This window comes from Burkholderia sp. Bp8998 (assembly GCF_003854235.1).
Classification (GTDB): Bacteria; Pseudomonadota; Gammaproteobacteria; order Burkholderiales; family Burkholderiaceae; genus Burkholderia.
In genome coordinates this window covers 1-57671 of sequence record NZ_QTQF01000034.1, presented here as the reverse complement: position 1 = coordinate 57671, position 57671 = coordinate 1, and the positions used below count along the sequence as shown (strand labels likewise).

Genomic DNA, 57671 nt, shown 5'->3' with positions numbered 1-57671 from the left:
CCGCCCGCCTCCGCGACGACCGACGCATTGGCCGCGAGCGCGCTCGCCTGACGCGCGTTCTCGGCGTTCTGCCGCACGGTCGACGTGAGTTCCTCCATGCTGGCCGCGGTGCGCTCGAGCGCGACGGCCTGCTGCTCGGTGCGCCGCGACAGGTCGAGGTTGCCGGTCGAGATCTCGCCGGACGCGGCCGCGATCGCCTCGGCGCTGACGGCGATCTCGCCGACGGTCGCCGCGAGCCCGGTCTGCATGTCGGACAGCGCACGCACCATGCTGTCGCGGTCGTGCCGGCCGAGCGGAATCGGCCGCGTCAGGTCGCCCCGCGCGATGTCGGCGGCGATCGCCTTCGCGTCCGCGGGCTCGCCGCCGAGCTGCGACGCGAGGCGGCGCACGACCCGTTCGGCGATCGCGATCGCCAGCACGATCAGCGCGACCGTCATCGCCGCGATCATCGCGAACGACGACGAGAAGATCGTTGCGGACGCATCGAGCGTCGCCTTCGACTTCGCGCCGCGCGTCTTCACGAGCATCGCGACGAGCTTCTCGAGCTTGCCGGTCTCGACCAGCAGCGACACGTCCTGCGTGCCGACCTGCCAGTTCATCTGCGACAGGTCGAGCGGCTGCGCCTGCACGAGCGCGACGAAATCGCGCAGATGGCCGCTCCACGTGCCGACCGCCATCGAGAACGCGCGCAGTCGCGCGGAATCGTCCGCATCGGCCGGATCCGCGTAACGCTGCAGCGTCGCGAGTGCCTGGCCGATCGACGCGAGCCCCGCGCCGACCTCGGCGCCCAGGTCGTCGCGCTCCTTCGCGGTGGTCGCGGTCAGCAGCATCTTCTGCGCGCGGCTCGCGCGCAGCACCTCGGCGCGCACTTCCTCCGCTGCGCGGCTCGCGACGTGCCCCTGCTCGTAGACCGACGCGATCGATGCGTTCAACCGGCTGATCTGCCACAGCGAGAACACGCCGATCGCGAGCGTGCCGGCCAGCAGGATCGCGAACGCGGCGCGCAACGTCGCCTTCACGGTCCATGGCCGGCGTTCGCGCCGAGCGGCGCGCGGACGTCGCGCGGCCGGCTTGGCGGCTGCGCCGGTTGCGGTAGTGCCCGCACCCGCCTGCGGATGCAATGATGCTGCTTTCATCGATATATCCCCGTATTGATCACGCCGCCGGAAAGGTCGGTTCCGGCGGTCCCCGCGATGGCTGCCCAAGCCGCGCGTCGTGCGTCCGTCCGGCTCGTGGCCGGTGCCGGGCGCGGCGCGCCTTTGTTGTCGTTGCGTCGTTCTACGGCCGCCATCGGCCTTCCTTGAGTCCGGACAAACACCGATCCGGCCTCACGCGGCCCCGTCGACGGGCGGACGCGCCGCAGCGTTATACCCGGCCAAAAAAGGCGGCGATGGCTGAATCGTCACATCATTGTCCGAATCGCGACAAAACTTGGCCTGACATTCTCGATACGCCACATTACACTTCTTTGACGCAACAACGATTCGAACGCGCCGATCCCCCTCAGAGCGCGTCCCGCCACCTCAACTCGCTCAGCTCGCATGGAAACCAGCCTCGATACGGGCGCCGGCACCACCGCCGTCGCCGCCAAGCCGTCTGCTCCACTCGCCCCGCGCACCGTCTACCCGGTGCTCGGCGCGATCAGCTTCTCGCACATGCTCAACGACATGATCCAGTCGTTGATCCTCGCGATCTATCCGATGCTCAAGAGCCAGTTCGCGCTGTCGTTCGCGCAGATCGGCCTGATCACGCTGACCTACCAGATCACCGCGTCGCTGCTGCAGCCGCTCGTCGGCCTCTATACGGACAAGCGGCCGAAGCCGTATTCGCTGCCGGTCGGGATGGGCTTCACGCTCGCGGGGCTGCTCCTGATGTCGGCCGCGCAGAATTTCCCGACGCTGCTGGCGGCCGCGGCGCTGGTCGGCTGCGGCTCGTCGGTGTTCCATCCGGAATCGTCGCGCGTCGCGCGGATGGCGTCGGGCGGCCAGCACGGGCTCGCGCAGTCGCTGTTCCAGGTCGGCGGCAACGCCGGTTCGGCACTCGGGCCGCTGCTCGCCGCACTGGTGATCATCCCGCACGGCCAGCACAGCATCGCGTGGTTCTCGGCGGCCGCGCTCGTCGCGATGGTCGTGCTCACGCAGATCGGCCACTGGTACAAGAAGCATCCGTCGATGAAGAAGAAGGCGGCGTCGGCCGGCCATCCGACGCTGTCGCAGGGTCGCGTGCTCGCCGCCATCGGCGTGCTGGTGCTGCTGGTGTTCTCGAAGTACTTCTACCTCGCGAGCATCAACAGTTATTTCACGTTCTACCTGATCGACAAGTTCCACCTGTCGGTGCAGGCCGCGCAGATCCACCTGTTCGTGTTCCTCGCGGCGGTCGCGGCCGGCACGCTGATCGGCGGGCCGGTCGGCGACCGGATCGGCCGCAAGTACGTGATCTGGGTGTCGATCCTCGGCGTCGCGCCGTTCACGCTGCTGCTGCCGTACGCGAACCTGTTCTGGACGAGCGTGCTGAGCGTGATCATCGGCGTCGTGCTGGCGTCGGCGTTCGCCGCGATCCTCGTCTACGCGACGGAACTGATGCCCGGCAAGGTGGGGATGGTCGCGGGCCTGTTCTTCGGTTTCGCGTTCGGCCTCGGCGGCGTGGGCGCCGCCGTGCTCGGCCAGCTCGCGGACGCGACGAGCATCACGTTCGTCTACAAGGTGTGCGCGTTCCTGCCGCTGATCGGCGTGCTGACGGTGTTCCTGCCGAACCTCGAAAGCAGCCGGCGCAAGAAGGCGTGACGAGACGGCCGCGGCATGCGTGCCGCGGCCGGCCGAACGGTTTGAAGATAAGGTACGACGGCGGCTTCAGGCCGCCGTCGTCGCATGCAGCGTCAGGAAACGCTTGAGGATGCCGGACGAATAGCTGCTCGCGATCGCCGACAGGAAGTGCGAGAACGACTGCGTCGCGTGATCGTCGGCCGTATCGGAGATCGTGCGCACGATGGCGAACGGCACGTCGTGTTCGGCGCACACCTGCGCGATCGCCGCACCTTCCATCTCGACCGCGAGCGCGTCCGGCAGCGCGTCGCGCAGCGCGACGACTTCCCGCTCGCTCGACACGAAGCGGTCGCCGCTGATGATCAGGCCGCCGTGCAGCGTCGCACCCGCCAGCCCGAAACGCGCGGCGAACTGCGCGCCCTCCTCTGCGACGAACAGCGTGCACGCGGCCTTCAGGCGGCCCGTCAGTTCCGCGTCGGTCGCGAACCGCGTGATGCCGAGCAGCGGCACCTCGTAGCGCGGAAACAGCGGCGACGCATCGAGATCGTGCTGCAGCAGCGTATCGGCGACGATGACGTCGCCAACGCGCACCGTGCGCGACACGCCGCCGGCGACACCGGTGAACACGATGCCGCAGACGCCGAACACATGGATCAGCGCGCTGACCGTCGCGGCGGCGGCGACCTTGCCGACCCGCGCGAGCGTGACGACACAAGCCGCGCCGTGCACGGTGCCGACGTGGTAATCGCGACGGCCGAGCGTGACCGTCTTCATCGCGCCCTCGGCGCGCATCGCGGCGATCAGGTCGCCGAGTTCCTCGGGCAGCGCGGCCAGAATGCCGAGCGGGCGCGTCGAAACCGTTTCAGCCATGTCGATGCCCATCATTCCACCGCCTGCAGTTTCGCGACAGCCAGCGCGAGCCACTTCTCGCCGTGCCGCTTGAACTTCACCTGCGCCTTCGCATCGGCGCCGTTGCCTTCGAGCGCGGTGACCGTGCCCTCGCCGAACTTGGTATGGAAGACCTGCTGGCCGACGCGGAAGCCGGTGTCGGCCGCGCGCTGCTTGTTCGCGAACGCCGGCAGCGGCGCGGTGACCGCCGCGTCGACGACCTGCTCGCGACTGCCGCCGCCCGGCCGCGCGAACCAGTCGCGCCCCCAGCCGGCGTTGTCCGAGCGGCCGCCCCAGCGCGAGCCCGCCTCGACCTTCGGCGTGAGCCACTTCAGCACGTGCTCCGGCAATTCGTCGAAGAAGCGCGAGCGCACGTTGTAGCGCGTCTGGCCGTGCAGCATCCGGCTCTGCGCGAACGACAGGTAGAGCCGCTCCTTCGCGCGCGTGATCGCGACGTACATCAGCCGGCGCTCTTCCTCGAGGCCGTCCGATTCGAGCACGCTGTTCTCGTGCGGGAACAGTCCTTCCTCGAGGCCGGTGATGAACACGGCCGAGAATTCGAGGCCCTTCGCCGCGTGCACCGTCATCAGCTGCACGGCGTCCTGGCCAGCCTGCGCCTGGTTGTCGCCCGCTTCCAGCGACGCGTGCGACAGGAAGCCCGCGAGCGGCGTCATCGTGTCGGGGTTCTGCGCGGGATCGTCGAGCGGCGCCGGATCGAGCACGTCGACCGTCGGATCGCCCGCGTCCACGCCGAGTTCCGGTGCGGCGATCGCGCCCGCGCGCAGCGGAATCGAGCGAGCCGGCGCGTCGAGCCCGTAGCCTTCCTCGCTGACGAACGCGGTGGCCGCGTTCACGAGTTCCTGCAAGTTCTCGAGGCGGTCCTGGCCTTCGCGCTCGCCCTGGTAGAAATCGGCGAGGCCGCTCGCGCGCACGACATACTCGACCGTCTCCGGCAGGCTCATCTGCTGCGTCTCGGCGCGCATCTTCGCGATCAGCGTCGCGAACGCGCCGAGGCTCGTGCCGGCCTTGCCGGTCACGTACGGGATCGCGGCGGCCATCGAGCAGTCGTACAGGCGCGCGGCGTCCGCGAGCTGCTCGATCGAGCGCGCGCCGATCCCGCGGGTGGGGAAGTTCACGACGCGCACGAACGCGGTGTCGTCGTTCGGGTTGTCGATCAGGCGCAGGTACGCGAGCGCATGCTTCACTTCCTGGCGCTCGAAGAAGCGCAGGCCGCCGTACACGCGATACGGGATGCCCGACGTCATCAGCGTGTGCTCGATCGCGCGCGACTGCGCGTTGCTGCGATACAGGACCGCGACCTCGCTGCGCGACATCCCGGTGTTGATCAGCGAGCGGATCTCCTCGACGATCCAGCCGGCTTCCTGCGCATCGGTGCTCGCCTCGTACACGCGCACGGGCTCGCCGTGGCCGGCGTCGGTGCGCAGGTTCTTGCCGAGGCGGTGCGCGTTGTTCGAGATCAGCTGGTTCGCCGCGTCGAGGATGTTGCCGTGCGACCGGTAGTTCTGCTCGAGCTTGATCAGGTTGCGCACGCGGAATTCGTCTTCGAAGTCGCGCATGTTGCCGACGTTCGCGCCGCGGAACGCATAGATCGACTGATCGTCGTCGCCGACCGCGAAGATCGCGTTCTGGCCGCCCGCGAGCATCTTGAGCCACGCGTACTGCAGCTTGTTGGTGTCCTGGAACTCGTCGACGAGGATGTGCCTGAAGCGCGCCTGGTAGTGCGCGCGCAGCGGCGCGTTGTACGCGAGCAGCTCGTAGCAGCGCAGCAGCAGCTCGGGGAAGTCGACGACGCCCTCGCGCTGGCACTGCTGGTCGTACGCCTGGTACAGCTCGACGAACTTGCGGTTGAAGTTGTCGGACGCGTCGACCTTGTCGGGACGCAGCCCCTGCTCCTTCGCGTTGTTGATGAAGTACTGGACGTTCTTCGGCGGGTATTTCTCGTCGTCGACGTTCGCCGCCTTCATCAGCCGCTTGATCGCCGACAGCTGGTCGGCCGTGTCGAGGATCTGGAAGGTTTGCGGCAGGCCGGCGTCGCGCCAGTGCGCGCGCAGCATCCGGTTGCACAGGCCGTGGAACGTGCCGATCCACATCCCGCGCGTGTCGATCGGCATCATCGCCGACAGCCGCGCCATCATCTCGCGCGCGGCCTTGTTCGTGAAGGTCACGGCGAGCACGGTGGGCGGCGACGCGTAGCCCTGCTGGATCAGCCACGCGATGCGCGTGATCAGCACGCGGGTCTTGCCGCTGCCCGCCCCCGCGAGGATCAGCGCCGGTTCGTTCGGCAACGTGACGGCGGCGTATTGTTCAGGGTTCAGATTGGCGAGCAGATCGGGCATGGAGCGGCAGCGGACGTGCGAGAAAAATGCGGACCCGCCATTATAAGTCGGCCGCGCGATGCCGTTTCCGATCCGTTCGGCCACATGCCGCCGCCGCGTCGCGCGCGCCTCCCGACGTGCCCGCGCGGGCACGGCGATGGCTGGTCGATGTGCATCCATTTATAATTGTCAGATTCGGCATCCAATTCACGCATTTTTCGGCAGATTTCCAACCATGAGCGACAGCACGCTTGCGAAGAGTTTCGAGCCCCACACCATCGAGTCCCAATGGGGGCCGGAGTGGGAAAAACGCGGCTATGCCGCCCCGGCATTCGACCCGTCGCGTCCCGATTTCGCGATCCAGCTGCCGCCGCCGAACGTCACCGGCACGCTGCACATGGGCCACGCGTTCAACCAGACGATCATGGACGGCCTCGCCCGCTACCACCGGATGCTCGGCGAGAACACGCTGTGGGTGCCGGGCACCGACCACGCGGGGATCGCGACCCAGATCGTCGTCGAGCGCCAGCTCGATGCGCAGGGCGTGTCGCGCCATGACCTCGGCCGCGAGAAGTTCGTCGAGCGCGTGTGGGAGTGGAAGCAGCAGTCCGGTTCGACGATCACGGGCCAGGTGCGCCGTCTCGGCGCGTCGACCGACTGGTCGCGCGAATATTTCACGATGGACGACAAGATGTCGGCCGCCGTGCGCGACGTGTTCGTCACGCTCTACGAGCAGGGCCTGATCTACCGCGGCAAGCGTCTCGTCAACTGGGATCCGGTGCTGCTCACCGCGGTGTCGGATCTCGAGGTCGCGAGCGAAGAGGAAAACGGCCATCTGTGGCACATCCGCTACCCGCTCGTCGACGGTTCGGGCTCGCTGACCGTCGCGACGACGCGCCCCGAGACGATGCTCGGCGACGTCGCGCTGATGGTCCATCCGGAAGACGAGCGCTACGCGCACCTGATCGGCAAGCGCGTCACGCTGCCGCTGACGGGCCGCGAGATCCCGGTGATCGCCGACGACTACGTCGACCGCGAGTTCGGCACGGGTGTCGTGAAGGTCACGCCCGCGCACGACTTCAACGACTATCAGGTCGGCCTGCGCCACAACCTCGCGCCGATCGAGATCCTGACGCTCGACGCGAAGATCAACGACAACGGCCCCGAACAGTATCGCGGCCTCGACCGCTTCGACGCGCGCAAGGCGATCGTCGCCGACCTCGATGCGGAAGGCTTCCTCGACTCCGTGAAGCCGCACAAGCTGATGGTGCCGCGCGGCGACCGCACGGGCGTCGTGATCGAGCCGATGCTGACCGACCAGTGGTTCGTCGCGATGACGAAGCCGGCGCCGGAACGCACGTTCAACCCGGGCAAGTCGATCACCGAAACGTCGCTCGACGTCGTGCGCAACGGCCAGATCAAGTTCGTGCCGGAAAACTGGACGACCACCTACTACCAGTGGCTCGAGAACATCCAGGACTGGTGCATCTCGCGCCAGCTGTGGTGGGGCCACCAGATTCCCGCATGGTACGGCGAGAACGGCGAGGTGTTCGTCGCGCGCAACGAGGAAGAGGCGCGCGCGCAGGCCGCCGCGAAGGGCTACGCCGGCGCGCTGAAGCGCGACGAGGACGTGCTCGACACGTGGTTCTCGTCGGCGCTCGTGCCGTTCTCGTCGCTCGGCTGGCCGAACGAAACGCCTGAGCTGCAGCACTTCCTGCCGTCGTCGGTGCTCGTCACCGGCTTCGACATCATCTTCTTCTGGGTCGCCCGGATGGTGATGATGACGACGCACTTCACCGGCAAGGTGCCGTTCCACACCGTCTACGTGCACGGCCTCGTGCGCGACGCGGAAGGCCAGAAGATGTCGAAGAGCAAGGGCAACACGCTCGACCCGATCGACATCGTCGACGGCATCGACCTCGAAACGCTGGTCGCGAAGCGCACGACGGGCCTGATGAATCCGAAGCAGGCAGCGACGATCGAGAAGAAGACGCGCAAGGAATTCCCGGACGGCATCGCCGCGTTCGGCACCGACGCGCTGCGCTTCACGATGGCGTCGATGGCGACGCTCGGCCGCAACGTGAACTTCGACCTCGCGCGCTGCGAAGGCTATCGCAACTTCTGCAACAAGCTGTGGAACGCGACGCGCTTCGTGCTGATGAACTGCGAAGGCCACGACTGCGGCGCCGACAAGCCGGAAGTGTGCGGCGCGGGCGACTGCGGCCCCGGCGGCTACCTCGACTTCTCGGCGGCCGACCGCTGGATCGTGTCGCTCCTGCAGCGCACCGAGGCCGACATCGCGAAGGGCTTCGCCGACTACCGCTTCGACAACATCGCGACGAGCATCTACAAGTTCGTGTGGGACGAGTATTGCGACTGGTACCTCGAACTCGCGAAGGTGCAGATCCAGAACGGCACGCCGGAACAGCAGCGCGCGACGCGACGCACGCTGCTGCGCGTGCTGGAGACGGTGCTGCGCCTCGCGCACCCGGTCATCCCGTTCATCACCGAAGCGCTCTGGCAGAAGGTCGCGCCGCTCGCGGGCCGTTATCCGCACGGCAAGGCCGAAGGCGTTGCGTCGCTGATGACGCAGGCGTATCCGGTCGCGAACCTGCAGAAGATCGACGAGGCGTCTGAGCAATGGGCGGCCGACCTGAAGGCGATCGTCGACGCGTGCCGCAACCTGCGCGGCGAGATGAACCTGTCGCCGGCGACCAAGGTGCCGCTGCTCGCGGCCGGCGATGCCGAGCGCCTGCGCTCGTTCGCACCGTACGTCCAGGCTCTCGCCCGCCTGTCGGAAGTGCAGATCCTGGCCGATGAAGCGACGCTCGACAAGGAAGCGCACGGCGCGCCGATCGCGATCGTGGGCCCGAACAAGCTGGTGCTGAAGGTGGAGATCGACGTCGCGGCCGAACGCGAGCGCCTGTCGAAGGAAATCGCGCGCCTGACGGGCGAGATCGCGAAGTGCAATGCGAAGCTCGGCAACGAGGCGTTCGTCGCGAAAGCGCCGCCGGCCGTGGTCGAACAGGAGCAGAAGCGCGTCGCCGAATTCCAGAGCACGCTGGAAAAGCTGCGCGCTCAGCTCGATCGGTTGCCTGCGTAACAAACGGTAAGGTCGTTTGCGTTCACTATAATCGGAACGTGAACATAGACTGTCTGACAAGACGATTACAGGAATAAAGGTTCGATCATGTTGAAAGTCACCAAGGCGGTATTCCCCGTCGCCGGTCTCGGCACGCGGTTCCTCCCGGCAACGAAGGCGAGCCCGAAGGAAATGCTGCCCGTCGTCGACAAGCCGCTGATCCAGTACGCCGTCGAGGAAGCGATCGCCGCGGGCATCACCGAGATGATCTTCGTGACCGGGCGCAGCAAGCGCGCGATCGAGGATCACTTCGACAAGTCGTACGAGGTCGAGGCCGAACTCGAGGCACGCGGCAAGGAGAAGCTGCTCGAGCTCGTGCGCAGCATCAAGCCGAGCCATGTCGACTGCTTCTACGTGCGCCAGCCGGAAGCGCTCGGCCTCGGCCATGCGGTGCTGTGCGCGGAGAAGCTCGTCGCCGACAACCCGTTCGCGGTGATCCTCGCCGACGACCTGCTCGACGGCAACCCGCCCGTGATGAAGCAGATGGTCGACGTGTTCGACCACTATCACAGCTCGGTGATCGGCGTGGAAGAGATCCCGCCGTCGGAGACGAAGTCGTACGGCATCGTCGACGGCAAGGAATGGGAAGAATCGATCGTCAAGATGTCGGCGATCGTCGAGAAGCCGGCGCCGGAAGTCGCGCCGTCGAACCTCGGCGTGGTCGGCCGCTACATCCTGAAGCCGCGGATCTTCGAACACCTGCGCGCGCTGAAGCCGGGCGCGGGCGGCGAGCTGCAGCTCACCGACGCGATCCAGGCGCTGCTCGCCGACGAACAGGTGCTGGCCTACAAGTACCAGGGCACGCGCTACGACTGCGGCAGCAAGCTCGGCTACCTGAAGGCGACGGTCGAGTTCGCGCTGCGCCACCCGGAAGTCGGCACCGAGTTCGACGCGTACCTGCGCACGCGCGGCAACGGGCAACCGGCCGCCTGAACGCGGCACGGGCCGGCCGCGCCGCCTCGGCGGGCCCGCCCTCACCTCACGGCCGCCGCGTCAGCGCGTGGCGGCCGGCTTCACCGAGACGACGCCCGGCATTGCGCCCGCGTCGTCTTTTTTCGTCGTGACGAACCAGCCGTCGCCCTGCTCGAACGGCAGCTTCGCGAGCGCGCTCTTCACGAGCGTCGGCGCGGCCTGCCGCGAGCCCGCATCGCGATCGCGCAGCGACGCCGACACGCGATAGACGTCGGCGCCCGACTTCGCATCGACGAAACGCAGCGTCAGCACGTGGCGGTACACCTTGCCCGCGAACGGCAGCGCGAACGGTGCCGGTCCGTCGACTGTCACGCACGCGCTGCTTGCCGTGCCGCACTGGTCGGCCGTCGTCGCGACCGACGCCGGCTGCGTCGCATACGCGATCGACAGCCGGTAGTCCGCGGTGTTGCCGGACTGCGCGTCGAAGCCGCGGTGCGCGAGCTCGTCGCGCACGAGCGTCTCGATCTGCCGGTATTCGGCATCGTCGGCCTGAGCGGCCGTGCGAACGAAATCGTAGCCGTGCGCACCGGATGCGAACACATTCGGCTGCCCGAGCGCGCTCACGCCGGTCGTGACGCCGGCGCAACCCGTCAACAGCGACACCGCCAGCGCGGTCGCTGCCCATTCCTTTCCCATGACTTCCCCCAAATGCCTGCCGTCGTGCCCGGCCCTGTCAGGCGGACGGCTCGTCGATCGCGGGCAGCGACACCGTCACCGCGGTGCCGACACCCACTTCGCTGTCGACCGTCACGCTGCCGCCGTGGCGCGTGACGACCGTCTTCACGAATGCCATGCCGAGCCCGGAGCCCGAGATTTCGGGCCGCTCGCCGGCATGGAACCGCTTGAAACGCTCGAACAGATGCCGCTGATCTTCCGGCGCGATGCCGTACCCCTGATCGCGAATCGTACAGAACATCCGCCTCGATGCGTGCTCGACCGTCAGCGTACACGCGATCACCGTTTCGGACGGACTGTATTTGACCGCGTTGTTCAGCAGGTTGACGAACGCGCGCGTGATCAGCGAGCGGTCGGCGCGCGTCCAGCACATGTCGGTGCCGACGTCGGTCTCGATCCGGATGCGCTTCGCCTGCGCCTGCGGCCACACTTCGTCACTCGCGTCGATCAGCACGTCGACCAGGCTCGTCGGTTCGAGCTGGTACGTCTGCGACTCCGCGCGCGCCAGCTGCACGAACTCGTCGGCGAGCGACAGCGCACGGTGCGCATAGCGCTCGATCCGCGCGAGAAGCCCACGCATCGCGTCGGTTTCGACGCGATCGCGCTCGATCTCGACGAGCGCGAGGATCGACGATTGCGGCGAACGCATGTCGTGCGACAGCAGGTGCAGCGCCTCCTCGCGCTGCCGCTCGGCCGCGTGCAGCTCGGTCACATCGACAAGGCCGGCGATCCAGCCCGTCACGCGGCCCTGCGCGTTCGTACACGGGGCGTAGCGTAACAGATGGTCGAGCCCGTCGCGATCGCGCACCTCGATGCCGCGCGCCATCGCGTCCTGCTCGGCCCCGTGCGTCGGGTCGAGTGCGGCCGGCCAGTGTTCGCGGATCGTGACGTCGTGTTCGGCGTTGCCGTCGACGGTCTTCATGAAGGTCAGCTCGCCGAGCGCGGCGCGCAGCGACCGCCCTTCCGGCAGCGGCAACGCGAGCCGCGACCCGTAGCGCTTCGCCGCATGGTTCGCGATCAGCACGGTTCCGGCCAGGTCGGTGACGAAGATCGGCTCCGGCATGCTGTCGAGGCTGTCCCACACGAAGCGCTTCATGTCCTGCACCCGCTGCGCGGCCTGCGCCATCAGCGCCATCTGACGTTCGAGCACATCGCCGCCGACGCTGCGCGTGCGCGGCGCCTCGGGCAGCAGGTGCGGCTCGTCGGCCAGCCGCTGCAGCTCGCGGCGCAGGTATGACATCGTCATTTCCAGGCGCCGCCAGTTCCAGATCGGGTACACGGCGACCAGCCCGAAGATCGCCGGCGCGGGCGACAGCCACACGCGCGCCTCGAACAGCAGCAGCAGGCTCGCGACGGCGGCCAGCGCGGCCAGGCTCAGCGTCAGCAGCAGTGCGCGCCACGGCGACAGCATCAGGAAACCGCCCAGCAGCACGGCGAGCGGCAGCAGCGAGGCGGCGAAGAGCCCGGCGCGCGACGCGGGGAGGATCGCGCTGCCGGTCGTCAGCATGTCGAGCACGTTCGCATGGATGTACACGCCGGCGAGCGGGCCGAACTCGCCCGACACCGGCGTCGCGAAGCGGTCGTAGAGGCCCGACGCCGTCACGCCGACAACGACGATCTTGCCGCGCAGCGCATCGGGTTTCACGCGGCCTTCGAGCACGTCGTTGAACGACAGTGTCGGATACGCGGGCGTGTTGCGGCTGAACGGGATCAGGTAGCGGCCCTCGCCGGTCGCGTCGCGCGACAGGTCGTGTGCATTCGCGCCGGGCGCACCGCCGACCGGATGCAGCCGTCCGGCCTCGATCGCGCGATAGACGGGCACCATCAACTGCGGCCAGCGCACGCGTCCGTCGCTTTCGAACAGCGCGACGCTGCGCACGATGCCGTCGGGATCGACCTCGAGATTGATGTGGCCGAGCCCCATCGTGCGCGCCGACAGCTCGGCCACCGGCGGATCGACGGTGCGCGTGCCGTCCGCCTGCTCGGGGCTCAGCAGGACGGGCAGGAAGGTCGGTACACGCGCCATCGCGTCCGCGAACGCGCGGTCCTCCGGCGACTGCTCGGTAAACAGCACGTCGTAGACGACCGCGGCCGGCTGCGCACGCGCCAGCGTGTCGAGCAGCCGTGCGTGCACGCTGCGCGGCCACGGCCAGCGGCCGAGTGCGGATACGCTCTGGTTGTCGATGTCGACGACGACGACGTCGGGCGACAGCGGCAGGCTGCGCAGCATCAGCAGCCGGTCGTAGATCAGCCCGTCGACGCTCGACGACATCCGGCCGAGCGCGCACGCGAGAATCACCGCGATGCCGAGGCAGCCGATCGCGATCCACTCGATCAGGAAACGGCGGCCGAGGCGCCGCCGCGGGGAAACGGAGTCGGTTTTCATGCGCCGCGGGTCAGCGCGACAACGTGAACGCGCCGACCGGACTCGTCTTCTGATAGAACTTGCCGCCCTCGAACTCCTCGACCGTCACCGCCCAGTAGTAGTCGCCGGGCGGCAGGTGGGCGACCGTGATCCGGTGCGCCTGCAGGCCCATCTGGTCGACGACCGGCGCGCTCAGGTCCTTCGAGCGCGACAGCACGAACCGATAGTGCGCATCCTTGGCCGCGCCGTTCGGCGACCAGCGGAACTCATAGCCGTTCGGGCCGGGCGACGCGCTCGCATCGAGCCCCATCAGGCGCCGCTCGAACGCGTAAGTGTGCGGCATGCCTTCGAGGCCGTTGTCGTCGATCGCGGCAATCCGGACGAAGTACGTGCCGTTCGGCACCTCGCGGAACACCGCACGCGACGAGACCGTGCGCGTTTCGCTGAACAGCTCGAGCATGCCCGCGTCGCGCGCGAGTTGCAGGTGATAGGCGTGCGCACGCTCGAGCGGCGCGATGTCGAACGTGAGGTCGGGTTCGTCCTGCACCTTGTCGGGATGCGTGAGCGCGGGCGCCGGCAGCAGCTGCACGGGTGCGCCGACCGCGCCGGACGACGTCGAGACGCTACCGAAGTTCGCATGCACGAGCGTCGGGTCGGCCGGCTGCTGCTTGCCCGCGACGCCGACGGTGCCGTCGAGCACCTCGACGCGCGTCGCGGCGTTGCCGGCGGCGTCGTAGTTCACGCGGAACCGCGTACCGCGCACGCCGGCCACGACCGACGGCGAGCGGATCTGGAAGCGGTCGTCGCGCTTCTTCAGATGGGTGACCTCGCTGTCGACCGAGCCGCGCGTGAGTTCGAACTCGCGATCGAGCGTGCCGGTCAGCACGGTGCGGCGCAAGGTCTTCAGGTCGAGCTGGCTGTCGGGCGGCAGGCTCATGTGCGTGCCGTCGGCCAGTTCGAGCGTCAGGAAGCCGTTCGCGCCCGTGCGCACACGGTCGCCCTCGGTGAGCGTCGCATCGTTCGCGAGCGGCGCGTATGCGTCGCCGGACGCGCGCTCGGCCGTGCCCTGCACCGCGACGACGCGCGCGGTCAGCTTTTCCTTGCGCAGCCGCGCGACCGGCAGCTTCAGCGCGATGCCGGGCTGCAGGCGCTTCGGCGCGGGCACGCCGTTGATCTGCTGCAGCAGTTGCCAGTCGTCCGGGCCCTGCAGGTAGCGCGCCGCGACGTCGTACAGCGTGTCGCCGGCATGCGTGCGATAGACGACCGTCTTGCCCACGGCAGCGGGCGGCTGCGCGACGGCCTGCTGCGCCGCGAACGCAAACGCGACCGCGCATGCCGCGTGCAGTACCGCCGTACGCAAGCTCGCCGTGCGCTGCGTGATTCGCTGACTCACTCCGGTTCTCCCAGGCCGACCCGCTCGAGCCGGTAGCCGTAGCCGTAGATCGGCGCGAGGCGATAGCCGTTCTCCGGCCGCAGGCCGAGCTTCGTGCGCAGCATCGAGATGTGCGTGTCCATCGTGCGCGACGGAATGTCGGTCGCCTGCTTCCACACCAGATCGAGAATGTGCGCGCGCGACAGCGGCCGGTCGAGGTGCTGGAACAGCAGCAGCGCGAGCTCGAATTCCTTCTGCGTGAGGCTCACGGCCTTGTCGCCGACATAGGCCTGCTTCAGGTTCACGTCGAAGCGGAACTGGTCGAACTCGCGAACGGTTGCCTCCGCGTTGACCGGATACGCGCGGCGCAGCAGCGAGCCGATGCGCGCGCGCAGGATCGGGCCCGACACGGGCTTGACCACATAATCGTCGGCGCCGGCGTTGAGGATCTGCGTGATCCCTGCCTCGTCGTCGCGGCTCGTCATGAAGATGATCGGCAGGCTGTGCTCGGTCTGGTTCGCACGCACCCACTTGAGCACTTCCTCGCCGGACATGTCGGGCACGTTCCAGTCGAGCACGAGCAGATCGAACGTCTCGCGCTGCAGACGTTTCTTCAGGGCCTTGCCTTCCTTGAACGCATAGCACGTGTGGCCGGCGGCCGTCAGCGTTTGACTGACGAAATCCGTCTGGGCCGGATCGTCATCCAGTACAGCAATTCTCATAGCACCCCGCAAATCGAAATCGATTCGTCCAGTTCAGCTCCCCGCGCTCACCCCGCCGCGCGGCACGCGCGCAGCTTCCGACACCGGCCGGCGAGCCGTCGTTTGCCGAGCGCGCAACCTGCGCGACACGGCACCCCGGCAAATATCTCAAAAACGGGGCACGGACGAACCGGCGATTTCATCATAGTAGTATGAAATTCGCCAAGAAATTGCGCGGACTACGGTCCTTTATTCGAATAATCCTTCCCTTCGCGCGACCGAGGGCTGCTCCGGCAGCCCCAGCACGGGCTGCCCAAGCATCCGCTCCAGCTGGCCGCGCACGCGCTCCCACGCCGGCGCCGCATAGTCGGGCTGGCTCGTCGCCCACGCTTGCGCGAGATCGAACACGCGCTCGATCGTCGCACCACAATACGTGAGGCCCGCGTCGTCGTCCCGCGCGGCGCCGCGCAGCCGTTCGTCGAGCGATTCGGCCAGCCACGGCATCTCGGCCGCCGCCGAATCGGCATACGCCTCCAGGGCGGCACGCGCATGGCGATCCTGTTGCGGGTCGAGCTCGATCCGGCTCAACCCCTCCGCGCGCGCGGGCGCGATGCATTCCGCTGCGGACGGACTTCGAATGGTCCCTGGTCTGAAGGACATGTCCTCTCCCCGTTTGTACAACGGTAGCGTCAGGCATGGCCCCCGTGCCCGCCTCGTATGACGTACCGTGGCCGGTGCATCCATCCGAGGCGGACGACCGGCCGGGTCAGTATACGCAGCCGGCCACGCGACGAGGTTTAAGAATTGTCAGAGGGGTCAGAGGCGCAGCCGGGCCCACAACGGGCGGCGTGCGTGCGGTGCCGCAAGAGACGCGTGATGCGGCCGTCAGCGGCGGCGCATCAGGAACACGAACGTCTTGTCCTGGGTCGTCACTTCGACGATCTCGTTGCCCGTCTGCTTCGCGAACGCGGCGAAATCGCGTTGCGAGCCCGGATCGGTCGCGAGCACCTTGAGGATCTGCCCGCTCTCCATATCGGCGAGCGCTTTCTTGGCGCGCAGGATCGGCAACGGGCAATTGAGCCCGCGCGCGTCCACTTCCTTGTGAATCTGCATCGGCTGTCGACCTTCGTATGACGCGCCACACGGGCGCGGGAGAAGCGGCGATTTTACCGCAGCGCGGCCACCCCTGCCCGCGCGGCCGGGGCCCGGCCGGGCAACGCGGCGCGCCCGCGCGCGTTCCACCAAGCGCCCGTCAGGGGCACATCAGGTGCCCGAGAAACCGCCCGCGAGCCGCTCGCGCAGGTGCCGCACGAGCGCGCGCACCGCGCTCGGCACGACCGGGCTGTACGGACGGATCGCGAAGATGTGATCGCCGAACGCGCCCGACGGCCGCCAGCCGTCGAGCAGCGCGACCAGCCGGCCGGCGTCGAGATCGCGCTGCGCGCTGAAATCCGGCAGCAGCGCGATGCCGAGCCCGCCGAGCGCGGCCTCGCGCATCGCCTCGCTGTTGTTCGCCGCGAAGCTGCCGCGCACCGGCACGCTCACGCGCTCGCGCCGCCGGCCGTGCGGCTCGAAGCTCCATGCGGCCGGCTCGTTGTCGCGCAGGTAGCACAGGCAGCTGTGCTCGACGAGCTCGCTCGGGTGCCGCGGCGCGCCGCGCGCGTCGAGGTAGTCGCGGCTCGCGACGAGCAGCGAGCGCGTGTCGCACAGCTTCCACGCGACGTGGGTCTGCGGCGCGGTGGTCGTATGGCGGATCGCGAGGTCGAAACCCTCCTGCGTGAGCGAATGCAGCCGGTCCGACAGGTCGAGTTCGATCTGCACACCCGGATGCTGGCGCAGGAAATCGGGCAGGTGCGGGACGACCTGCTGGCGCCCGAGCGCGACCGGCACCGTCACGCGCAGCAGGCCGCGCGGCTCGCCGGCCAGGTCCTTCACGCGCGCGAAGTGCTGGCCGATCGACTCGAACGCGTCGCGCGTGCTGTCGACGAGCGTCTGGCCCGCGTCGGTGAGCCGCACGCTGCGCGTCGTGCGCCGCACGAGCGGCACGCCGGCCGCCTTTTCGAGATCGGCGATGCGCTGGCTCATCGCGGCCTTGCTGATGCCGAGCCGCTGCGCGGCAGCCGTGAAACTGCCGGCCGCGGCCAGCACCGTCAGCGAATGGATATGCGGCCAGAGCGCCTGGACATTTTGCTGATTCATCCGGTGATTATTCAGAATTCTGAACAGTGAATCAAGCTGCGCGGCCTTCTCCCGCCCCGCCGCTTTGCCTAGACTAGGTTCCGTCCACCCCCGATCCTCAGGAGACACGATGAATCCGGTTCCCGCGTACACGTCCGACGCCGACGTCGGCCACTATGTCGACGGCGCGCCCGTTGCCGGCCGCAGCGGCCGCTTCCAGGACGTCCTCAATCCGGCGCTCGGCCGCGCGGTGCGCCGCGTCGCGCTCGCCGGCGACGACGAAGTGCAACAGGCCGTCGCGTCCGCCCACGCCGCGTTCCCGGCCTGGGCCGCGACGCCGCCGATCCGCCGCGCACGCGTGCTGCACCGCTTCCTGCAGCTGATGAACGAGCACCGCGACACGCTCGCGGCGATCATCACGGCCGAGCACGGCAAGGTGTTCTCCGACGCGCAGGGCGAAGTCGCGCGCGGCATCGACATCATCGAATTCGCGTGCGGCGTGCCGCAACTGCTGAAGGGCGACTTCACCGACCAGGTCAGCACCGGCATCGACAACTGGACGATGCGCCAGCCGCTCGGCGTCGTCGCGGGCATCACGCCGTTCAACTTCCCGTGCATGGTGCCGTGCTGGATGTTCCCGGTCGCGCTCGCGACGGGCAACACGTTCGTGCTGAAGCCGAGCGAACGCGACCCGTCGGCGGCGCTGTTCATGGCCGACCTGCTCACGCAGGCAGGCCTCCCGGCCGGCGTGTTCAATGTCGTGCAGGGCGACAAGGGCGCGGTCGACGCGCTGCTCGACCATCCGGACGTGCAGGCCGTCAGCTTCGTCGGCTCGACGCCGATCGCGGCCTACGTGCAGCAGCGCGCGGTGCAGTCGGGCAAGCGCGTGCAGGCGCTCGGCGGTGCGAAGAACCACCTCGTCGTGATGCCCGACGCGAACATCGAGCAGGCGGTCGATGCGCTGATCGGCGCCGCGTATGGCTCGGCCGGCGAACGCTGCATGGCGATCAGCATCGCGGTGCTGGTCGGCGACGTGGCCGACCGGATCGTGCCGGCGGTGGCCGAGCGCGCGCGCAAGCTGGTGATCGGCGACGGGATGTCGCCGGAAGTCGAGATGGGTCCGATCGTCACCGGCGAAGCGCTGAAGCGCATCGAAGGCTATATCGCGCAAGGCGTCAGCGAAGGCGCGCAACTGGTGGTCGACGGCCGCGGGCTGCGCGTGCCGGGCCGCGAGGAAGGCTTCTTCACCGGCGGCACGCTGTTCGATCACGTGAGCCCCGACATGCGCATCTACAAGGAAGAAATCTTCGGGCCCGTGCTCGGCTGCGTGCGCGTGAAGGACTTCGGCGAAGCCGTCGACCTGATCAACGCGCACGAGTTCGGCAACGGCGTCGCGTGCTTCACGAGCGACGGCGGGATCGCGCGCGAATTCGCGCGGCGCATCCAGGTCGGCATGGTCGGCATCAACGTGCCGATTCCGGTGCCGATGGCATGGCACGGCTTCGGCGGCTGGAAGAAGAGCCTGTTCGGCGACATGCATGCGTACGGCGAGGAAGGCGTGCGGTTCTATACGCGCCAGAAGTCGGTGATGCAGCGCTGGTCGTCGAGCATCGGCAAGGGTGCGGAATTCGCGATGCCGACCGCGAAGTAAGCCGGACTAGCAGGCCGCCCGCCGGATGGACCCGCGGGCGTCAGCCGGCCTTCGTGTCGTGGGCGCCGCCGGCGGTCGGCAAGTACGACAGCTCGAGCCGATACGCGAGCGCCACGAACAGGCTCTGCGCGAGGCCCATCGTCGCGGTCAGCGCGCGGAACCCGAACGTCGCGCTGTCCTGCACCATCAATGTCACCTCGGCCTCCCGCGCGAGCGGGCTCATCCGGCTGTCGGTGATCGCGATCAGGCGCGCGCCGCGCTGCACGGCCTGCTGCGCGACCTGCACCGTCTCTTCCGCATACGGCATGAACGAGATCACGATCATCACGTCGCCCTCGCGCACCGACCGGATCTGCCCGAGATGCATGCTGCCGAGCGCGCTGAACAGGCCGATGCGCTTGTCGGTGTGCTGCAGCGCATAGTCGAGATACACGGCGATCGGGAATGCGCGGCGCGAGCCGGCGATCCAGATCGCCTGCGTGTCGGCGAGCAGGTCGACGGCCTGCGCGAGCGCCTGCGGGTCGAGCGTCTGCCGCAGCTGCTGCATCCCGGCAATGCTGCCCTTGATGAATTCGTCGGCGATCTGCTCGGGCTGCAGGCTCGACGAGCCCGCCTCGATCACGTCGCGCAATCGCAGGTTGTACGCACGGCCCGGCGCGATCTGCTGGGCCAGGCCCTCGCGGAACAATCGCTGCATCTCGGAGAAGCCGGAAAAGCCGAAATGCTTCGCGAACCGCACGACGGCCGACGGCTGGACCCCGCATGCCTCCGCGAGCGACTGGATGCCTTCCAGGCCAAGCTGGTCCCGATGCGTTTCCACGTGACGCGCAATCACCTTCAGGCGATTGCTGAGGCCGTCGTATTCCTGCGTCAGATGCTGCAGGAACGCCTCGACGGTGGCGGGTGGTTTCTCGGATGAACTCATCGGATAGCGCGAAGTTGACGGCCCCGATGCGCGCGCGATATTGACGCACGCGGCCCGGGACTCACCTGTAGACATGCATGAAGGGCGAATTTAATCACGTTTGCGGCACGACCCGTGCCGCACGCTCGCTCCCACGCGCTCGATCATCACTTGCACACACTCCACGGCTGTACTGGAAACGATTTTCCAACGCCCTTGTCGCGCCGTAAAGATTAGGGCGTCTACCGAGGCTCGACGCCGCCGGCCGATGGCGCGCATTGGCCCTCCATGGCTCACCGATAGTCGACCCACACGCCGCCCGCATCGGCGGACCGCACGCAGTTCTCGACCCACCGGACACCCTCGACGCCCGCGTGGACGTCCGGAAAGCGGATCTGCTTCAACGCCTGCACGTCGCCGCGGTCGGCCGCATCCATCGCGCGCGCGAAGCGTGCATACAGGTTCGACCACGCTTCGAACAGCCCTTCCGGATGTCCGGCGCCGATGCGGTCTTCGCGCAACGCGTGCGGATGCAGATAGCCCATTCCGCGATCGAGCACCTGCGCGGGCTGTCCCTGGATTTCGTAGCGCAACTGGTTCGGATGCTCGTCCCACCATTCGACGCTCGCCTTCGAGCCGATCACGCGCACCTTCTGCCCGTGCATCGAGCCCGCGTTCACCGCGCTCGACCATACGTAGCCGATCGCGCCCGTGTCGTATTCCATGATCGTGAACGCGTTGTCCTCGAGCGGCGCGCGACTCTTCACGAAGCTCTGCCGCGAGCACATCAGCCGGCGGATCTTCAGCTCGGGCGCCATCACTTCCGAGATGTACAGCGGGTGCGTGCCGATGTCGCCGAGCACGTAGCTCGGGCCCGCGAACTTCGGGTCGACGCGCCAGCGTGCGGCCGCGCTCGCGGCCTCGACGCCCTCGCTGTGAAACCCGTGCGCGAACTGCATCTGCACGATGCGGATCTCGCCGAGATCGCCGCGCGCGATCATCTCGCGCGCCTGCTCGATCATCTGGTGACCTGAATAGCCGTACGCGACGCCGACGATGCGATTCTTCTCGACCGACAGCCGCTGCAGTGCCTCGGCCTCCTCCGTCGTGAAGCACAGCGGCTTCTCGCAGACCACGTGCAGCCCCGCGTTCAGCGCTGCGCGGCAGATCTCGAAGTGCGTGTTGTTCGGTGTCGCGATCGACACCGCGCGGATGCCGTCGGCGCGCGTCGCCTCGGCCTCGAACATCGTCAGGTAGTCGGGATAGCAACGCTCGGCGTCGACGCCGAGCTTCACGCCGAACTGCCGGCCGCGCTCGGCATCGATATCGAACGCGCCGGCGACCAGCCGGAAGCTGCCGTCGCGCAACGCGGCCGACCGGTGGCTGTAGCCGATCTGGCTGCCGAGCCCGCCGCCGACCATGCCCCAGGGAATCGAATGTCCGAGCAGAATCTGTCCGTCGATCATGATTGTCGTGTTCCTGTCCGTGTTCAGATGTTCATGGTGTGTTCACGAGCGCAAACGGTCGGTCGTTCACGCGAATCCGGCCGACGCGAGAAACGCGCGGCTCGCCGCGACGTCGCGCAGGCTCGTGCCGGCGTTGCGCGGATCGCGCTCCTGTTCGATCGTGATGTAGCCCGCATAGCCGATGTCGTCGAGCGCGCGGCGGATCGCGCGGTAGTCGAGCACGCCGTTGCCGATCGGGCACATCACGCCGCGCGCGCAGGCCGCGAAGAACGCGATGTGCTCGCCCATCACCGCTTCGTATACGGCCGCGTCGATATCCTTGAAATGCACGTAGTCGAGCCGCGCCGCATATCGGCGCAGCCACGTTTCGGGATCCATCCCCGAGTAGTACAGGTGGCCGGTGTCGAGACAGAGGCCCACCGTATCGGCCGCGATGTCGGCGACGATCCGGTCGATCTCGTCCGCGAACTCGATGTAGCCGCCCGCATGCGGATGAATCACCGCACGCACGCCGAATTCGTCGCGCGCGATTTCCGCGATCTGGCGGATATGGTCGACCATGCGCGCCCAGCGTTCGTCGGACAGCCGCGGCGCGCGATCGGCGTGGCCGGCTGCGTAGTCGCGCTCCTCGTGTCCCCAGTCCATCACGACCAGGTACGGCGCCGCATGGCGCTGGCCATGCTGCGTCGGCAGCTTCGGCAGCCGCGTGATCAGCGTGCAGATCTCGCGGGTCTGGCGCAACAGGTTCGGCAGGTTCTCCGGCGACACCAGGTCGTCGAAGATCGTGCCGGCGGTGATGCTCAGACGCTGCCGGTCGAGCTCGGCACTCACCACGTCGAGGTCGAGCGGAATATAGCCGTAGGGCCCGAGCTCGATACCCGAGTAGCCGGCCTGTGCAGCCTCGGCGAGCACGTGCCGCCACGGCGGCAGGTGCGGGTTGTTCACGTCGTCGACGCCCCAGCAGCAGGGCGCGCAGCCAATCTTCATCGTCATGTCGGTCAGTCCGGCAGGAAAGGGGTTGCGGGTCAGCCGCGATAGAACGCCGGGCGTTCGGCCATCGCGATCGGTTCGACCGCCCCGCTCTTTTGCGCGCGCACGCAGGCGTCGGCCGCAACCGCCGCCGCATAGCCGTCCCACGCGGACGGGCCGGTCAACGCGCCCTGCCGCACGCCGTCGATGAATGCCTGCAGTTCGACGTCGTACGACGCGATGAAGCGCTCTTTCCAGTCCGTCATGATCTCGACCGATTGCCGCGCCGCGTGCTTGAGCCCGACGGCCGGCGGATCGGGAAGCTTCGCGATGCCGCTCTCGCCGACCACCTCGCACTGGATGTCATAGCCGTACTGGCAGTTGACGAAGATCTCGACGTCGATGCGCACGCCGCTCGCGGTTTCGAGCAGCACGATCTGCGGATCGGCGAGATGCGCGGATGCATGGCGCGTCTTCTTCGGATAGACGACCTGCGCGCTCGCATAGTCCTCGCCGAGCAGCCAGCGCAGCACGTCGAGTTCGTGGATCAGCGTGTCGGTGATCGCCATGTCGGTCGTGTAGCGCTCGCCGACCGACTGGTTGCGGTGCGCGCAATGCAGCATCAGCGGCGCGCCGATCTCGCCGCTGTCGATCACGCGCTTGAGCGCACGATAGCCTTCGTCGTACGGCCGCATGAAGCCGACCTGCACGAGCCGGCGGCCGTGCGCGACCTCGGCCTCGACGATCCGCATGCAACCGTCGGCCGTCACCGCGAGCGGCTTCTCGCAGAACACCGGCTTGCCGTGCGCGATCGCGTCGAGCACGAACGCTTCGTGGGTCGGCCCCCACGACGTGACGAGCACGGCCTGCACGCCGGCGGCCGCAACCACTTCGTGGCCGTCGCCGTAGATTTCCGCATCGAGCCCGTACTTCGTCACCGCGTCGCGCGCCTGCTGCGGATCGATGTCGTTGACGGCCACCACGCGTGCGCCGGACAGCGTGCGCGTGAGCCTGCGGATATGGTCCTGGCCGATCGCGCCGCAGCCGATCACGCCGATTTGCAAGGTCATCCGGATATCTCCAGTCTGTCGTTCAGCAACGGCACAGCCCATGCCGCACCGGTCATTCATGAGTCAGCGCGCCGCCGCACGCTCGAAATGGCGCTCGACGTAGCGCTGGATCGTGTCGCGCATGTAGCGCGATGACGCTTCCGCGCGGTCCTCCCACGCGAACACGCACGACGACATCACGCCGTCGAAGCCGGCCTCGCCGAGCGCGCGGAAGAACAGGTCCCAGTCGATCTCGCCCTGCCCGATGTCGAGATGCTGGTGCACGCGGATCTGGTTCGAGCCGGGCGGGTTCACGATGTAGCGCAGCTGGCTGCTCTTGCGGTGGTCGAACGTGTCGGCCACGCGCACGTGCGCGAGAATCGGCGCGGCCTGCGCGATCATCGCGGCCATGTCGTCGCCGTAGTAGAACGTGTGCGGTGCGATGTACGAGAGCTTCAGCGACGGCGAGCCGATGTTCGTGACGATGTCGATCGCCGGCTGCAGCTGCTCGATCCAGTCCTCCGGATGCGGTTCGACCGACAGCACGATGCGCTCGCGCTCGAGGATCGGCAGCAGCTCGTCCATCGAACGGAACCACGCGGCCTCGCACAGCTCCTTCGGGTTCGCGCCCGGCCGCTCGCCGACCGAGCGCTCCGGCGACGCGCCGCGCCCGAACTCGGACACCATCAGCGGGCACGCCATCTCGAGCGCGACCTCGATCGCCTTCTTCCAGCAGCGCACCGCCCATTGCCGCTCGTCCTCGAACGGGCTGGCCCAGCGGTACATCGGCTGCAGCGACGCGAGGCCCACGCCGCTTGCGCGCAGCGCCTGCCGGAACGCGGCCATGCGCTCGCGGGTCGCGCGCGGCATCACCCACCAGTCGAGAAAGTCGCTGCGCGGCGACAACTCGATCTGGTCGTAGCCGAGCTCGGCGACCGCGTGCGGCAGCCGGTCGAGCGGCAGGTGGCGAATCATGTAGGGATCCAGAGCGATCTTCATCTTCTTCCCGGTCGGTTTCGAATTCGGTCGTGGCAGGTCAGCGGCGCGACTTCTTGTTGCGGTACTGGTCGGCGATCACGGCCGCGACGATGATCGCGCCCTTGACCATCTCCTGGTAGTAAGCGTCGATCCGGATGAACGTGAAGCCCGACGTCATCACGCCGAGGATCAGCACGCCGATCACGGTGCCCGTCACGCGCCCGAGGCCGCCCGACAGCGACGTGCCGCCGATCACGACCGCCGCGATCGCGTCGAGCTCGTACATCACGCCCATGCCCGACTGGCCGGAGATCGCGCGCGCGGCCGTCACGGTGCCGGCGATCCCGCTCAGGAGGCCCGCGATCGCATAGACGAACACCAGGTGGCGCGTCACGTTGATGCCCGACACGACGGCCGCATGGCGGTTCGCGCCGATCGCGTACGTGTACTTGCCGAAGCGCGTGTAGCGCAGCACGACGTGGAAGATCGCGGCCACCACGACGAAGATGATCACCGGGTTCGCGCCCGCGCCGATCGCCGCGAACGGGTCGGTCAGCATCGACACCGGCATCCCGTTGGTGAACCACTTCGCGAAGCCGCGCGCGGCGACCATCGTGCCGAGCGTCGCGATGAACGGCGGGATGCCGGTCAGCGCGATCAGCGAGCCGTTCAGCAGGCCGACCAGCAGCCCGACACATACGCCCGCCAGCACCGGCCAGATGATCGGCAGGTCGGTCAGGTGCGGGAACACCGCGCGCGGAAAATCGGACACCTGCGCGAGGCTGGCCGACACGACGGCCGCCGCGGCAACGACCGAGCCCGACGACAGGTCGATCCCGCTGGTGATGATCACGAGGTTCACGCCGACCGCGATGATGCCGATCACGGCCATCTGCAGCACGATGATCTCGAGCCGTTCCGCGTTGAACAGGAAGCTCTGGCCGACGACGAGCCAGCCGATCACCTCGAAGAACAGGCTGATGCCCACCAGCACGAGGAAGATGCTCAGTTCGGGCGGCCACTTCGCGTGCCGCGTCTTGATCGTCATGGACTGCGCGTCCGCGACCGGATTCAGGTTGCCCATTTCAGTTGTCTCCATGCTTGTTGCGGCTCAGCGCGAGGCCAGGTCCATGATGCGGACCTGGTCGGCGTCCTTGCGTTCGACGATGCCGGTCATCCGGCCTTCGTGCATCACCATCACGCGATCGCTCATGCCGAGCACCTCCGGCATCTCCGACGAGATCATCAGTACCGCGACACCCTTGCCGGCGAGCGCGCTGACGAGCCGGTGAATCTCGGCCTTCGCCCCGACGTCGATCCCGCGCGTCGGCTCGTCGAGGATCAGGATGCGCGGCTGCGTCAGCAGCCAGCGGCCGATCAGCACCTTCTGCTGGTTACCGCCCGACAGGTTCTGGATTTCCTCGTGCAGACCCGGCGTCTTCACGCGCAGCATCCGGCTCATTTCCTCGCAGTCGCGCTTCAGCTGCGCCTGCCGCACGAAATTGAACTTCACGTAGCGGTTGCTGAGCACCGCCGCTTCCATGTTCGCGAGCAGGTCGAGATTCAGGAAGCAGCCGGTGTCCTTGCGGTCCTCGGTGAGGAATGCCATCCCGTGCTTCATCGCCTGCGCGGGCGTGGCGATGCGCACCGGCTTGCCGTCGATCAGGATCTCGCCCGAGGTGGCCGGCACGACGCCGAACAGCGCCTCCGCGACGTTCGAGCGCCCCGAGCCGACGAGGCCCGCGACGCCGAGGATCTCGCCCGCGCGCAACTCGAAGCTGACGTCGCGGAACACGCCGTCGACGCCGAGGTTCTTCACGGCCAGCACGACGTCGCCGATCGGCACCGCCTCCTTCGGGAACATCTGCGTGATCTCGCGGCCGACCATCATCCGGATGATGTCGTCGCGCGTGACGTCGGTCGACGCGTGCGTGCCGATGTACTTGCCGTCGCGGAACACCGAGAACTCGTCGGCGATCTCGAACAGCTCGTTCATCTTGTGCGTGATGTAGACGATGCCCTTGCCTTGCTCGCGCAGCTGGCGAATGATGCGGAACAGGTGCGTGACCTCCTTGTCGGTCAGCGCGGAGGTCGGCTCGTCCATGATCAGCACGTCCGAGTCGAACGACACGGCCTTCGCGATCTCGACCATCTGGCGGCTCGCGACCGTCAGCGTGCGCACGTCGGCTTCCGGATCGATGTCGATCGACAGGCGCTCGAACAGCGCGGCGGTGCGGCGGCGCAGCTCGGCGTGATCGATCAGGCCGAAGCGGTTCTTCGGTTCGCGGCGGATCCAGATGTTCTCCGCGACCGTCATGTACGGCATCAGGTTGAGTTCCTGGTGGATCATCGCGATCCCGCGATCGAGCGCGTCGAGCGGGCCGTTCAGCACGACGGGCTCGCCGTTAATCAGGATCTCGCCCTGGTCGGGCGTATAGACGCCGGCGATGATCTTCATCAGCGTCGACTTGCCGGCGCCGTTCTCGCCCATCAGCGCATGCACGGTGCCGCGGCGCACGCGAAACTGCACGCCGTCGAGCGCAACGACGCCGGGAAACGACTTGCCGACGCCGCGCACCTCGAGCACGCAATCGGCAACGGGCGCACCGGACGAACCCGGTGCGGCGAACGAGGCGGCCGGCGCGCTTTCGCTGGCCATCGAGCGCGCCATCCTGGTTGTAAACATGGACGTTCCTCGAAAGTCACACGCGAACCCGGACGCGCCGGGCCCGCGCAGTTCAGCGGAAAAGCCGGTCAGTGCTTCGCGTACTGGTTCATGTTCTCCGGCGTGACGAGTTCGAACGGCACGTTCACGAAGCGGTCGACGGGCTGCTTCTTCGCCAGCTTGAGCGCGGCCGCGACCGCCTGCGCGCCCTGCCCGGCCGCGTTCTGGTACACCGACACCTTCAGGTCGCCGCTCTTCATCGCCGCGAGCCCGTCCGGCGTCGCGTCGATGCCGGCGACGACCGTCTTCGGCGTCAGCTTGCGCGCGGCCTTCAGCGCGTTGATCGCGCCGATCGCCATTTCGTCGTTGTTCGACACGATCGCGTCGAACTTGGTCCCGGAGCTCAGCCAGTTCATCGTGATGTCCTGGCCCTGCGTGCGGCTCCACTTGCCTTCGCGCTTGTCGACGATCTTCATGCCGGAACAGTCCTTGGTCGCGATCACGTCCTCGATGTCCTTGGTGCGCGCGCGCGCCGACTCGTTGGACAACTCGCCCATCAGCACGAGGATGTCACCCTTGCCGCCGAGCAGCTTGCACACCTGGCGCGCCTGCAGCGTGCCGGACTGCTTCTCGTCGGACGCGACCACCGCGACGCCTGTCGGCAGCTTGTCGAAATCGACCGGCTTGCGGTTCACGTAGACGAGCGGGATCTTCGCGGCGGTCACCATCTTCGTGATCTTCGGCGTCGCGTCGGTATCGACCGCATTCACGATGATCGCGTCGACCTTCTGCGCGATCATGTTCTGGACCTGGCTCAACTGCTTGCCGACGTCGTTGCCGCCGTCCTCGATCTGCACGGTCGCGCCGTCCTTCTTCGCCGCATCGCCGATGCTGTTGCGCAGGATCGTCAGGAACGTGTCGTCGAACGATGCCATCGTCACGCCGATCTTCTCGGCATGCGCGAGCGGCATGGCCAGGATTGCGGCGGCCGCGGCGGCCATCAGCTTGGTCTTCATGATCACTCTGTCTCCTCATCTCCGGGGGCGGAAAACGGCGCGTTGCGCGCCGCCGGGCCGAGTCCGATTACGGACTGAAGCATCCGGATGAAACTGTAGATCACTTCCTCGAATATTTGGAAATTTATTTCTACGTGATTTCACCTAGGGAACTGGATTTCCAAAAAGTCTAGACTCCGTTCCGTAGCCCGATTCCTTGCGGCAGGCGCTTTCATGTCGTGCCGCGCATGCAACGGCCAACCGTCGCGGGATCGGTCCCCCCAATCTGCCGGCAGGGTCGAACGCCGGCCGCGAGCGTGATACGTGATATGAGCCCGTTGAACTTTCCGACTGACCGCCCCATCGATCTCGCCTGCCTCGGCCGCGTTGCCGTGGACCTTTACGCGCAACAGTACGGCAGCCGCCTCGAAGACGCGCGCAGCTTCCAGATGTATCTCGGCGGCTCGTCGGGCAATGTCGCGTTCGGCGTCGCCCGGCTCGGGCTGAAGACCGCGATGATCTCGCGTGTCGGCGACGAGCAGATGGGCCGCTTCGTGCGCGAGACGCTCGAGCGCGAAGGCTGCGACACGAGCCAGCTGCAGACCGATCCGGAACGGCTCACCGCGCTGGTGCTGCTCGGATTGAAGGATCGCGACACGTTTCCGCTGCTGTTCGTGCGCGAGAACTGCGCGGACATGGCCGTGCGCGCCGACGAGATCCGCGAGGACTTCATCGCCGGCTGTCGCGCGCTCGCGATCACCGGCACGCATCTGTCGACGCCGGGCACCCGCGAGGCATCGCTGACCGCACTCGGCTACGCGCGCCGCCATGGCGTCGTGCGGATTCTCGACATCGACTACCGGCCGGTGCTGTGGGGGCTGACCGCGCGCGGCGCGGGCGAGAACCGCTACGTGCCGGACGCGCAGGTCACGCGGCAGTTGCAGCAGGTGCTCGGCGAGTTCGACCTGCTGGTCGGCACCGAGGAGGAATTCCTGATCGCGGGCGGCGTGCCGCACGACCTGATCGCGTCGCTGCAGGCCGTGCGCCGCGCGAGCAGCGCGGCGCTGGTGGTCAAGCGCGGCGCGCTCGGCTGCTGCGTGATCGAGGGCGACATCCCGGCACGCATCGACGACGCGCCGACCTTCCCCGGCGAACGCGTCGACGTGCTGAACGTGCTCGGCGCGGGCGACGCGTTCCTGTCGGGCCTGCTGTCCGGGCTGCTGCGCGGACGCGACTGGGCCGAATCGACGCGCATCGCAAATGCGTGCGGCGCGATCGTCGTGTCGCGCCACGCGTGTTCGGCCGCGATGCCGACGCCGGACGAACTCGCGCACTGGTTCGGCGGCGGCCGCAATCCGCAGGTGGACGCCGATCGCACGCTCGCGCACCTGCATCGCGTGACGGTGCCGCGCCGCGAATGGGACGACCTGTGCGTGATGGCGTTCGACCATCGCAGCCAGTTCTACGAACTCGCAGTGCAGGCCGGCGCGGACGAAGCGCGGATCAAGACGCTGAAGCGCCTGCTCGTGCGCGCGGCCGAACAAGTCGAGCGCGATCGCCATATCGAGGGCCACGTCGGCGTGCTGATCGACGGCGGCGCATACGGCAGCGACGCGCTCGCGTCGGCCACCGGCCGCGGCTGGTGGGTCGGCCGCCCGGTCGAGCTGCCCGGCTCGCGGCCGCTGTGCTTCGACGACACGCGCTCGGTCGGCTCGTCGCTCACGCACTGGCCGACCGAACAGGTCGTGAAGTGCCTCGTCCACTACCACCCGGACGACGACGTCGACCTGCGCGTCGCGCAGGAGCAGCGCGTGCTCGAGCTGTGGGAAGCCACGCGCGAGAGCGGCAACGAACTGCTGCTGGAAATCATTCCGCCGCGCGCGGTCACGCCGGCCGGCACCGAGGACGACGCGGTGCTGCGCACGGTCGCGCGCTTCTACAACCTCGGCGTGATGCCCGAGTGGTGGAAGCTCGCGCCGATGAGCGCCGATGGCTGGGCGCGGCTCGAAACGCTGGTGGCCGAGCGCGACCCGCACTGCCGCGGCGCGGTGATCCTCGGACTGAACCAGCCGTTGCAATACCTCGTCGACAGCTTCCGCTCGGCGACCAACCCGATCGTCAAGGGCTTCATGGTCGGGCGCACGCTGTGGGCCGACGCGTCGCTGCACTGGCTCGCCGGCCGGATCGACGACCAGGCGCTGATCGACGAAGTGGCCGGCAATTTCGCGCAGCTGGTCGACGCGTGGCTCGGCCGCCGTGCCGCCGCGCGCGCCGTCGCCGCGGCCTGATGCCGATGCCCGTGATGACCACCCGACTCCTCTTGATCGACAGACGATGACCACCACCGTGAGACTGACCGTCAGCCAGGCGCTCGTGCGCTACCTGGCCGCCCTGCGCGCCGAAGTCGTCCAGCCGGACGGCCGCACCGGGATCCTGCCGTACTGCGGCGGCGTGTTCGCGATCTTCGGGCACGGCAACGTGGCCGGGCTCGGCGAGGCGCTGCACGCCGAGAAGGACCGGCTGCCGACGTTCCGCGCGCACAACGAGCAAGGGATGGCGAATGCGGCGGTCGCGTTCGCGAAAGCGAACTTCCGCCAGCGGATGATGGCCGCGACGTCGAGCATCGGCCCCGGCGCGACCAACATGCTGACCTCCGCCGCGCTCGCGCACGTCGGCCGGCTGCCGCTGTTGCTGCTGCCCGGCGACGTGTTCGTGTCGCGGCTGCCCGACCCGGTGCTGCAGCAGGTCGAGGATTTCGAACAGGGCGACGTCAGCGCGAACGACTGCTTCCGGCCGGTGACGCGCTACTTCGACCGGATCACGTCGCCGGAACAGTTGCTCGTCGCGCTGCCGCGCGCGATCCAGGTGATGACCGACCCCGCGCAGTGCGGCCCCGTGTGTCTCGCGCTGCCGCAGGACGTGCAGACCTTCGCGTACGACTGGCCGGAGGATTTCTTCGCGCCGCCGGTGATCCGGATGCGCCGGCCGCCGGCCGACGCGCTCGAACTCGCGGATGCGCTGGACGTGTTGAAAGCCGCGAAGAAGCCGCTGATCGTCGCCGGCGGCGGCGTGCTGTACAGCCAGGCATGGGACGCGCTGCGCACGTTCGCCGACACGCACGGCGTGCCGGTCGCCGAATCGCAGGCCGGCAAGGGCAGCCTCGCGTGGGACCACCCGCTGAACCTCGGGTCGATCGGCGTGACGGGCTCGCCCGCCGCGAACCGCGCGGCCTCGCAAGCCGACGTGGTGTTCGCGGTCGGCACGCGGCTGCAGGACTTCACGACCGGCTCGCATGCGCTGTTCGGCCATGCGACGCTGCTGAGCCTGAACGTGCAGCCGTTCGATGCGGGCAAGAAACGCGGCCGGCAATTGATCGCCGATGCGCGCACGGGCCTCGGCCAGCTGTCGGCCGCGCTTGCGGGCTGGCGCGCGGATGCGGCGTGGACCGCCGCGAACCGCGACCAGGCCGCCGCGTGGAACGCGCGCGTGACCGAGCTGACCACGCGCGTGCCGAAGGACACGCTGCCGTACGACGCGGAAGTGATCGGCGCGGTGCGCGATTCCGCGGCCGACGCAGGGCGCGACAGCGCGCGCGACGATCTCGTCGTGTGCGCGGCCGGCACGCTGCCGGCCGAGCTGCACAAGCTGTGGCGCAGCGGCGTGCCGGGCAACTATCACATGGACTACGCGTACTCGTGCATGGGCTACGAGGTCGCGGGCGGCCTCGGCGCGAAGCTCGCGCGGCCCGAGCGCGAAGTGATCGTGATCGTCGGCGACGGCTCGTACATGATGCTCAACGCGGAACTCGCGACGTCCGTGATGCTCGGCCGCAAGATCATCGTGGTGATCCTCGACAACCGCGGCTACGGCTGCATCGAGCGGCTGCAGCTGAATTGCGGCGGCGCGAGCTTCAACAACATGCTCGACGACTGCGTGCCGGATGGCGGCGAACGCTCGACGATCGACTTCGCGATGCATGCGCGCGCGATGGGCGCCGAAGCCGTGCACGTGCGCGACGTCGGCGAGCTGCGCAGCGAGATGAAGCGTGCGCGCGCGGCGAAGACGAGCCAGGTGCTCGTGATCGATACGACGCACGAGCGCACGACCGCGGACGGCGGTGCGTGGTGGGAGGTCGCGGTGCCGCAGGTGTCCGCGCGCGCCGGCGTCGAACGCGCGCACCAGACGTATCTCGACGAGAAAACCCGGCAGCGGCGCTGACCCGTTTCCCTGCCCCGCCCCGCGAAAACAACATTCGAACCAAGGACGCACGTCATGAGCTGGAACGTTCGCATCGGTATCAATCCCCTGTCGTGGATGAACGACGACCTGCCGTCGCTCGGCGGCGAGACGCCGCTCGAGACGGCGCTGAAGGAAGGCGCCGAGATCGGCTACGCCGGCTTCGAGCTCGGCAACAAGTTTCCGAAGACGGGCCCGGAGCTGAAGGCGAAGCTCGCCGAGTTCGGGCTCGTGTGCGTGTCGGGCTGGTATTCGGGCTTCCTCGCGGAAGTCGCACCGGGCATGAGCGATGCCGACGCGGTCGCCGCCGAGATCGAGCGCTGCCGCGCGCACATGACGAAGCTGCAGGTCAACGACGTGAAGGTCGTGGTGTACGGCGAATGCGCGGGCACGATCCAGGGCAGCATCGACACGCCGGTCGCGAAGCGGCCGCGCTTCGTCGACGATGAATCCTGGCGGCGCTACGCGGCCCGCCTCGACGCGTTCGGCGCGCACCTGCTCGAAACCTACGGGATCAAGCTCGCCTACCATCACCACATGGGCGCATACGTCGAATCGCCGGACGACGTCGACCGGCTGATGGCGCTGACCGATCCCGCGAAGGTGTTCCTGCTGTTCGACACCGGCCACGCGTATTTCGGCGGTGCGGCCGATCCGGTCGCACTGCTGAAGAAGCACGTGGCGCGCGTCGTGCACGTGCACTGCAAGGACGTGCGGCCGCAGGTCGTCACGCAGGCGCGCAACGGCGGCTGGAGCTTCCTGAACGGCGTGATCAACGGCACCTTCACCGTGCCGGGCGACGGCGCGCTCGATTACGAAGCGACGCTGCGCACGCTGAAGGACGCCGGCTACGAAGGCTGGCTCGTCGTCGAGGCCGAGCAGGACCCGGCCGTCGCGCCGAGCTATCAGTATGCGAAGAAGGGCTACGAGTCGCTGCGCGCGATCGTCGACCGGTTGAGCGCGTAAGCCCTGTCACCTCATCGAGAACCTCACGCCATGACGATTTCCCCCCTGCTGGTCAAGGCATCCGCCGACCGCGAAATCTGCAACGTGACGCCCGAATCGGCCGGCTGGAAACACGTCGGCTTTCGCGCGCTGCGCCTGAAGGCCGGCGACACCGAAACGCTCGACACGGGCACGCGCGAACTGTGCGTCGTCGTGCTCACGGGCACGCTTCGTGCCGAAGTCGACGGCGAGACCTACGACGCGCTCGGCACGCGCGACAGCGTGTTCGAGGAAGTATCGCCGGACGCGCTGTACGTGCCGGGCGGCAAGACCGTCACGCTGGTCGCGACGCGCGATGCGGAAGTCGCGTTGTGCACCGCGCCTTACGCGAGCGGCGACAAGCGCGTGCAGCGCCTCGACGGCGAACGGATGCGCCGCGCGGTGCGCGGGCAAGGCACCAACACGCGCTACGTGTGCGACATCCTGATGGGCGACAACCCGGCCGCGGACCGGCTGCTCGTCGTCGAAGTGATCACGCCCGCGAGTCATTCGAGCAGCTATCCGCCGCACAAGCACGATCGCGACGCGGCGCCCGACGAAACGTCGCTGGAGGAAACCTATTACCACCGGATCGATCCGCCGCAGGGCTTCGCGTTCCAGCGCGTGTACACGGACGACCGCAGCCTCGACGAAGCGTGCGCGGTCGAGAACCACGACGTCGTGATGGTGCCGCGCGGCTATCACCCGGTGGTCGCGCCGCACGGCTACAACCTGTACTACCTGAACGTGATGGCCGGTCCGAGCCGCGCGTGGGCGTTCAGGAACGATCCCGCGCACGAGTGGATGCTCGACGCGGCACCGAAGCGTTGAAGCATGGATGCGATGAACGATCGACGGCTGGTGCGCGACGCAGGACACGCGCGCGAACCGGATTTGCGACGACACGGAGCTGCCATGGCGCCCCCCTTCCCGCGCTTCGCACCCACGCCCTTCGGCGACACTGCGTCGGCCCCGATGCTGTCGCACTTCGATGCCGACGTCGCGCGCCGGCTCGGCGACATCGCAATCAATCTCGCGTCTCGGCGCGGGCTGCCGATCGCGGTCGGCATCGTCGGTGAAGCCGCACCGCTGTTCTATTGCGCGCTGGACGGCAGCCGCGCCGACGACAGCGACGCGATCCGCCGCCGGCAGAGCACGGTGTTCCGGTTCGGCGTCAGTTCGCTCGAGGTCGGCGCGCGCTTTCGCCGCGCCGGGTGGTCGTTGCAGTCGCAGGGATTGTCGGACGCCGACTATGCGCTCGACGGCGGCGGCGTGCCGCTACGGCTTGCCGGCGGCGACATCGTCGGCGCGATGACGATCGCAGGGCTCGATGGCGAACGCGACCACGCGCTCGTCGTCGAGAGCCTGCGCTGGCATGTCGGCGCGAACGCGCTCGCGATGATCGCGTAGCGGCGCGCGCCGACCCGGCGGGTCAGTGCAGCCCGCCGCTCGCGACGAGACGCTCGCCGGTCAGCCAGCGTGCATCGTCCGATGCGAGGAACACCGCCACCGACGCGATGTCGTCCGGCTCGCCGAGGCGGCCGAGCGGCGTCTCGCTGCGCACCTGCTTGTCGAGATCCGAGCCGATGATGCCCGCGCTGTGCGTGCCTTCGGTCACGACCATCCCCGGGTTGATCGCGTTCACGCGAATCTTGCGCGGACCGAGCTCGAGCGCAAGCACACCGGTGATCGCATCGACGGCGCCCTTGGTGCCGCTGTACACGGCGCTCGCGGGCGGCGTGATGCTCGTCACCACCGAGCTGATGTTGATGATGCTCGCGCCTTCGCCGAGATGCTTGACCGCTGCCTGCGTCGTCAGCAGCACGCCGAACACGTTCGTGTCGAACTGCCGGCGATAGTGTTCTTCGGTGATCGCTTCGATCGGCGCGAATTCGTAGACACCGGAGTTGTTGACCAGCACGTCGAGACGCCCGTAGGTGTCGATCGCGGTATCGACGATGCGCTGTGCGTCCGTTGCCTTCGACACGTCGCCGCCGACCGCGACCGCACGGCCACCCGCCTCGACGATCGCGCTCACGACCGCGTCGGCACCGGCCTTGCTGCTCGCGTAGTTGACGACGACCGACGCGCCCTCGGCGGCCAGCGCCCTGGCGATCGCGGCGCCGATGCCCTTGGACGCGCCCGTGACGATCGCCACCTTGCCTGTCAGCTTGCTCATGATTTCATTCCTCTATCGGAAGACCTTCAATGGATGGGTGCCGGTAGCCGTTTGCGGCTGGCGTAGTAGACCGGCGTTGCTGCCCATATTGGGGGGTCGCGCGGCGGCGATAAAGCGGCTCGGCACGAATTGACTGGCGGGGTTTGCCGAACAATCGGCGGGTGTGCGGTCAGCCCGCGCTCAACCACGCGCCGGCAACGCCGCCTCCGACCCCTTCAAGCGCGCCGTCGTAGACGACCCGCCCGCGCCCCATCACCGCGACGCGCTGCGCAACCCGCGGCGCGAGCTGCAGCCGCTGCTCGATCAGCAGGATCGCGACCCCGTCGTCCTGCAGCGCGGCCAGGCAGGCGCCGACCTCGTCGACCGCGCGCGGCGCGAGCCCTTCGGCCGGTTCGTCGACGATCAGCATGCGCGGGCGCCCCGCGAGCGCGCGCACCAGCGCGAGCACCTGCTGTTCGCCGCCCGACAGTCGCCCGGCCTTCACGTCGGCACGCGCGGCCAGCAGCGGAAAGCGCGCGAGCAGCCGGTCGAGCGCCGCGCGTTCGGCCGTGCCGCGTATGCCGCGCAGCCCGAGCCGCAGGTTGTCGCGCACGCTCAGCAGCGGAAACACGTCGCGGCTTTCGGCGACGTAGGCGACGCCGCGCCGCGCGATCTCGAACGTGCGCGCACCCGCGCATTCGACGCCGGCGATGCGCACCGAGCCCGCGGTGCGCACGAGCCCCATCACGGCCTTCGCGAGCGTCGAGCGGCCCGAGCCGTTGCGGCCGAGCAGCGCGAGCGTCTCGCCCGGCGCGAGCGCGAGATCGACGCCGTCGAGCACCGGCTGCATCCCGTACCACGCGCGCAAGCCGCGGATGTCGAGCAGCGCGCTCATGCGCCCTCGCCGAGATAGGCGGCGCGCACGGCAGGATCGGTACGGATCGCGTCGGGCGCACCGGTCGCGACCACCGTGCCGCGCACGAGCACCGTGATGCGCTCGGCGAAGCCGAACACCGTATCCATATCGTGCTCGATCATCAGCACCGTGCGACCCTGCGTCGTCGCGCGGATCAGCGCGATCATCCGCGCCGCCTGGTCGCGGTTCATGCCGGCCGTCGGTTCGTCGAGCAGCAGCGTGCGCGCGCCGCTCGCGAGCGCGATGCCCAGATCGAGCGCGCGCTGCTCCGCATAGCCGAGTTCGCCGGCCGGCGCGTCGCGCCGCGCATCGAGGCCGATGTCGTGCAGCACGCGCGCGGCCGCGCGATCGACCGACGCCGATTCGCGCAGCCGGTTCCACCAGCGCCGCCGCTCGGCCGGCGCATGCAGCGCCGCGCAGCGCAGGTTGTCGAACACGGAGAGCCGTGCGAACGCGCTCGTCTGCTGGAAACTGCGGCCGATGCCGAGCCGGCTCGCGACGACCGGCCCGCGCCCGCGCAGCTCGACGCCGTGCAGCACGACGCGTCCGCGCGTCGGCCGCGTCGCGCCCGCAATCACGCCGAACAGCGTCGACTTGCCCGCGCCGTTCGGCCCGATCAGCGCATGACGCTCGCCGGTCGACACGCTCAGGTCGATGCCGTCGAGCACGGTCTGCGCGCCGAAGCGCTGCACGATCCCGTGGAGCGCGATCGCGTTGCCGTTCATCACTCGCCCTCCCGCATGCCGTGCCCGTGGTTCATCAGCCGCGCGCGCCAGCCCCACAGCAGCGTGCCGATGCCGGCCGCCGAGCACGCGACGACCCAGCCGGCCGGCGCATCCGCGTCGATGCCCCACGCGCCGAACGCGATGCCGGTGCCGTCGTCCTGTGCGAAGCGCCACGCATAGCCGAGCTCGGCCGCGCAGACGATCGCAATCCCCCAGAACACGCATGCGCCGACACCGCACAGCACGCGCCAGCGCTCGGCGGCCGGTGCGTCACGGTGCAACGCATGCGCGAGCGTCCGCGCGATGCCCGCGATCCCGCGCGGCGCGGCGACGACGACCGCGACGAACAGCACGCCGAGATACAGCGCCCAGGCGCGCGATACACCCGCGACGACGACACTCAGCGCGGTCAGCACCACGGCACCGGCCGCCGGCCCGAAGAACGTGCCGGTGCCGCCGATCACCGCGGCGATCAGCACGGTCGCCGAACGCGCCATCGACACGCTGTCGGGCGTCGCGATCTCGACGTCGATCAGCGTCAGCGTGCCGGCAATGCCCGCGAAGAACGACGCGCAGGTCACCATCGCGAGCCGCACGCGACGCGGCTCGGTGCCGAGCGCGGCAACGCGCGCGGGGTTGTCGCGCACCGCGTTCGCGAGGCGCGCGAGCGGCGTGCGCGTCAGCGCGTGCATCGCCAGCGCCGACACGATGCACCATGCGGCGATCACGGCGTAGGCCTGCGTTTCCGCACCGAAATGCCAGCCGCCCCAGGGCGTGCCGCTCGCGCGGTCGATCGGCACGCCGCCGAGACCGCCGAACCACGCAGGCACGCTCCATGCGGCGGCCGCGACGCATTCGCCGAGACCGAGCGTGATCATCGCGAACACGGTGCCCGCGCGGCGTGTCGCGAGCAGTCCGGCCATGAACCCGAAACCCGCGCCGGCCACGCCGCCGACGAGCGGCAACAGCGGCAGCGGGCCGCCGACATGATTGAACCAGTGTGCGGCCGCGAACGCGCCGAGGCCCGCGAAGGCGGCATGGCCGAACGACAACAGCCCGGTCGTGCCGAGCTGCAGGTTGTACGACAGCGCGAGCACGACGAGCGCGGCCGTCTGCGCGAGATAGCCGAGCACCGCGCCATGCGGCCACAGCCACGCGGGCAAGACCAGGCACGCGGCGAACAGCACCCAGCGCAGCGCGCCGGCCCGCGCGCGGCTAGCCATCGACACGCTCGCCAAACAGCCCGCGCGGACGGGCGACCAGCACCGCGACCAGCAGCAGGTACGGAACCAGCGGTGCGAGCTGCGCGATCGACACGGCAGCGACGCTGTCGGGCAGCGCGATGCCGGCTGATTGCGCGAGATCGCGCAGCGACGTGTCGCTCGACGCCGCGAAGGTCTGCGCGAAGCCGACCGCGAGCGACGCGACGAACGCGCCGCCGAGCGAACCGAGCCCGCCGATCACGACCACCGCGAACACCACCGACCCGACGGTCCCGGCCAGCGCCGGCTCGATCACCGCGAGCGGCGCACCGATCACGCCGGCCAGCGCCGCGAGCGCGGTGCCTGCGCCGAACAGCCCCGTCATCACGCGCGGCACGTCGTAGCCGAGCGCCTCGACGGCCGCGCGATGCGTGAGCGCGGCGCGCACGACGAGCCCGATCCGCGATGCGCGCAACAGCGCGCCGAGCGCGACCAGCATCGCCGTGGACATCGCCATCATGAACAGCCGGTAGCGCGGCAGCGCGAGGCCGAACACGGTCACGGGCGCGCCGTCGAACAGCGGCGGCACCGGAGCCGGCAGCGGCGCGAGGCCCCACAGGAGTTTCGCGCCCTCGCCGATCAGGTACGCGAGGCCGAAGGTCAGCAACAGTTCGCTCGTGTGGCCGCCGCGCGCCTGCACGCGGCGCAACAGCCCGCGCTCGCAGCCGGCGCCCAGCAGCCCGACCGCGAGCGGCGCGAGCACGAGCGCGGGCCAGAAGCCCGCGCGGGCCGCGATGCTGTAGCCGACGTACGCGCCGAGCATGTAGAAGCTCGCATGCGCGAAGTTCAGCACGCCCTGCACGCTGAAGATCAGCGTCAGGCCGGCCGACAGCATGAACAGCAGCAACCCGTAGCTGAGACCGTTGAACGCCTGGAGCGCGAACGCGTGCACCACCGCGCCCGTCAGCCGGCGAGCGGTTCGAGCGCCGCGCGCAGCGCGTCCGGCAGCGGCACCGGGCGCCGCGTGCCGCGATCGACATACACGTGCACGAAATGCCCTTGCGCGGCCGGCGCGGATTCCCCGGCCGCGAACAGCCCGATCTCGTAGCGCACGCTCGACGTGCCGAGCTTCGCGACGCGCAGCCCCGCATCGACGGACTGCGGAAACACGAGCGGCGCGAAGTAGTTGCACTGCGTCTCGACCACGAGCCCGATCGTCTGCCCGTGCTCGACGTCGAGCACGCCCGCGCGGATCAGGTATGCGTTCACGACGGTGTCGAAGTAGCTGTAGTAGACGACGTTGTTCACGTGCCCGTAGACGTCGTTGTCCATCCAGCGGGTCGTGATCGGCAGGAAGTGGCGATAGGCGTCGCGCGGACGCGGCTGCGGCTTGTCGGACATGGCGATGGCGGTCAGGACGAGGAGGACGTCGCGCGGCGGCCGTGCGGGACGGCCTGCCGGCGAACGGCGGAATGCCGCATCGCGACCGTGCGCGGCGCGGCGGATGACATGCCGGGAGCGGCGCGGCCCGTCACTGCCCCGCTCGGTCGACGAATTCGAAATCGAGGCCGCGCGCGCGCATCCAGTCGGCCAGCGCGTAGCCGGTGCCGGCGCGCCACGGGCGCAGCAACGGCGGATCGACGAGCCGGTACTCGAGCAGTTCCGGCGACAATGCGACAGCGCCCGACGCGCGCACGTGGTACGCGATGATCAGTTCGTTCTTGCGGATGAATTCATAGACGCCGACCAGCGTGACCTGCTCGGCCTTCAGCGCGGTTTCCTCGAACACCTCGCGCGCGATGCCGTCCTCGGGTGTCTCGCCGTTCTCGAGGAAACCGGTGATCAGCGCGAACATCCCTTCCGGCCAGGCCGCGTTGCGCGCGAGCAGGATCTTGCCGTCGAGCTCGACGATCGCGGCCACCACCGGCAGCGGGTTGTTCCAGTGCACGTAGCCGCACGCGTCGTCCGGACAGGCCTGGCGGACGCGGCCGCCCTCATGTTCGGAATCGGCGCGCTCGGTCAGCGGACGCGCGCAGCGCGGGCAAAAACGGTAGTCGGCGGTGGTCATCGAGGGAATCTGGCGAGCGCCCGGCGGTGGCCGGCAGGCCGCGTCGCGCGCCCGCTCGGCGCGGGAAAGGCTTCATTCTAGCGAGTTTGCCCGCGCCGCAGACGATCCGGCCCCGATGACGTCACGGTTGCGCGCGCCCGCGTGCGGCGGTCGCCGCGAAGCCGGCGGCGCCGACGAGCAACGCGCCCGCCGCGACCCACAGCGCCGGCGAGAACGACCCGAAGCGCGCGGTCAGCGGCGCCGCGACGAGCGGACCGAGAATCTGCCCGACCCCGTACGACGCGGTCGCATAGCCCATCAGCCCGGCCGCGCGCTCGCCGTGCAGGCGCCGCGCCTCGCGCATCGCGAACAGCGTGATCGCGGTGAACGGCAGGCCGAGCAGCGCGCTGCCGACCGAGAAGCCGGCCGCGTTCGGCCACACGATCCCCGCCGCGATCCCGAGCGCCTGCGTCGCGCAGCCGGCGGCAAGCAGCAGACGGTTGTCCCAGTGGCCGGGCAATCGCGAAGCGGCGATCGCGCCGACGATCAGCGCCGCGCCGAACATCGGCCAGAACAGGTCCGGCCACGGCGAGCCGGCCGGCAGCGCGGCGCGCGCGATCACCGGCAGGAAGGTCGCGGTGATGATGTAGCCGAAGCCCGGCATTCCGTACAGCACGACGAGCCACGCGGCGTCGGCCCGATGGCGCCGCGCGTCGTGCGGTGCCGCGGCCGTCGCCGCATGCCGGGCGGGCGCGGCCGGCGATACGGCGGCCGGCAGCGGCGCGCCGCCGAACGTGCGCCAGATCGCGACCGACAGCACCGCCGACAACGCCGCGAAGCCGAGCCAGCCGGGCGCCGCGCGATGGCCGGCCAGCGCGCTGCCGATCAGCCCCGTCAGCACGATGCCGACGCCCGGCCCCGCGTAGATCACCCCGCCCCATTCGGGCGCGTGCAGCTCGGTGAGCCGCCGCAGCCCCCATTGCGACACGAACACGAACGTCCACGCGCTGACGACGCCCGCGACGAAGCGCACCACGAGCCACACCGGGAGCAGATGGCCGACGCCCATCGCGGCGGTCAACAGCACGGTGGCGGCCAGCCCGAAGCGCACCATCCGCGCGGGTGCGACCCGGACCGCCGCGCAGGTGACCGCGCCGACGAAATAACCCGCGTAGTTCGCCGACGCGAGCCAGCTGCCCGCCTTCAGGCCGATCGAGCCGTCGGCGAGCATCAGCGGCAGCAGCGGCGTGAATGCGAAGCGGCCGACGCCGAGCGCGACCGCGAGCCCGATCATGCAGGCGAGCGCGGCCGCGCGGGCGCGGCGGTCGGCATCATCGGACAAGTGCGCGCCGGCAGCGGCGCTCGGAGCATCGAAACGGGACATGGCGGCATGGGCCGCGCGCGTCGTGCGCCGGCCGGAACGGAGATTGGAATGCTGGAATCGTAGCTTGACCAAACGTTCTCTAAAAATGAATAATTAAGAATCCACCCATCGCACGGAGAGAATCATGGACCTGGCGGCGCTGGCGATTTTCCGGGCCGTGGTGCGCGAGAACGGCGTGACGCGCGCGGCGGCGAAGCTCAATCGCGTGCAGTCGAACGTGACGACGCGCATCAAGCAGCTCGAGGAGGAACTCGGTGCGGCGCTGTTCGTGCGCGACGGCCGCCGGCTCGTGCTGACGCCGGCCGGGCACACGCTGCTGCCGTACGCGGAGCGGCTGCTCGCGCTTGCCGACGAGGCGCGCGACGCGGTGCGCGAGGACACGCCGCGCGGGCGGCTGCGGCTCGGCACGATGGAAAGCACGGCCGCGAGCCGGCTGCCGACCGTGCTCGCGCGCTATCACCATGCGTGGCCCGACGTATCGCTGGAGCTCGTGACCGGCACGACCGGCTGGCTGATCGACAAGGTGCGCGACTTCGAGATCGACGCGGCGCTGTTCGCGCGGCCGCCCGAGCCGGACACGCTGCCCGACACGTTCGAGACGGTGCCGGTCTATCGCGAGGACCTGGTGCTGCTGACGCCGCGCGGCCATCCGCCGGTGCGCACGCCGCGCGACGTGATCCTGCCGACGCTGGTTGCGTTCGAGCGCGGCTGCTCGTACCGGAAATACGTCGAGCAATGGTATGCGGCGCAAGGGATGAAACCCGCGCGCGTGCTCGAACTCGGCTCGTATCACGCGATCGTCGCGTGCGTCGCGGCGGGCGCGGGCATCGCGGTCGCGCCGCGCTCGGTGCTCGAGCTGCAACCCGAGACCGGCAACGTCGCCGCCCACACGATCCCCGAACTCGAAGGGATCGATACGCTGCTTGCGTGGCGGCACGGTTACGCATCGGCGGCGCTTGCCGCGCTGCGCGATGCGCTCGGTGAGGCGGCAAGGCAGCCGGGCGATGCGGCCAAGGCGCCGGCGGCAACGGTACCGGCCTGATTCGGCAGTGCGGGCAACCGGCACGCGTTCATCCCCCGCATAAAATAAAACGACCCGACCGGCCACCGCCGATCGGGTCGTTTTTTCGTGGAATGCGACGGGGTCAGCAAAACCCAATCGCATCAACCGTGACGCTCAAAGGCGCTCTTCGATCCAGCCCTTGACGCCCGCCAGCGCGCCCGGCAGGTTCGCCGGTTCCGTGCCGCCTGCCTGCGCCATGTCCGGACGGCCACCGCCCTTGCCGCCGACCTGTTGCGCGACGAAGTTCACGAGCTCGCCGGCCTTGACCTTCTTGCTCGCATCCGGCGTGACGCCCGCGATCAGGCTGACCTTGCCGCCTTCGACGGCCGCCAGCACGATCGCCGCGCTCTTCAGCTTGTCCTTCAGCTTGTCGACCGTCTCGCGCAGCGTCTTCGCGTCCGCACCGTCGAGCGTCGCGGCCAGCACGTATACCCCACCGACTTCGATCGCCTGCTGCGCGAGCTCGTCGCCCTGGCTCGACGCGAGCTTCGACTTCAGCGCGCCGAGCTCCTTCTCGAGCGACTTCACCTGGTCCTGCACCTGCACGATGCGCTGCGTGAGTTCCGACGGCTGCGCCTTCAGTGCGGCCGCCGCTTCGTTCACGCGGGCGTCGAGATCCTGCACGAAACGCACCGCGTTGTCGCCGGTGATCGCCTCGACACGGCGAATGCCGGCCGCGACGCCGCCTTCGACCACGATCTTGAAGAAGCCGATGTCGCCGGTGCGGTGCACGTGCGTGCCGCCGCACAGTTCGCGCGAGAAGCCGAGGTCCAGCACGCGCACTTCGTCGCCGTACTTCTCGCCGAACAGCGCCATCGCGCCGCCCTTCACCGCTTCGTCGTACGGCATCACGCGCACGATGCCCGGCGCGTTCGCGAGGATTTCGTTGTTGACGATCTGCTCGACGCGACGGATTTCGTCGTCGGTCATCGGCGCGTTGTGCGCGAAGTCGAAGCGGGTCTTCTCCGCATCGACGAGCGAACCCTTCTGCTGCACGTGCGCGCCGAGCACTTCACGCAGCGCCTTGTGCATCAGGTGGGTCGCCGAGTGGTTGCGCTGCGTGCGCGCGCGACGATGCGCGTCGATTTCCGCGCGCAGCACGTCGCCGATCTTCAGCGTGCCCTGATCGAGCGTGCCGTGATGGCCGATCACGTCGGCCTGCACCTTCAGCGTGTCGGCCACCGCGAAGCGCGTCGCGGCGTTCGCGAGCACGCCCTGATCGCCGACCTGGCCGCCCGATTCCGCATAGAACGGCGTGTGGTCGAGCACGACGACCGCATCCTGGCCGGTCTTCACTTCGTTGACGGCCGAACCGTCGACGTACAGCGCGACGACCTTCGCGTCGTCGAACGCGATTTCCTCGTAACCGTGGAACGTGGTCTTCGCGCCCGTGTATTCGAGGCCCTGCGCGGCCTTGAACTTGCCGGCCGCGCGCGCCTGCTCGCGCTGGCGCGCCATCGCGTCGTCGAACGCCGGCTCGTCGACCGTCATCCCGCGCTCGCGGCACACGTCGGCCGTGAGGTCGAGCGGGAAGCCGTAGGTGTCGTGCAGCTTGAACGCCAGTTCGCCGTCGAGCACCTTGCCGCCCTTCGCCTCGACGTCGGCCAGCGCGGCGTCGAGGATCGACATCCCGTGCTCGATCGTCTCGAAGAAGCGTTCCTCTTCCTGGCGCAGCACGTCGGTCACGCGCTGTTCGGCTTCCTTCAGCTCCGGATACGCAGCCCCCATCTCGGCGACGAGGTCGGCCACCAGCTTGTGGAAGAACGAACCCTTGCGGCCGAGCTTGTAGCCGTGGCGGATCGCGCGGCGCACGATGCGGCGCAGCACGTAGCCGCGGCCTTCGTTGCCGGGGATCACGCCGTCGACGATCAGGAACGAGCACGCGCGGATGTGATCGGCGATCACCTTCAGCGAGTTGTTGGTGAGGTCGCTGATCTCGGTCACGCGCGCGGCGGCCTTGATCAGGTTCTGGAACAGGTCGATCTCGTAGTTGCTGTGCACGTGCTGCAGCACCGCGGCGAGGCGCTCGAGGCCCATGCCGGTGTCGACCGACTGCTTCGGCAGGCGCGTCATGTTGCCCTGCGCGTCGCGGTTGAACTGCATGAACACGAGGTTCCAGATCTCGATGTAGCGGTCGCCATCCTCTTCAGGCGATCCCGGCGGGCCGCCCCATACGTCCGGGCCGTGGTCGTAGAAGATCTCGGTACACGGGCCGCACGGGCCCGTGTCGCCCATCGTCCAGAAGTTGTCCGACGCGTAGCGCGCGCCCTTGTTGTCGCCGATGCGGATGATCCGCTCGGTCGGCACGCCGACTTCCTTTGCCCAGATGTCGTACGCTTCGTCGTCTTCCTGGTAGACGGTGACCCACAGCTTTTCCTTCGGCAGCTGGTAGACCGTGGTGAGCAGCTCCCACGCGAAGCGGATCGCGTCGTGCTTGAAGTAGTCGCCGAACGAGAAGTTGCCGAGCATCTCGAAGAACGTGTGGTGGCGTGCCGTGTAGCCGACGTTCTCGAGGTCGTTGTGCTTGCCGCCCGCGCGCACGCTGCGCTGCGCCGTGGTGGCGCGCGAGTACGGACGCGGGTCCGTGCCGAGGAACACGTCCTTGAACTGGACCATGCCCGAGTTCGTGAACATCAGCGTGGGGTCGTTACCGGGCACGAGGCTCGACGAGCGGACGATCGTGTGGCCCTTCGATTCGAAGAATTTGAGGAATTTCTCGCGGATTTCGGCAGCTTTCATGGCGTGCGGGGAATGTCTGGCTGAGACGGCTTCAAACGCCGGCCGTCCTCGCGGACGCACGGCGGGCAAATATCGTAAACGATCGATTATACGATACAGATCGTCGGCCCAGACCGCAGCGGCCCGCCGCGCCGGACGACCGGCCTGGGCCACTCGCGCGGCCGATTCGCCTTAAGATGCTCGGCATGCCAATTCGCCCTGCCCGGCCGGGCGGGCCATGAAAGGAGACGATTCGACGATGGGTGCCCTGAGCCATATCCGCGTGCTGGACCTCACCCGCGTGCTCGCGGGCCCATGGTGCGCGCAGACGCTTGCCGACTTCGGCGCGGACGTGATCAAGGTCGAGCGCCCCGGCGCCGGCGACGACACGCGCCACTGGGGGCCGCCGTACCTGAAGGACGCGGACGGCGCCGATACGGCCGAAGCCGCGTACTACCTCGCGGCGAACCGCAACAAGCGCTCGGTGACGGTCGACATCGCGACGCCGGAAGGCCAGCAGATCGTGCGCGAGCTCGCCGCGCAGAGCGACGTCGTGCTCGAGAACTACAAGGTCGGGCAGCTGAAGAAATACGGGCTCGATTACGAATCGCTGCGCGCGGTGAAGCCCGATCTCGTCTACTGCTCGGTCACGGGCTTCGGCCAGACCGGCCCGTACGCGCACCGCGCGGGCTACGACTTCATCGTCCAGGGGATCGGCGGCTTCATGAGCATCACCGGCGAGCGCGACAGCGAGCCGGGCGGCGGCCCGCAGAAGGCCGGCGTCGCGATCGCCGATCTCGCGACAGGCCTCTATTCGACGATCGCCGTGCTCGCCGCGCTCGCGCACCGCGACCGCACGGGCGAAGGCCAGCACATCGACATGGCGCTGCTCGACGTGCAGGTCGCGCTGCTCGCGAACATGAACACCAACTTCCTCGCGAGCGGCAAGCCGCCGGTGCGCTGGGGCAACGCACACCCGAACATCGTGCCGTACCAGACGTTCCAGACGAGCGACGGCTGGATCATCGTCGCGGTCGGCAACGACGGGCAGTTCCGCAAGTTCGTCGAGGCCGGCGGCCGGCCCGAGCTGGCCGACGACGAACGATTCGCGGCCAACCCGTCGCGCGTGCGCCATCGCGACACGCTGGTGCCGATCCTCGCGGAGATGGTGAAGGCGCGCGGCAAGGCCGACTGGATCGGCGCGCTGGAAGCGGCCGGCGTGCCGTGCGGGCCGATCAACGACCTCGACGAGGTGTTCGACAACGAACAGGTGGTCGCGCGCGGGATGCAGGTGTCGCTGCCGCATCCGTGCGGCGCGGACGTGAAGCTCGTGCGCAATCCGATCCGGATGAGCGCGACGCCGCCCGAAGCGCGCACCGCCCCGCCGCTGCTCGGCGCGCAGACGGAAGACGTGCTGCGCGAGATGCTCGGCTACGACGACGCGCGCATCGCGGCGCTGAAGGCGAAACAGGCGATCTGAGCCGGCCCGGACGCATGCGCCGCGGCGCCATCGTGCGCGCGGCGGCGTGCCCGATGGCGCCGGCTGACCGCTAACGGCAGGTGGATCGATGGACCGATGGCTTGCGGCTAGCGCGCAAGCGCATCGAGCCAGCCGCGTGCGTCCGGCCAGTCGCCGAGCCCGCTGTCCGCGTTGATGTGGCCGCGCGGGCCGAGGTCATGGAAGGTGCTCCCCCACGCGTGCGCGCAGCCGCGCGCGAACGCGATCGAGCCGTACCGATCGTCGCTGCTCGCGACCACGCAGGTCGGAAACGGCAGCCGTTCGTGCGGCACCGGCCCGAAGCCGTGCGCGTCGGCCGGAAACGCCGGCCCGGCCGGATCGGGCAACGCGACGAGCAGCGCGCCGCGCACCTTCGCGAGCGCGGCCGGCCGCGCGTAGCGGGTCGCCCACCACGCGGTGGTCAGCGTGCCGAGGCTATGCGCGGCGATCGTCACGGGGCCCGGTGCGGCTTCGACCGCGCGATCGAGCGCGCGACACCAGCCGTTGCGGAACGCACAGTCCCAGTCCGGCATCGCGACGCGCACGAAACGCGCGTCGGCGCGCTCCCAGCGGCTTTGCCAGTGCAACGGACCGGAGTTGCCGTAGCCCGGCAGCACGAAAACGAGAGAGTCGCTCATGGAAGGTTCGTCGACGAGTGAAGTCGTTATGTGATGTCGACGAAGTGTCGCACACCCGTTCCTCCCTGATGCTGCCTGTCGAATCGCGGAAGGGATGTGCGGAGAATGGGCGGGCCGTGACGCGTGGCGGACACGGTCACGACCGGCCGGCGCTCACGCGCGCCGGCTTCGATCAGCGCACGCCGGCGCCGACCAGGCCGCCTGCCGCGGCACCGGCGACCGTGCCGACCGGGCCGCCCGTGATCAGATAGCCAAGCGCGCCGCCCGCGGCCGCGCCGATACCGGCATTACGCTGCGTATGCGTCATCGCGCATGCGCCGAGTTGCGACAGGGCCGCGACGATTACCGCGGTACGAACGAGAAAAGTCGTTTTCTTCATCATGATTGTTGGCTTCCTCCCGCCAGCAAAAAATACGCATGGCGGCATTGAATCGGTGAAGCCATCATAGGAAAACCCGAACGCGCCGGGCAATCCGATTTACGTCGTGTTACAGCGGACACACTATCGAGATATTGCGATCCGCATCGCGAACCGGGGCGTGCGGCGGCAAGACCCGCGCGGGACCGACCCCGGTCAGGTAGAATTGCAGGATTAAACCGGCGCGACGCGCCGACACAACCTGACGCCAACCGCATGAGCACCGAACGTAACGACGCCCCCGCGGCTTCCAATTTCATCCGCAACATCATCGACGACGACAACCGCACCGGCAAATGGGGCGGCCGTGTCGAAACGCGCTTTCCGCCCGAGCCGAACGGCTATCTGCACATCGGCCACGCGAAGAGCATCTGCCTGAACTTCAGCGTCGCGCGCGACTACGGCGGCGTGTGCCACCTGCGCTTCGACGACACGAACCCGGAAAAGGAAAGCGTCGAATACGTCGACTCGATCGTCGACGCCGTGCGCTGGCTCGGCTTCGACTGGCGCAAGGATGCGGTCGATCACCAGTATTTCGCGAGCGACTACTACGACAAGCTGTACGAATTCGCCGAGCTGCTGATCCAGCGCGGCCAGGCGTACGTCGACAGCCAGAGCGCCGAGGAAATGCGCGCGAACCGCGGCTCGCTGACCGAAGGCGGCAAGCCGTCGCCGTTCCGCGACCGGTCGCCCGAGGAAAACCTCGACCTGTTCCGCCGGATGAAGGCCGGCGAGTTCAAGGAAGGCGAGCACGTGCTGCGCGCGAAGATCGACATGGCTTCGCCGAACATGAACATGCGCGACCCGGTGATCTACCGGATCCGCTACGCGCACCACTACCGCACCGGCGACGCATGGTGCGTGTATCCGATGTACGACTACACGCACTGCATCTCGGACGCGCTCGAAGGCATCACGCATTCGCTGTGCACGCTCGAATTCGAGGATCACCGCCCGCTGTACGACTGGGTGCTGAACGAACTCGCGGAAGCCGGCGTGTTCACGCGCCCGTTGCCGCAACAGATCGAATTCTCGCGCCTGAACCTCACGTACGCGATCACCAGCAAGCGCAAGCTGCTGCAGCTCGTCAACGAAGGTCACGTCGAAGGCTGGGACGACCCGCGCATGCCGACGATCGTCGGCATCCGCCGCCGCGGCTTCACGCCGGAGAGCATTCACCTGTTCTGCGAGCGGATCGGCGTGACGAAGGTCGATTCGTGGATCGACATGAGCGTGTTCGAAGGCGCGCTGCGCGACGACCTCGACGACAAGGCGCCGCGCTCGGTCGCCGTGCTCGATCCGCTGAAGCTCGTGATCGACAACTATCCGGAAGACCTCGAGGAAGCCTGCACGGCCCCCGTGCATCCGCATCACCCGGACCGCGGCGTGCGCACCTTCCCGATCTCGCGCGAGCTGTGGATCGAGCGCGAGGACTTCGTCGAGACCCCGCCGAAGGGCTATTTCCGCCTGTTCCCGGGCAACAAGGTGCGCCTGCGCTACGGCTACGTGGTCGAGTGCACGGGCTTCGACAAGGACGCCGACGGCAACGTGACGGCCGTGCACTGCAACTACTTCCCGGACAGCAAGTCCGGCACCGAAGGCGCGAACACCTACAAGGTCAAGGGCAACATCCACTGGGTCAGCGCGAAGCACGCGCAGGCGGCCGAAGTACGGATCTACGACCGGCTGTTCAAGGAGCCGCACCCGGACGCGGGCGGCGCGAACTTCCTCGAGGCGCTGAACCCGGATTCGAAGAAGATCACGCAAGCCTACGTCGAACCGGGCGCCGGCGACGTCGCGCCGGAAACGCGTCTCCAGTTCGAGCGTCATGGCTATTTCGTCGCCGACCGCGTCGACTCGAAACCGGGCAAGCCCGTGTTCAACCGGATCGTCGGGCTGCGCGACAGCTGGGGCAAGCCGGCCTGACGGCCTGCTCCGCACGCGGCGCGGCGGCCTGGTGCCTCCCCGTCGCGTAACGAAAAAACGGCCTTCGGGCCGTTTTTTATTGCGTGCGCGGAAATCGCGCGGCCGTGCCCGCCGTCGCGCTCACGCGCTCGCCAACCGCCGGTGCAGATCCGCGAGCGACAGCGTGGTGCGAAACAGCCGTGCGAGGCTGCGGCTCGCATACGCGTCGACGTCGCCGGGCGCGGTCCAGCGATACGCGTCCATCTCGGGAATCAACGAGCCGTCGCGACGGCTCGGAAACAGCGACGTGCACGTGCAGTGCGCGGGATCGATCTCGTCGTCCGCGACCTGCACCGCGAACAGGTGCAGGTCCTTGTCGTGACGGTACGCGAAGCGGCCGAGATCGAGCAGCCGTGCCGGCGCGAACTCGATGCCGGTTTCCTCGCGCAGCTCCCGCAGCGCCGCGTCGGCCGGCGATTCGCCGGGCTCGCCCTGCCCCTTCGGGATGTCCCAGTGCGTGGTATCCGTCGCATGCGCGAGGAATACGCGGCCGGCCCCGTCGAGAATCACGACGCCGCACGATACCGTGCGCGGCGCACCGCTACGCTTCATTGCACGCGTGCTCAGCGCTTCTGCAGCTGCCATTTGCCCGCGGCGGTCTTGCAATAGACCGGCTTGAGCGTCAGTGTCTGGCCCTTCGCGGAAATGTCGGTGGCGATCTCGCGGCAGGTCTTGCCGTCGCTCTCGGACGTCGACGGCGTGAGCTTCGCATCGATCTGCGTGCCGCGACCGCTGCTCTGCCAGGTCGTGCTCTCGCCGTCCTTGCCTTCGTCACGCACCTGCGCCACGGCCTTGGCCAGCGACGCGCGGTCGGTCTTGCTGAAGTAGGTCAGCGGCGTGTCGTTCAGGAAGCCCAGGTTGCTCTGGGCATGGGCGGGCAGCATCGCGGCTGCGCACACGGCGCCGGCCAGCACGCGCGTGACGACGGAAAGGGATGCACGCATCGACATGTGTTGTTCTCCTTGGATGTTCGATCGAACGGCGTGGCGCGCGGCCGGCGAACCGGGGGCCGGCCTTCCGGCACGCGCCACGCCCGTCAGCCCGCGAGCATAGCATGCGTGCCGCAGCGAACGTCGTCTAGCGCGCCGCCGACGTGGCCGCCGGTTGATATCCGTCGGTCAGCGTGTTCAGGAACGCGATCACGTCCTTGATCTCGGCCGCGTTCAATGCGGGCGCGTCGCCGCGCTTGCGGTCGAACGGGGGTTCGCGGTTGATGTTCGGCCAGTAGCGCTTCGGCAGGTCGTCGTAGACCTGCACCTTGCCGTGCACGACCGGATAGAACTTCTCCGGATGGATGTCGCGCTCGACGTAGAAGCGCATCACGTCCTCGAGCGAGTGGTAGACGCCGTTGTGGAAGAACGTCTTGCGCAGCGCGACATTGCGCAGAGACGGCGTGCGGAACAAGCCGCAGAATTCGTCGCGGCCCTTCAGGTCGGTGCGCTCGGGGCCGCACGCGCCGAGATCGTAGAAGCGCGGATCGCGATTGACCGGCAGCGCGCGGTTGCGCGGCACCGCAATCGCGATCAGGCCGAAATCGCTGAACTGCGGCGGCCCGCCTTCGAGCGTGCGCTGGCTCACGTGGCAGCTCGCGCAGTTGCCCTTCTTCTCGTCGTTGAACAGCTGCAGCCCGCGCAGCTCCGCAGGCGTGAGCCGCGCGTGTCCGGCGAGATAGGCGTCGTACTTGCTCGTGTACGGATCGAACAGCGCCGGCTGCTGCTGGAATGCGTCGAGCGCGCGCAGCACCGCACCGAACGTCGCCTGGTCGTCGCCGAGGACCTGGTCGCCGAACGCCTTGCGGAACGCGTCGGCATAAGGTGCGGCGCGAACCGCCTTCGCCACCCGCGCCGGCGAACTGCTCATCTCGAATGGCGACGTGAGGGGAATGCGCGCCTGCGCATCGCGCGTGTCGACGCGACCATCCCAGGTCAGCCCGCCGGTCGGGCCCGCGTCGATGCTTTCGTCACCTTCGTCCGGCGAATCATGGAAGTGCTCGCTGAACGGCGGAATGCCGCGCAGGTACTTCAGCGACGGTACCGCGCGAAAGCCGGTACGGTGCATGTCGTCACCGCCCAGCTGCACCGACAGCGCGTTCGGCGGCCCGAACGCATGCTCGGCGCTATGACACGACGCGCAGGCGAGCTTGCCGGACCCCGACAGCGACGGATCGAAGAACAACTGCTTGCCGAGCGCGGTCATCTGCTTCACGCCCTCGAATACCTGCGCACGCGTCTGCGGCTGGCCGGCCGGTGCGACCGCCGGAGCGGCTGGAGCGGCCTGTGCCGCCGGCACGACGGAGACGGCCGATGCATCGGCACCGGGGCGCGCATCGCAACCGGCCAGCACGGCGAGCCCGCCAGCCAGCGCCAGCGTCGCCGCGGCAGGGATCAACGATCGCGCGGACGCGAAGGATTTCAGAAGGCTATGCATCGTCGTTCTTCTTGTAGCGGTGGGCAATCGGCCGGAGCTTATGTCTGTTCCGTGACCGTTGCATGACGTTCGACCGACAGTCAATTGAAAGCGCCCCTACACCCGCCTGTCAAATGGGTTCCAGATAATGCGCGCAGCCGGTCGGTACCCCGAAGGTTCCCGCGCTGGCCCCACACCACCGCGATTCCCGCACGCGACAAACGACGAAAGAGAGAACATCGCATGAAGAAGCACGCCTGGATTCGTTACACGCCGATCGCCCTCGCGGCCGCGCTCAGCCTGACCGCCTGCGGCGGCGACGATGTCACGCAGCAAGGCCTGTCGGCTGTCAAGAACGTCGTCGTGATCTACGCGGAAAACCGCAGCTTCGACAACCTGTACGGCAACTTCCCGGGCGCGAACGGCTTGCAGAATGCGACGTCGGCGAACTCGGTGCAGAAGGATCGCGACGGCTCGACGATGGCGACGCTGCCGAAGATCTGGGGCGGCCTGACCGCGACCGGCATCACGCCGGCGGTCACCGAGGCGATGACGGCGAACCTGCCGAACGCGCCGTTCGCGATCGACGATCCGAAAGGCTTCAACCAGTCGATGAGCATCGCGACGCGCGACATCGTGCACCGCTTCTACCAGGACCAGATGCAGATCAACGGCGGCAAGAACGACATGTACGCCGCATGGACCGACGCGGGCGGCCTGACGATGGGCCACTACACGGCCGATCCGTCGAAGCTGCCGCTGTGGAAGATCGCGCAGCAGTACGTGCTCGCCGACAACTTCTTCATGGGCGCGTTCGGCGGCTCGTTCCTGAATCACCAGTACCTGATCTGCGCGTGCGCACCGTTCTACGCGAACGCCGACAAGAGCCCGGCGGCCGGCAAGATCGCAGTCCTGAACGCCGACGGCAAGTCGCTGAAGGTCGCCACGAACTCGCCGGCCTCGGCGCTGAGCGGCGCGCCGAAGTTCGTCAACGACGGCGCGCTGACGCCGGACTTCTACGGCGTCAACACGATGCAGCCGGCCTATCAGCCGAGCGGCAACAAGGCGGCCACGGGCGGCGACCCGCTGCTCGCCGACCCGGCCAATCCGTCGACGATGCCGCCGCAGACGGCGACCAACATCGGCGACCTGATGACCAACGCGGGCGTGTCGTGGGCATGGTACGGCGGCGCGTGGGGCCAGGCGCTGCAGGCAAGTCAGAACGGCACGTCGAACGTGATCTACGGCGCCGACCTGTCGACGCCGAACTTCCAGCCGCACCACCAGCCGTTCAACTACTTCGCGAACCAGGCACCGGGCACCGCAAGCCGCGCGCAGCATCTGCTCGACGGCGGCGCGAACGGCGCCGAGTTCATCAAGGCGATCGATGCGGGCACGCTGCCGCAGGTCACGTTCTACAAGCCGCAGGGCAACCTGAACGAGCACCCGGGCTACACGGACATCACCTCCGGCGACCAGCACATCGCCGACGTGATCGCGCACCTGCAGGCAAGCCCGCAGTGGAAGAACATGGTCGTCGTCGTCACGTACGACGAAAACGGCGGCTTCTGGGATCATGCCGCGCCGCCGACCGCCGATCGCTGGGGTCCGGGCACCCGTATTCCGGCGCTGATCGTGTCGCCGTACGCGAAGAAGGGCTTCGTGGATCACACGCAATACGACACGGGTTCGATCCTGCGCCTCATCACGCGCCGCTTCTCGCTGCCGCGCCTCGCGGGCCTGCAGCAGCGCGACGATGCGCTGAAGGCGAACGGCGCGCAGCCGATGGGTGACCTGACGAACGCGCTCACGCTGTCGCCGAACCTGTAACGGCATCACCGTGAACGGGCCGGCCGCGCTGCCGTCCCGGACGAACGAAGGGCGGCCCCGCTCACGCAGGGCCGCCTTTTTTCATGCGCGCGCGTTGCCGCGCGGCCGCGTCACCAGCCGTACTTCAGCTCGACGCCGACGTAGTCCGCGTTGTGCCCGCCCGCCTGCCGGATCGCGTCGCCGACCTGAAAGTGCACGGCCTCGACCGCGCCGATCAGGTTCGCGGCGATCGTCCAGTCCGCGCGCAGCTGCACGTACATCCCCGTCCACAACCCGCCCTTGCCTGCCGTGCCCGGCACCGGGACGTTCGGCTGCTGATAGACGGCATCGCCGGTCGTCTCGCGCCACTGGAAGCCGAGCGCGCCGAGCAGCGACAGGTTCGCCGACGGCTTCAGCGTCACGGACGGCTTCACGTGGATCAGGTTCGCATAGCCCGTGTAGCCGGCCAGCGTGAAGTAATAGCCGTTCGGGAACAGCGGGTTGAAGGTGCCGATGCGGCCGTCGTGCGGATGCCGGTCGCCCGACGCCGCGTCGACCTGCAGCGCGATGTGAGGCGACCACGGCGCATCGAGCCGGTAGCCGGCGATCGAGCCGACGGCCCACGCACCGATCGTGTTGTTGCCGACCGTCCCGGTCTGCAGCATCGTCTCGAAATCCCAGTCGAAACGGCCCTGCGTGCCCGTGTAGCGCAGGTCCCACACGTCGCGACGCTCGCGGCCGCTCGCATCGAGGAATCGCGCGTTGCTGCGGTTGTAGCGCGACCAGTAGCCGGACAGATCGCCCGGCCCGACCGACTTCCGTTCGAAGCGCACGCCGCTGAACGTGAGATCGCGATTGGACACGTCGTCGAAATCGGATGCGTCGCGGTTCTGCACCGGTTGCGTCGCGTAGCCGATGAAGCGCCATTTCCCGTATTCGTAATCGGCCCAGACCGCATCGAACGCCTGCCGCACGTTCGGGCCGTCGCGCACGGCAATGAAACGCTGCAAGTCGAACGCCATCTCCTGCCGGCCAACGCGGAACTTGAACGTGCCGCCGCCGAGCGCGCCCGTGTAGGTCACGAACGCCTGTTCGAGATCGAGCGGGTTCTTGTCCACCGGCGACACCGTGTTCTTGCCGAACGCGCGCGCGTCCTGCAATTGCGCGAAGAACTGCCAGTGCTGGCCCAGATGCGCGTCGGCGTGCACTTCGACGCGCTGGATCAGGTACGTATCCGATTGCGCGGAGCCGATCCCGAACAGCGGCGCGTCGTTGGTCTCGAGCCGCTCGCGCAGGTTCACGCCGAGCGATAGATAGGATGCCGGATCGTTGCCGAGCGGAATGTATTTCAGCCCGTCGAGCGGCGCGCGCGGCACGCACGGATTCGCGAGCACCGACCAGTCCTCCTGCCAGCGGTTGAACAGCACCGTCGGCCGCTTGGCCGTGCAGGTTGCCGCGGTGGCGTCGCCGGTTGTCGATGCCGATGCCGATGCCGATGTCGTGGTCGATGCCGCCGTTTCCGCGAACGCCACGTCGGTGCCCGTGAACAACAGCCCCGCGACGATCGACATGCTGGCGACCCGCTCGAAGCCACGCCCCTGGCGTCTCCCCTGTCTCCGCTCGATCATGCGCGCTCCTGCGTGATGGAACCAGCGGCTTGCGCCGCACACAGTGCGAGCGTCGCGAGCGCGCCGACAGGCGCGAGCAGCGCCAGGAAGCCGACAGAGCGGAATCCGAGCGCCCCCCCCACCGCGCCGAGCGCGAACGCGACGATCGCCGGCAGCATCTTGCCGAAGCGCGCCCGCGCCGCCGCGCGCGCGGCGTCGCCCGTGCCGGCCGACAGCAGGTCGACGACGTCGAGGATCGCCTGCGTCACGTTGCCCGTCATCACCGTGTTCGGCACGCCGCCGGCGCGCGGAATCACGCGCGGATGCGCGTTCTGCACGCCCATCGCGAACGTGCCGACGATGCCGGCCACCAGCGCCGGCACGCTGTCGGGCTGCGTGACGGGCGTCGCCCACACGCCGGCCGCGCAGAAGCCGAGCAGCAGCACGGCCTGCACCGCGTGCAGCGTGCGCGTGCCCTGCCAGGCGGGCCGCCCGGACATCGACCGCGCGATCAGGCTCGCCGCGACCACGCCGCACACGAACGCGGGAAACACACTGAGCTTCAACACGACACCCTGGCCGAAGCCCGCGCTGCCCGCGCCGATCAGCACGAAGTTGCCGGTCACGTGCGCGGTGAACAGCCCGAACAGCGCGACGAAGCTCAGCGTGTCGACGAAGCCCGCCACCGCGGCAAGGATCGTGTCCTCGTGCTTCATCGCGCCGCGCTCGCGTGGATCTCGGCGACATAGCCGCCCGGGAACTGCACGAGTGCCGCGTCGCGGCCGTCCGACGTGAAGGTCGGCACGAGCACGGTCACGCCGGCCGCCTGCGCCTGCTTCAGCGTCGCGGCGAGATCGGACACTTCATAGCCCGTCATCTCGCGCCCGAACGGGTAAGGCAGGTGGCCGTCCGTCACGAGCACGGTCATCCTGCCGAAGCCCGACTCGATGCGGATCCGGCGATACGTATCGTTCGGCCGGCCGATCTCGATTCCCGGCGCCTTCAGGTTGTCGGACACCACCTTGCCCTTCGAGAACCTGACGAAATCGTGCACGAACTTGCGTACGCTCTGCGGCGACACGTACACGCGATTCTCGGGGATGGTCTGCAACGCATCGTAGTTCGGTGCCTGGGTATGCCAGTAGAGCTGCATCTTCACGCCGCCCGTCCACGCAATGATTGCATCGCGGCCGATCGGATCGGGAAACGTGTCGACGATCACGTCGGCGCCGTGCTCGCGCGCCGACTTCACCGCGACGTCCATGTCCGTGACGAGATAGCCGGTGCGCTCCGCGCAGAACGGATACGGGATCGGCGTCTTGAAGCCGAACACCGAGATCGTGCCGACCGGCGTCAGCACCAGCTGCGACATCGTCTGGCTCGGCGTCGGCGTGACCTGGAACACGCCCTGCTTCGACTTCTTGCCGCCGAACGTCGCGACGAAGCTGTCGGTGAAGCGGTCGAAGTCTTCCGGCGCGACGCACACGTGCGTCGTGTCGTATTGCGGACCGACGGCCACCGTCGGCGTGACCGCGGGCGGCACCGGCGGTTTCGCGAATGCCACCGGCGCGACGGCAACGCCGCCCGCGACCAGCGCGGCGAGCAGCATTGAACGAATGGATTTCTTCACGGAATGTCCTGATTGTTGCATCGTCATCGAATGGAGCGGCCGTCGCCGGCCGGTTGCCGCGCATCGTCGAGCACGGTCGCGAGCACGAGTGCCGCGATCAGCCCAAGATGCTCGAAAAAGCCGTTGAGCGCCATGAAATGTTCAGCGCCCGAGCGGTTCCAGAAATCGTTCGCCACCACCATCGCGACGAGCGTCAGCA

General features: G+C 68.5%; 48 protein-coding genes and 1 pseudogene (1 of these 49 running past the window's edge). 13 read left to right on the top strand and 36 right to left on the bottom strand.

What is annotated here, in order from left to right:
- A protein-coding gene (locus tag DIE06_RS28245; RefSeq protein ID WP_124664222.1) for a methyl-accepting chemotaxis protein crosses the window boundary here: on the bottom strand, positions 1–1136 show its 5' portion. It extends 538 nt beyond the left edge of the window; the window shows 1136 of its 1674 coding nt (coding positions 1–1136); it begins with the start codon at positions 1134–1136; its stop codon lies beyond the left edge, outside the window.
- A 405-nt stretch (positions 1137–1541) separates the two neighbouring features.
- Here DIE06_RS28245 and DIE06_RS28240 point away from each other — a divergent pair, with 405 nt between their 5' ends.
- Positions 1542–2783 (top strand): MFS transporter, encoded by a 1242-nt coding sequence (locus tag DIE06_RS28240; RefSeq protein WP_124664221.1) that lies wholly within the window; start codon positions 1542–1544, stop codon positions 2781–2783.
- Positions 2784–2849: 66 nt separating this feature from the next.
- Here the strand turns inward: DIE06_RS28240 and DIE06_RS28235 are convergent, their stop codons facing one another.
- On the bottom strand, positions 2850–3647 hold the full coding sequence (locus DIE06_RS28235) for a 5'-methylthioadenosine/adenosylhomocysteine nucleosidase (protein ID WP_124664220.1): 798 nt from the start codon (positions 3645–3647) through the stop codon (positions 2850–2852).
- Positions 3644–6007, bottom strand: a complete 2364-nt coding sequence (locus DIE06_RS28230) for a UvrD-helicase domain-containing protein (RefSeq protein WP_124664219.1) — start codon at positions 6005–6007, stop codon at positions 3644–3646. The genes DIE06_RS28235 and DIE06_RS28230 overlap by 4 nt, the downstream gene beginning before the upstream one ends.
- A 214-nt stretch (positions 6008–6221) precedes the next feature.
- Between DIE06_RS28230 and DIE06_RS28220 the strand changes: the two genes are divergently transcribed.
- Positions 6222–9089 (top strand): valine--tRNA ligase, encoded by a 2868-nt coding sequence (locus DIE06_RS28220; RefSeq protein WP_124664241.1) that lies wholly within the window; start codon positions 6222–6224, stop codon positions 9087–9089.
- A gap of 87 nt (positions 9090–9176) precedes the next feature.
- A complete protein-coding gene (gene galU, locus DIE06_RS28215) occupies positions 9177–10061 on the top strand; it encodes a UTP--glucose-1-phosphate uridylyltransferase GalU (RefSeq protein WP_124664218.1) in 885 nt (294 codons plus the stop codon).
- Positions 10062–10121: 60 nt separating this feature from the next.
- Here the strand turns inward: galU and DIE06_RS28210 are convergent, their stop codons facing one another.
- The 7 genes from DIE06_RS28210 to DIE06_RS28180 form a co-directional block, all read right to left on the bottom strand.
- Positions 10122–10736: a DUF4136 domain-containing protein gene (locus DIE06_RS28210; protein WP_124664217.1), complete on the bottom strand. Its 615-nt coding sequence runs from the start codon at positions 10734–10736 to the stop codon at positions 10122–10124.
- A 37-nt stretch (positions 10737–10773) separates the two neighbouring features.
- Positions 10774–13161 (bottom strand): CHASE2 domain-containing protein, encoded by a 2388-nt coding sequence (locus DIE06_RS28205; protein WP_124664216.1) that lies wholly within the window; start codon positions 13159–13161, stop codon positions 10774–10776.
- A 10-nt stretch (positions 13162–13171) separates the two neighbouring features.
- Positions 13172–14533: a FecR domain-containing protein gene (locus DIE06_RS28200; protein WP_124664215.1), complete on the bottom strand. Its 1362-nt coding sequence runs from the start codon at positions 14531–14533 to the stop codon at positions 13172–13174.
- Complete coding sequence (locus DIE06_RS28195; protein ID WP_124664214.1) at positions 14530–15234, bottom strand: response regulator transcription factor; 705 nt, start codon at positions 15232–15234, stop codon at positions 14530–14532. The genes DIE06_RS28200 and DIE06_RS28195 overlap by 4 nt, the downstream gene beginning before the upstream one ends.
- A gap of 228 nt (positions 15235–15462) precedes the next feature.
- Positions 15463–15873, bottom strand: coding sequence for a peptidase (locus DIE06_RS28190; RefSeq protein WP_124664213.1), 411 nt, complete (start codon positions 15871–15873; stop codon positions 15463–15465).
- A gap of 225 nt (positions 15874–16098) precedes the next feature.
- The gene (locus DIE06_RS28185) at positions 16099–16326 is read right to left on the bottom strand and encodes a sulfurtransferase TusA family protein (protein ID WP_006753156.1); all 228 of its coding nucleotides are present in this window, start codon (positions 16324–16326) and stop codon (positions 16099–16101) included.
- Positions 16327–16476: 150 nt separating this feature from the next.
- On the bottom strand, positions 16477–17412 hold the full coding sequence (locus DIE06_RS28180) for a LysR family transcriptional regulator (RefSeq protein ID WP_071334345.1): 936 nt from the start codon (positions 17410–17412) through the stop codon (positions 16477–16479).
- Between the two features lie 109 nt (positions 17413–17521).
- Here DIE06_RS28180 and DIE06_RS28175 point away from each other — a divergent pair, with 109 nt between their 5' ends.
- Positions 17522–19042, top strand: a complete 1521-nt coding sequence (locus DIE06_RS28175) for a CoA-acylating methylmalonate-semialdehyde dehydrogenase (RefSeq protein ID WP_124664212.1) — start codon at positions 17522–17524, stop codon at positions 19040–19042.
- A 40-nt stretch (positions 19043–19082) separates the two neighbouring features.
- Here DIE06_RS28175 and DIE06_RS28170 read toward each other — a convergent pair whose 3' ends face one another.
- The 8 genes from DIE06_RS28170 to DIE06_RS28135 all read right to left on the bottom strand — a co-directional run bounded on the left by DIE06_RS28170 (position 19083) and on the right by DIE06_RS28135 (position 28089).
- A complete protein-coding gene (locus DIE06_RS28170; RefSeq protein WP_124664211.1) occupies positions 19083–19967 on the bottom strand; it encodes a MurR/RpiR family transcriptional regulator in 885 nt (294 codons plus the stop codon).
- Positions 19968–20239: 272 nt separating this feature from the next.
- On the bottom strand, positions 20240–21412 hold the full coding sequence (locus DIE06_RS28165) for a Gfo/Idh/MocA family protein (protein WP_124664210.1): 1173 nt from the start codon (positions 21410–21412) through the stop codon (positions 20240–20242).
- Between the two features lie 66 nt (positions 21413–21478).
- Entirely contained in the window at positions 21479–22405 is a 927-nt protein-coding gene (locus DIE06_RS28160) for a TIM barrel protein (protein ID WP_124664209.1), read from the bottom strand.
- 32 nt (positions 22406–22437) lie between these two features.
- Positions 22438–23451, bottom strand: a complete 1014-nt coding sequence (locus DIE06_RS28155) for a Gfo/Idh/MocA family protein (protein ID WP_124664208.1) — start codon at positions 23449–23451, stop codon at positions 22438–22440.
- A 63-nt stretch (positions 23452–23514) separates the two neighbouring features.
- Positions 23515–24429, bottom strand: a complete 915-nt coding sequence (locus DIE06_RS28150) for a sugar phosphate isomerase/epimerase family protein (protein ID WP_124664207.1) — start codon at positions 24427–24429, stop codon at positions 23515–23517.
- Between the two features lie 37 nt (positions 24430–24466).
- Complete coding sequence (locus tag DIE06_RS28145; protein ID WP_124664240.1) at positions 24467–25492, bottom strand: ABC transporter permease; 1026 nt, start codon at positions 25490–25492, stop codon at positions 24467–24469.
- A gap of 27 nt (positions 25493–25519) precedes the next feature.
- Positions 25520–27094 (bottom strand): sugar ABC transporter ATP-binding protein, encoded by a 1575-nt coding sequence (locus tag DIE06_RS28140; RefSeq protein WP_124664206.1) that lies wholly within the window; start codon positions 27092–27094, stop codon positions 25520–25522.
- Positions 27095–27162: 68 nt separating this feature from the next.
- Complete coding sequence (locus DIE06_RS28135) at positions 27163–28089, bottom strand: sugar ABC transporter substrate-binding protein (RefSeq protein ID WP_124664205.1); 927 nt, start codon at positions 28087–28089, stop codon at positions 27163–27165.
- 308 nt (positions 28090–28397) lie between these two features.
- Between DIE06_RS28135 and iolC the strand changes: the two genes are divergently transcribed.
- The 5 genes from iolC to DIE06_RS28110 all read left to right on the top strand — a co-directional run bounded on the left by iolC (position 28398) and on the right by DIE06_RS28110 (position 34698).
- A complete protein-coding gene (gene iolC / locus DIE06_RS28130; RefSeq protein ID WP_124664204.1) occupies positions 28398–30356 on the top strand; it encodes a bifunctional 5-dehydro-2-deoxygluconokinase/5-dehydro-2-deoxyphosphogluconate aldolase in 1959 nt (652 codons plus the stop codon).
- A 46-nt stretch (positions 30357–30402) separates the two neighbouring features.
- Positions 30403–32286, top strand: a complete 1884-nt coding sequence (gene iolD / locus DIE06_RS28125; protein WP_124664203.1) for a 3D-(3,5/4)-trihydroxycyclohexane-1,2-dione acylhydrolase (decyclizing) — start codon at positions 30403–30405, stop codon at positions 32284–32286.
- 54 nt (positions 32287–32340) lie between these two features.
- On the top strand, positions 32341–33270 hold the full coding sequence (gene iolE, locus DIE06_RS28120) for a myo-inosose-2 dehydratase (protein ID WP_124664202.1): 930 nt from the start codon (positions 32341–32343) through the stop codon (positions 33268–33270).
- Positions 33271–33300: 30 nt separating this feature from the next.
- Complete coding sequence (iolB, locus tag DIE06_RS28115; RefSeq protein ID WP_124664201.1) at positions 33301–34119, top strand: 5-deoxy-glucuronate isomerase; 819 nt, start codon at positions 33301–33303, stop codon at positions 34117–34119.
- Positions 34120–34203: 84 nt separating this feature from the next.
- Complete coding sequence (locus DIE06_RS28110; protein WP_124664200.1) at positions 34204–34698, top strand: heme-degrading domain-containing protein; 495 nt, start codon at positions 34204–34206, stop codon at positions 34696–34698.
- Between the two features lie 22 nt (positions 34699–34720).
- Here DIE06_RS28110 and DIE06_RS28105 read toward each other — a convergent pair whose 3' ends face one another.
- The 8 genes from DIE06_RS28105 to DIE06_RS28070 form a co-directional block, all read right to left on the bottom strand.
- Positions 34721–35467, bottom strand: coding sequence for a glucose 1-dehydrogenase (locus DIE06_RS28105; RefSeq protein WP_124664199.1), 747 nt, complete (start codon positions 35465–35467; stop codon positions 34721–34723).
- Between the two features lie 169 nt (positions 35468–35636).
- A complete protein-coding gene (locus tag DIE06_RS28100; RefSeq protein ID WP_124664198.1) occupies positions 35637–36341 on the bottom strand; it encodes an ABC transporter ATP-binding protein in 705 nt (234 codons plus the stop codon).
- On the bottom strand, positions 36338–37087 hold the full coding sequence (locus DIE06_RS28095; protein WP_124664197.1) for an ABC transporter ATP-binding protein: 750 nt from the start codon (positions 37085–37087) through the stop codon (positions 36338–36340). Before DIE06_RS28095 ends, DIE06_RS28100 begins: the two co-directional genes overlap by 4 nt.
- Complete coding sequence (locus DIE06_RS28090) at positions 37087–38310, bottom strand: branched-chain amino acid ABC transporter permease (RefSeq protein ID WP_124664196.1); 1224 nt, start codon at positions 38308–38310, stop codon at positions 37087–37089. The genes DIE06_RS28095 and DIE06_RS28090 overlap by 1 nt, the downstream gene beginning before the upstream one ends.
- Positions 38303–39241: a branched-chain amino acid ABC transporter permease gene (locus DIE06_RS28085; protein ID WP_124664239.1), complete on the bottom strand. Its 939-nt coding sequence runs from the start codon at positions 39239–39241 to the stop codon at positions 38303–38305. The genes DIE06_RS28090 and DIE06_RS28085 overlap by 8 nt, the downstream gene beginning before the upstream one ends.
- Positions 39242–39252: 11 nt before the next feature.
- A complete protein-coding gene (locus tag DIE06_RS28080; protein WP_124664195.1) occupies positions 39253–39690 on the bottom strand; it encodes a thioesterase family protein in 438 nt (145 codons plus the stop codon).
- Between the two features lie 130 nt (positions 39691–39820).
- Positions 39821–40357, bottom strand: a complete 537-nt coding sequence (locus DIE06_RS28075; protein ID WP_124664194.1) for an NUDIX domain-containing protein — start codon at positions 40355–40357, stop codon at positions 39821–39823.
- Between the two features lie 121 nt (positions 40358–40478).
- The gene (locus tag DIE06_RS28070) at positions 40479–41720 is read right to left on the bottom strand and encodes a YbfB/YjiJ family MFS transporter (RefSeq protein WP_124664193.1); all 1242 of its coding nucleotides are present in this window, start codon (positions 41718–41720) and stop codon (positions 40479–40481) included.
- A gap of 124 nt (positions 41721–41844) precedes the next feature.
- Between DIE06_RS28070 and DIE06_RS28065 the strand changes: the two genes are divergently transcribed.
- On the top strand, positions 41845–42762 hold the full coding sequence (locus tag DIE06_RS28065) for a LysR substrate-binding domain-containing protein (RefSeq protein WP_124664192.1): 918 nt from the start codon (positions 41845–41847) through the stop codon (positions 42760–42762).
- Between the two features lie 135 nt (positions 42763–42897).
- Here DIE06_RS28065 and alaS read toward each other — a convergent pair whose 3' ends face one another.
- On the bottom strand, positions 42898–45522 hold the full coding sequence (gene alaS / locus DIE06_RS28060) for an alanine--tRNA ligase (RefSeq protein WP_124664191.1): 2625 nt from the start codon (positions 45520–45522) through the stop codon (positions 42898–42900).
- 238 nt (positions 45523–45760) lie between these two features.
- On the opposite strand from alaS, the gene DIE06_RS28050 reads away from it, so the two are divergent.
- Positions 45761–46981 carry a CaiB/BaiF CoA-transferase family protein gene (locus DIE06_RS28050; protein WP_124664190.1) on the top strand — a complete coding sequence of 407 codons (1221 nt, stop codon included), beginning with the start codon at positions 45761–45763 and terminating at the stop codon, positions 46979–46981.
- Positions 46982–47088: 107 nt separating this feature from the next.
- On the opposite strand, the gene DIE06_RS28045 is transcribed toward DIE06_RS28050, so the two are convergent.
- Positions 47089–47637, bottom strand: coding sequence for an alpha/beta hydrolase (locus DIE06_RS28045; RefSeq protein ID WP_124664189.1), 549 nt, complete (start codon positions 47635–47637; stop codon positions 47089–47091).
- A gap of 172 nt (positions 47638–47809) precedes the next feature.
- The gene (locus tag DIE06_RS28040; protein ID WP_006497729.1) at positions 47810–48019 is read right to left on the bottom strand and encodes an ornithine acetyltransferase; all 210 of its coding nucleotides are present in this window, start codon (positions 48017–48019) and stop codon (positions 47810–47812) included.
- Between the two features lie 252 nt (positions 48020–48271).
- Here DIE06_RS28040 and DIE06_RS28035 point away from each other — a divergent pair, with 252 nt between their 5' ends.
- Positions 48272–49981, top strand: a complete 1710-nt coding sequence (locus DIE06_RS28035; protein WP_124664188.1) for a glutamine--tRNA ligase/YqeY domain fusion protein — start codon at positions 48272–48274, stop codon at positions 49979–49981.
- 120 nt (positions 49982–50101) lie between these two features.
- Here the strand turns inward: DIE06_RS28035 and DIE06_RS28030 are convergent, their stop codons facing one another.
- The 3 genes from DIE06_RS28030 to DIE06_RS28020 all read right to left on the bottom strand — a co-directional run bounded on the left by DIE06_RS28030 (position 50102) and on the right by DIE06_RS28020 (position 52447).
- Positions 50102–50572, bottom strand: coding sequence for an NUDIX hydrolase (locus DIE06_RS28030; protein WP_124664238.1), 471 nt, complete (start codon positions 50570–50572; stop codon positions 50102–50104).
- A gap of 11 nt (positions 50573–50583) precedes the next feature.
- Positions 50584–50970 carry a hypothetical protein gene (locus tag DIE06_RS28025; RefSeq protein ID WP_124664187.1) on the bottom strand — a complete coding sequence of 129 codons (387 nt, stop codon included), beginning with the start codon at positions 50968–50970 and terminating at the stop codon, positions 50584–50586.
- A gap of 127 nt (positions 50971–51097) precedes the next feature.
- On the bottom strand, positions 51098–52447 hold the full coding sequence (locus DIE06_RS28020) for a cytochrome-c peroxidase (RefSeq protein ID WP_124664186.1): 1350 nt from the start codon (positions 52445–52447) through the stop codon (positions 51098–51100).
- 222 nt (positions 52448–52669) lie between these two features.
- Here DIE06_RS28020 and DIE06_RS28015 point away from each other — a divergent pair, with 222 nt between their 5' ends.
- Complete coding sequence (locus DIE06_RS28015) at positions 52670–54256, top strand: acid phosphatase (RefSeq protein WP_124664185.1); 1587 nt, start codon at positions 52670–52672, stop codon at positions 54254–54256.
- Positions 54257–54366: 110 nt separating this feature from the next.
- Here the strand turns inward: DIE06_RS28015 and DIE06_RS28010 are convergent, their stop codons facing one another.
- From DIE06_RS28010 to DIE06_RS39155, 4 genes and pseudogenes are all read right to left on the bottom strand, one after another.
- Positions 54367–55863 carry an alginate export family protein gene (locus tag DIE06_RS28010; RefSeq protein WP_124664184.1) on the bottom strand — a complete coding sequence of 499 codons (1497 nt, stop codon included), beginning with the start codon at positions 55861–55863 and terminating at the stop codon, positions 54367–54369.
- Entirely contained in the window at positions 55860–56558 is a 699-nt protein-coding gene (locus DIE06_RS28005; protein ID WP_124664183.1) for a YoaK family protein, read from the bottom strand. The genes DIE06_RS28010 and DIE06_RS28005 overlap by 4 nt, the downstream gene beginning before the upstream one ends.
- Positions 56555–57493 (bottom strand): glyoxalase, encoded by a 939-nt coding sequence (locus DIE06_RS28000; RefSeq protein ID WP_124664182.1) that lies wholly within the window; start codon positions 57491–57493, stop codon positions 56555–56557. Before DIE06_RS28000 ends, DIE06_RS28005 begins: the two co-directional genes overlap by 4 nt.
- Before the next feature lie 2 nt (positions 57494–57495).
- A pseudogene (locus DIE06_RS39155) lies at positions 57496–57671 on the bottom strand (DoxX family protein); the annotation flags it as partial.

What these genes read in the sequence shown, in the direction of transcription:
- DIE06_RS28240 (WP_124664221.1), top strand. Translation starts at nt 1,542, where the DNA reads ATGGAAACCAGCCTCGATACGGGCGCCGGCACCACCGCCGTCGCCGCC.
- DIE06_RS28235 (WP_124664220.1), bottom strand. Translation starts at nt 3,647, where the DNA reads ATGATGGGCATCGACATGGCTGAAACGGTTTCGACGCGCCCGCTCGGC.
- DIE06_RS28230 (WP_124664219.1), bottom strand. Translation starts at nt 6,007, where the DNA reads ATGCCCGATCTGCTCGCCAATCTGAACCCTGAACAATACGCCGCCGTC.
- DIE06_RS28220 (WP_124664241.1), top strand. Translation starts at nt 6,222, where the DNA reads ATGAGCGACAGCACGCTTGCGAAGAGTTTCGAGCCCCACACCATCGAG.
- galU (WP_124664218.1), top strand. Translation starts at nt 9,177, where the DNA reads ATGTTGAAAGTCACCAAGGCGGTATTCCCCGTCGCCGGTCTCGGCACG.
- DIE06_RS28210 (WP_124664217.1), bottom strand. Translation starts at nt 10,736, where the DNA reads ATGGGAAAGGAATGGGCAGCGACCGCGCTGGCGGTGTCGCTGTTGACG.
- DIE06_RS28205 (WP_124664216.1), bottom strand. Translation starts at nt 13,161, where the DNA reads ATGAAAACCGACTCCGTTTCCCCGCGGCGGCGCCTCGGCCGCCGTTTC.
- DIE06_RS28195 (WP_124664214.1), bottom strand. Translation starts at nt 15,234, where the DNA reads ATGAGAATTGCTGTACTGGATGACGATCCGGCCCAGACGGATTTCGTC.
- DIE06_RS28190 (WP_124664213.1), bottom strand. Translation starts at nt 15,873, where the DNA reads ATGTCCTTCAGACCAGGGACCATTCGAAGTCCGTCCGCAGCGGAATGC.
- DIE06_RS28185 (WP_006753156.1), bottom strand. Translation starts at nt 16,326, where the DNA reads ATGCAGATTCACAAGGAAGTGGACGCGCGCGGGCTCAATTGCCCGTTG.
- DIE06_RS28180 (WP_071334345.1), bottom strand. Translation starts at nt 17,412, where the DNA reads ATGAATCAGCAAAATGTCCAGGCGCTCTGGCCGCATATCCATTCGCTG.
- DIE06_RS28175 (WP_124664212.1), top strand. Translation starts at nt 17,522, where the DNA reads ATGAATCCGGTTCCCGCGTACACGTCCGACGCCGACGTCGGCCACTAT.
- DIE06_RS28170 (WP_124664211.1), bottom strand. Translation starts at nt 19,967, where the DNA reads ATGAGTTCATCCGAGAAACCACCCGCCACCGTCGAGGCGTTCCTGCAG.
- DIE06_RS28165 (WP_124664210.1), bottom strand. Translation starts at nt 21,412, where the DNA reads ATGATCGACGGACAGATTCTGCTCGGACATTCGATTCCCTGGGGCATG.
- DIE06_RS28160 (WP_124664209.1), bottom strand. Translation starts at nt 22,405, where the DNA reads ATGACGATGAAGATTGGCTGCGCGCCCTGCTGCTGGGGCGTCGACGAC.
- DIE06_RS28155 (WP_124664208.1), bottom strand. Translation starts at nt 23,451, where the DNA reads ATGACCTTGCAAATCGGCGTGATCGGCTGCGGCGCGATCGGCCAGGAC.
- DIE06_RS28150 (WP_124664207.1), bottom strand. Translation starts at nt 24,429, where the DNA reads ATGAAGATCGCTCTGGATCCCTACATGATTCGCCACCTGCCGCTCGAC.
- DIE06_RS28145 (WP_124664240.1), bottom strand. Translation starts at nt 25,492, where the DNA reads ATGGGCAACCTGAATCCGGTCGCGGACGCGCAGTCCATGACGATCAAG.
- DIE06_RS28140 (WP_124664206.1), bottom strand. Translation starts at nt 27,094, where the DNA reads ATGTTTACAACCAGGATGGCGCGCTCGATGGCCAGCGAAAGCGCGCCG.
- DIE06_RS28135 (WP_124664205.1), bottom strand. Translation starts at nt 28,089, where the DNA reads ATGAAGACCAAGCTGATGGCCGCCGCGGCCGCCGCAATCCTGGCCATG.
- iolC (WP_124664204.1), top strand. Translation starts at nt 28,398, where the DNA reads ATGAGCCCGTTGAACTTTCCGACTGACCGCCCCATCGATCTCGCCTGC.
- iolD (WP_124664203.1), top strand. Translation starts at nt 30,403, where the DNA reads ATGACCACCACCGTGAGACTGACCGTCAGCCAGGCGCTCGTGCGCTAC.
- iolE (WP_124664202.1), top strand. Translation starts at nt 32,341, where the DNA reads ATGAGCTGGAACGTTCGCATCGGTATCAATCCCCTGTCGTGGATGAAC.
- iolB (WP_124664201.1), top strand. Translation starts at nt 33,301, where the DNA reads ATGACGATTTCCCCCCTGCTGGTCAAGGCATCCGCCGACCGCGAAATC.
- DIE06_RS28110 (WP_124664200.1), top strand. Translation starts at nt 34,204, where the DNA reads ATGGCGCCCCCCTTCCCGCGCTTCGCACCCACGCCCTTCGGCGACACT.
- DIE06_RS28105 (WP_124664199.1), bottom strand. Translation starts at nt 35,467, where the DNA reads ATGAGCAAGCTGACAGGCAAGGTGGCGATCGTCACGGGCGCGTCCAAG.
- DIE06_RS28100 (WP_124664198.1), bottom strand. Translation starts at nt 36,341, where the DNA reads ATGAGCGCGCTGCTCGACATCCGCGGCTTGCGCGCGTGGTACGGGATG.
- DIE06_RS28095 (WP_124664197.1), bottom strand. Translation starts at nt 37,087, where the DNA reads ATGAACGGCAACGCGATCGCGCTCCACGGGATCGTGCAGCGCTTCGGC.
- DIE06_RS28090 (WP_124664196.1), bottom strand. Translation starts at nt 38,310, where the DNA reads ATGGCTAGCCGCGCGCGGGCCGGCGCGCTGCGCTGGGTGCTGTTCGCC.
- DIE06_RS28080 (WP_124664195.1), bottom strand. Translation starts at nt 39,690, where the DNA reads ATGTCCGACAAGCCGCAGCCGCGTCCGCGCGACGCCTATCGCCACTTC.
- DIE06_RS28075 (WP_124664194.1), bottom strand. Translation starts at nt 40,357, where the DNA reads ATGACCACCGCCGACTACCGTTTTTGCCCGCGCTGCGCGCGTCCGCTG.
- DIE06_RS28070 (WP_124664193.1), bottom strand. Translation starts at nt 41,720, where the DNA reads ATGTCCCGTTTCGATGCTCCGAGCGCCGCTGCCGGCGCGCACTTGTCC.
- DIE06_RS28065 (WP_124664192.1), top strand. Translation starts at nt 41,845, where the DNA reads ATGGACCTGGCGGCGCTGGCGATTTTCCGGGCCGTGGTGCGCGAGAAC.
- alaS (WP_124664191.1), bottom strand. Translation starts at nt 45,522, where the DNA reads ATGAAAGCTGCCGAAATCCGCGAGAAATTCCTCAAATTCTTCGAATCG.
- DIE06_RS28050 (WP_124664190.1), top strand. Translation starts at nt 45,761, where the DNA reads ATGGGTGCCCTGAGCCATATCCGCGTGCTGGACCTCACCCGCGTGCTC.
- DIE06_RS28045 (WP_124664189.1), bottom strand. Translation starts at nt 47,637, where the DNA reads ATGAGCGACTCTCTCGTTTTCGTGCTGCCGGGCTACGGCAACTCCGGT.
- DIE06_RS28040 (WP_006497729.1), bottom strand. Translation starts at nt 48,019, where the DNA reads ATGATGAAGAAAACGACTTTTCTCGTTCGTACCGCGGTAATCGTCGCG.
- DIE06_RS28035 (WP_124664188.1), top strand. Translation starts at nt 48,272, where the DNA reads ATGAGCACCGAACGTAACGACGCCCCCGCGGCTTCCAATTTCATCCGC.
- DIE06_RS28030 (WP_124664238.1), bottom strand. Translation starts at nt 50,572, where the DNA reads ATGAAGCGTAGCGGTGCGCCGCGCACGGTATCGTGCGGCGTCGTGATT.
- DIE06_RS28025 (WP_124664187.1), bottom strand. Translation starts at nt 50,970, where the DNA reads ATGTCGATGCGTGCATCCCTTTCCGTCGTCACGCGCGTGCTGGCCGGC.
- DIE06_RS28020 (WP_124664186.1), bottom strand. Translation starts at nt 52,447, where the DNA reads ATGCATAGCCTTCTGAAATCCTTCGCGTCCGCGCGATCGTTGATCCCT.
- DIE06_RS28015 (WP_124664185.1), top strand. Translation starts at nt 52,670, where the DNA reads ATGAAGAAGCACGCCTGGATTCGTTACACGCCGATCGCCCTCGCGGCC.
- DIE06_RS28010 (WP_124664184.1), bottom strand. Translation starts at nt 55,863, where the DNA reads ATGATCGAGCGGAGACAGGGGAGACGCCAGGGGCGTGGCTTCGAGCGG.
- DIE06_RS28005 (WP_124664183.1), bottom strand. Translation starts at nt 56,558, where the DNA reads ATGAAGCACGAGGACACGATCCTTGCCGCGGTGGCGGGCTTCGTCGAC.
- DIE06_RS28000 (WP_124664182.1), bottom strand. Translation starts at nt 57,493, where the DNA reads ATGCAACAATCAGGACATTCCGTGAAGAAATCCATTCGTTCAATGCTG.